At 55.9% G+C, this 57,671-nt stretch carries 58 protein-coding genes, 1 other RNA gene, 1 pseudogene and 2 other annotated features (2 of these 62 only partly in view); of the genes and pseudogenes, 56 read left to right on the top strand and 4 right to left on the bottom strand.

What is annotated here, in order from left to right; translation table 11 throughout:
- From nadE to yajC, 11 genes are all read left to right on the top strand, one after another.
- Positions 1-143, top strand: partial view of an NAD(+) synthase gene (nadE, locus tag GC56T2_RS12690; RefSeq protein WP_144975663.1) — the 3' end only. It extends 598 nt beyond the left edge of the window; the window shows 143 of its 741 coding nt (coding positions 599-741); its start codon lies off the left edge, out of view; it ends in the stop codon at positions 141-143.
- 300 nt (positions 144-443) lie between these two features.
- Positions 444-1,178, top strand: coding sequence for a YhcN/YlaJ family sporulation lipoprotein (locus tag GC56T2_RS12685; protein WP_144975661.1), 735 nt, complete (start codon positions 444-446; stop codon positions 1,176-1,178).
- A gap of 530 nt (positions 1,179-1,708) precedes the next feature.
- Positions 1,709-2,452, top strand: coding sequence for a YebC/PmpR family DNA-binding transcriptional regulator (locus GC56T2_RS12680; RefSeq protein WP_144975659.1), 744 nt, complete (start codon positions 1,709-1,711; stop codon positions 2,450-2,452).
- Between the two features lie 97 nt (positions 2,453-2,549).
- The gene (locus GC56T2_RS12675; protein WP_255516084.1) at positions 2,550-3,560 is read left to right on the top strand and encodes a DUF3231 family protein; all 1,011 of its coding nucleotides are present in this window, start codon (positions 2,550-2,552) and stop codon (positions 3,558-3,560) included.
- A gap of 80 nt (positions 3,561-3,640) precedes the next feature.
- Positions 3,641-4,117 carry an intercompartmental signaling factor BofC gene (locus GC56T2_RS12670; RefSeq protein WP_033844217.1) on the top strand — a complete coding sequence of 159 codons (477 nt, stop codon included), beginning with the start codon at positions 3,641-3,643 and terminating at the stop codon, positions 4,115-4,117.
- Between the two features lie 211 nt (positions 4,118-4,328).
- The gene (ruvA, locus tag GC56T2_RS12665; protein ID WP_144975655.1) at positions 4,329-4,913 is read left to right on the top strand and encodes a Holliday junction branch migration protein RuvA; all 585 of its coding nucleotides are present in this window, start codon (positions 4,329-4,331) and stop codon (positions 4,911-4,913) included.
- Positions 4,914-5,003: 90 nt separating this feature from the next.
- Positions 5,004-6,005 (top strand): Holliday junction branch migration DNA helicase RuvB, encoded by a 1,002-nt coding sequence (gene ruvB / locus GC56T2_RS12660; protein WP_144975653.1) that lies wholly within the window; start codon positions 5,004-5,006, stop codon positions 6,003-6,005.
- Entirely contained in the window at positions 6,002-6,208 is a 207-nt protein-coding gene (locus GC56T2_RS12655) for a DUF2905 domain-containing protein (RefSeq protein WP_081916988.1), read from the top strand. Before ruvB ends, GC56T2_RS12655 begins: the two co-directional genes overlap by 4 nt.
- 15 nt (positions 6,209-6,223) lie before the next feature.
- On the top strand, positions 6,224-7,252 hold the full coding sequence (gene queA, locus GC56T2_RS12650) for a tRNA preQ1(34) S-adenosylmethionine ribosyltransferase-isomerase QueA (RefSeq protein ID WP_144975651.1): 1,029 nt from the start codon (positions 6,224-6,226) through the stop codon (positions 7,250-7,252).
- Between the two features lie 17 nt (positions 7,253-7,269).
- Positions 7,270-8,412, top strand: a complete 1,143-nt coding sequence (gene tgt / locus GC56T2_RS12645) for a tRNA guanosine(34) transglycosylase Tgt (RefSeq protein WP_144975649.1) — start codon at positions 7,270-7,272, stop codon at positions 8,410-8,412.
- A 23-nt stretch (positions 8,413-8,435) separates the two neighbouring features.
- Positions 8,436-8,708, top strand: coding sequence for a preprotein translocase subunit YajC (gene yajC, locus GC56T2_RS12640; RefSeq protein ID WP_144975647.1), 273 nt, complete (start codon positions 8,436-8,438; stop codon positions 8,706-8,708).
- A 73-nt stretch (positions 8,709-8,781) separates the two neighbouring features.
- On the opposite strand, the gene GC56T2_RS12635 is transcribed toward yajC, so the two are convergent.
- Together GC56T2_RS12635 and spoVB are read right to left on the bottom strand one after the other, a co-directional pair.
- Complete coding sequence (locus GC56T2_RS12635; RefSeq protein WP_144975645.1) at positions 8,782-9,165, bottom strand: TIGR04086 family membrane protein; 384 nt, start codon at positions 9,163-9,165, stop codon at positions 8,782-8,784.
- Positions 9,166-9,231: 66 nt separating this feature from the next.
- Positions 9,232-10,794: a stage V sporulation protein B gene (gene spoVB / locus GC56T2_RS12630; RefSeq protein ID WP_144975643.1), complete on the bottom strand. Its 1,563-nt coding sequence runs from the start codon at positions 10,792-10,794 to the stop codon at positions 9,232-9,234.
- Between the two features lie 110 nt (positions 10,795-10,904).
- Between spoVB and GC56T2_RS12625 the strand changes: the two genes are divergently transcribed.
- The 14 genes from GC56T2_RS12625 (at position 10,905) to GC56T2_RS12565 (ending at position 27,890) form a co-directional block, all read left to right on the top strand.
- Complete coding sequence (locus GC56T2_RS12625) at positions 10,905-11,189, top strand: post-transcriptional regulator (RefSeq protein ID WP_144975641.1); 285 nt, start codon at positions 10,905-10,907, stop codon at positions 11,187-11,189.
- Between the two features lie 166 nt (positions 11,190-11,355).
- Positions 11,356-13,608 (top strand): protein translocase subunit SecDF, encoded by a 2,253-nt coding sequence (gene secDF, locus GC56T2_RS12620; RefSeq protein ID WP_144975639.1) that lies wholly within the window; start codon positions 11,356-11,358, stop codon positions 13,606-13,608.
- A 272-nt stretch (positions 13,609-13,880) separates the two neighbouring features.
- Positions 13,881-14,798 carry a cation diffusion facilitator family transporter gene (locus tag GC56T2_RS12615; protein ID WP_370454546.1) on the top strand — a complete coding sequence of 306 codons (918 nt, stop codon included), beginning with the start codon at positions 13,881-13,883 and terminating at the stop codon, positions 14,796-14,798.
- Between the two features lie 57 nt (positions 14,799-14,855).
- Positions 14,856-17,222: a single-stranded-DNA-specific exonuclease RecJ gene (gene recJ, locus GC56T2_RS12610; RefSeq protein WP_144977321.1), complete on the top strand. Its 2,367-nt coding sequence runs from the start codon at positions 14,856-14,858 to the stop codon at positions 17,220-17,222.
- Positions 17,213-17,725 (top strand): adenine phosphoribosyltransferase, encoded by a 513-nt coding sequence (locus GC56T2_RS12605; RefSeq protein WP_144975637.1) that lies wholly within the window; start codon positions 17,213-17,215, stop codon positions 17,723-17,725. Before recJ ends, GC56T2_RS12605 begins: the two co-directional genes overlap by 10 nt.
- 276 nt (positions 17,726-18,001) lie before the next feature.
- Positions 18,002-20,200 carry a RelA/SpoT family protein gene (locus GC56T2_RS12600; protein WP_144975635.1) on the top strand — a complete coding sequence of 733 codons (2,199 nt, stop codon included), beginning with the start codon at positions 18,002-18,004 and terminating at the stop codon, positions 20,198-20,200.
- 24 nt (positions 20,201-20,224) lie between these two features.
- Positions 20,225-20,683, top strand: a complete 459-nt coding sequence (gene dtd / locus GC56T2_RS12595) for a D-aminoacyl-tRNA deacylase (protein ID WP_144975633.1) — start codon at positions 20,225-20,227, stop codon at positions 20,681-20,683.
- 82 nt (positions 20,684-20,765) lie between these two features.
- Complete coding sequence (locus GC56T2_RS17845; protein WP_172706129.1) at positions 20,766-20,939, top strand: hypothetical protein; 174 nt, start codon at positions 20,766-20,768, stop codon at positions 20,937-20,939.
- Positions 20,940-21,106: 167 nt separating this feature from the next.
- Positions 21,107-21,670 carry an alkyl hydroperoxide reductase subunit C gene (gene ahpC, locus GC56T2_RS12590; protein ID WP_144975631.1) on the top strand — a complete coding sequence of 188 codons (564 nt, stop codon included), beginning with the start codon at positions 21,107-21,109 and terminating at the stop codon, positions 21,668-21,670.
- A 14-nt stretch (positions 21,671-21,684) separates the two neighbouring features.
- Entirely contained in the window at positions 21,685-23,208 is a 1,524-nt protein-coding gene (gene ahpF / locus GC56T2_RS12585) for an alkyl hydroperoxide reductase subunit F (protein WP_144975629.1), read from the top strand.
- Positions 23,209-23,351: 143 nt separating this feature from the next.
- Positions 23,352-23,582 (top strand) — a binding site (T-box leader).
- A 44-nt stretch (positions 23,583-23,626) separates the two neighbouring features.
- Positions 23,627-24,910, top strand: a complete 1,284-nt coding sequence (gene hisS, locus GC56T2_RS12580) for a histidine--tRNA ligase (RefSeq protein ID WP_144975627.1) — start codon at positions 23,627-23,629, stop codon at positions 24,908-24,910.
- 4 nt (positions 24,911-24,914) lie between these two features.
- Entirely contained in the window at positions 24,915-26,687 is a 1,773-nt protein-coding gene (gene aspS / locus GC56T2_RS12575; RefSeq protein WP_144975625.1) for an aspartate--tRNA ligase, read from the top strand.
- 79 nt (positions 26,688-26,766) lie between these two features.
- Positions 26,767-26,952: non-coding RNA, 6S RNA (gene ssrS / locus GC56T2_RS12570), on the top strand.
- A gap of 176 nt (positions 26,953-27,128) precedes the next feature.
- The gene (locus GC56T2_RS12565; protein ID WP_144975623.1) at positions 27,129-27,890 is read left to right on the top strand and encodes a tRNA threonylcarbamoyladenosine dehydratase; all 762 of its coding nucleotides are present in this window, start codon (positions 27,129-27,131) and stop codon (positions 27,888-27,890) included.
- 154 nt (positions 27,891-28,044) lie between these two features.
- Here the strand turns inward: GC56T2_RS12565 and GC56T2_RS12560 are convergent, their stop codons facing one another.
- Entirely contained in the window at positions 28,045-28,695 is a 651-nt protein-coding gene (locus GC56T2_RS12560) for an RsfA family transcriptional regulator (RefSeq protein ID WP_144975621.1), read from the bottom strand.
- Positions 28,696-28,956: 261 nt separating this feature from the next.
- Between GC56T2_RS12560 and GC56T2_RS12555 the strand changes: the two genes are divergently transcribed.
- The 23 genes from GC56T2_RS12555 to GC56T2_RS12445 all read left to right on the top strand — a co-directional run bounded on the left by GC56T2_RS12555 (position 28,957) and on the right by GC56T2_RS12445 (position 51,198).
- On the top strand, positions 28,957-30,252 hold the full coding sequence (locus tag GC56T2_RS12555) for a replication-associated recombination protein A (RefSeq protein ID WP_144975619.1): 1,296 nt from the start codon (positions 28,957-28,959) through the stop codon (positions 30,250-30,252).
- Positions 30,253-30,316: 64 nt separating this feature from the next.
- Complete coding sequence (locus GC56T2_RS12550) at positions 30,317-30,967, top strand: YczE/YyaS/YitT family protein (RefSeq protein ID WP_144975617.1); 651 nt, start codon at positions 30,317-30,319, stop codon at positions 30,965-30,967.
- 10 nt (positions 30,968-30,977) lie between these two features.
- Positions 30,978-31,394: a cysteine metabolism transcriptional regulator CymR gene (cymR, locus tag GC56T2_RS12545; RefSeq protein ID WP_011232042.1), complete on the top strand. Its 417-nt coding sequence runs from the start codon at positions 30,978-30,980 to the stop codon at positions 31,392-31,394.
- 192 nt (positions 31,395-31,586) lie between these two features.
- Positions 31,587-32,729 carry a cysteine desulfurase family protein gene (locus GC56T2_RS12540; RefSeq protein WP_144975615.1) on the top strand — a complete coding sequence of 381 codons (1,143 nt, stop codon included), beginning with the start codon at positions 31,587-31,589 and terminating at the stop codon, positions 32,727-32,729.
- 16 nt (positions 32,730-32,745) lie between these two features.
- Positions 32,746-33,861 (top strand): tRNA 2-thiouridine(34) synthase MnmA, encoded by a 1,116-nt coding sequence (gene mnmA, locus GC56T2_RS12535; RefSeq protein WP_033018054.1) that lies wholly within the window; start codon positions 32,746-32,748, stop codon positions 33,859-33,861.
- A gap of 117 nt (positions 33,862-33,978) precedes the next feature.
- Complete coding sequence (locus GC56T2_RS12530) at positions 33,979-34,641, top strand: tetratricopeptide repeat protein (RefSeq protein WP_144975613.1); 663 nt, start codon at positions 33,979-33,981, stop codon at positions 34,639-34,641.
- A 16-nt stretch (positions 34,642-34,657) separates the two neighbouring features.
- Positions 34,658-37,015: an SF1B family DNA helicase RecD2 gene (gene recD2 / locus GC56T2_RS12525; RefSeq protein WP_144975611.1), complete on the top strand. Its 2,358-nt coding sequence runs from the start codon at positions 34,658-34,660 to the stop codon at positions 37,013-37,015.
- A 25-nt stretch (positions 37,016-37,040) separates the two neighbouring features.
- Complete coding sequence (locus tag GC56T2_RS12520) at positions 37,041-37,514, top strand: PRC-barrel domain-containing protein (protein WP_144975609.1); 474 nt, start codon at positions 37,041-37,043, stop codon at positions 37,512-37,514.
- 15 nt (positions 37,515-37,529) lie between these two features.
- The gene (locus tag GC56T2_RS12515; RefSeq protein ID WP_033018049.1) at positions 37,530-37,721 is read left to right on the top strand and encodes a hypothetical protein; all 192 of its coding nucleotides are present in this window, start codon (positions 37,530-37,532) and stop codon (positions 37,719-37,721) included.
- Between the two features lie 12 nt (positions 37,722-37,733).
- On the top strand, positions 37,734-37,868 hold the full coding sequence (locus tag GC56T2_RS12510; RefSeq protein ID WP_081897240.1) for a YrzQ family protein: 135 nt from the start codon (positions 37,734-37,736) through the stop codon (positions 37,866-37,868).
- 118 nt (positions 37,869-37,986) lie between these two features.
- Positions 37,987-39,048, top strand: coding sequence for an AI-2E family transporter (locus tag GC56T2_RS12505; protein WP_144975607.1), 1,062 nt, complete (start codon positions 37,987-37,989; stop codon positions 39,046-39,048).
- Positions 39,049-39,094: 46 nt separating this feature from the next.
- Positions 39,095-39,319 (top strand) — a binding site (T-box leader).
- Positions 39,320-39,366: 47 nt separating this feature from the next.
- Entirely contained in the window at positions 39,367-42,003 is a 2,637-nt protein-coding gene (alaS, locus tag GC56T2_RS12500; RefSeq protein WP_144975605.1) for an alanine--tRNA ligase, read from the top strand.
- A 68-nt stretch (positions 42,004-42,071) separates the two neighbouring features.
- Positions 42,072-42,338, top strand: coding sequence for an IreB family regulatory phosphoprotein (locus tag GC56T2_RS12495; protein WP_033018096.1), 267 nt, complete (start codon positions 42,072-42,074; stop codon positions 42,336-42,338).
- A gap of 3 nt (positions 42,339-42,341) precedes the next feature.
- A complete protein-coding gene (gene ruvX / locus GC56T2_RS12490) occupies positions 42,342-42,758 on the top strand; it encodes a Holliday junction resolvase RuvX (RefSeq protein WP_144975603.1) in 417 nt (138 codons plus the stop codon).
- 17 nt (positions 42,759-42,775) lie between these two features.
- On the top strand, positions 42,776-43,072 hold the full coding sequence (locus GC56T2_RS12485) for a DUF1292 domain-containing protein (protein ID WP_144975601.1): 297 nt from the start codon (positions 42,776-42,778) through the stop codon (positions 43,070-43,072).
- Positions 43,073-43,178: 106 nt separating this feature from the next.
- Positions 43,179-44,270, top strand: coding sequence for an endolytic transglycosylase MltG (gene mltG / locus GC56T2_RS12480; protein WP_144975599.1), 1,092 nt, complete (start codon positions 43,179-43,181; stop codon positions 44,268-44,270).
- Between the two features lie 271 nt (positions 44,271-44,541).
- Positions 44,542-45,186, top strand: coding sequence for an O-methyltransferase (locus tag GC56T2_RS12475; RefSeq protein ID WP_144975597.1), 645 nt, complete (start codon positions 44,542-44,544; stop codon positions 45,184-45,186).
- Positions 45,187-45,194: 8 nt separating this feature from the next.
- Entirely contained in the window at positions 45,195-46,124 is a 930-nt protein-coding gene (locus tag GC56T2_RS12470; protein ID WP_144975595.1) for a peptidase U32 family protein, read from the top strand.
- A gap of 18 nt (positions 46,125-46,142) precedes the next feature.
- Positions 46,143-47,411: a peptidase U32 family protein gene (locus tag GC56T2_RS12465; RefSeq protein ID WP_144975593.1), complete on the top strand. Its 1,269-nt coding sequence runs from the start codon at positions 46,143-46,145 to the stop codon at positions 47,409-47,411.
- Positions 47,412-47,414: 3 nt separating this feature from the next.
- Positions 47,415-48,050: a uridine kinase gene (gene udk, locus GC56T2_RS12460; RefSeq protein ID WP_144975591.1), complete on the top strand. Its 636-nt coding sequence runs from the start codon at positions 47,415-47,417 to the stop codon at positions 48,048-48,050.
- Between the two features lie 107 nt (positions 48,051-48,157).
- Positions 48,158-48,634, top strand: a complete 477-nt coding sequence (gene greA / locus GC56T2_RS12455) for a transcription elongation factor GreA (RefSeq protein WP_033018034.1) — start codon at positions 48,158-48,160, stop codon at positions 48,632-48,634.
- Positions 48,635-48,742: 108 nt separating this feature from the next.
- The gene (locus GC56T2_RS12450) at positions 48,743-50,512 is read left to right on the top strand and encodes a peptidoglycan D,D-transpeptidase FtsI family protein (protein ID WP_144975589.1); all 1,770 of its coding nucleotides are present in this window, start codon (positions 48,743-48,745) and stop codon (positions 50,510-50,512) included.
- Between the two features lie 59 nt (positions 50,513-50,571).
- Positions 50,572-51,198, top strand: coding sequence for a YrrS family protein (locus GC56T2_RS12445; protein WP_144975587.1), 627 nt, complete (start codon positions 50,572-50,574; stop codon positions 51,196-51,198).
- Between the two features lie 71 nt (positions 51,199-51,269).
- Here GC56T2_RS12445 and GC56T2_RS12440 read toward each other — a convergent pair whose 3' ends face one another.
- Positions 51,270-51,479, bottom strand: coding sequence for a YrzA family protein (locus tag GC56T2_RS12440; protein WP_033018030.1), 210 nt, complete (start codon positions 51,477-51,479; stop codon positions 51,270-51,272).
- Between the two features lie 194 nt (positions 51,480-51,673).
- Between GC56T2_RS12440 and GC56T2_RS12435 the strand changes: the two genes are divergently transcribed.
- The 8 genes and pseudogenes from GC56T2_RS12435 to GC56T2_RS12395 form a co-directional block, all read left to right on the top strand.
- Entirely contained in the window at positions 51,674-52,321 is a 648-nt protein-coding gene (locus GC56T2_RS12435; RefSeq protein ID WP_144975585.1) for a class I SAM-dependent methyltransferase, read from the top strand.
- A gap of 15 nt (positions 52,322-52,336) precedes the next feature.
- Positions 52,337-53,041 (top strand): 5'-methylthioadenosine/S-adenosylhomocysteine nucleosidase, encoded by a 705-nt coding sequence (mtnN, locus tag GC56T2_RS12430; protein ID WP_144975583.1) that lies wholly within the window; start codon positions 52,337-52,339, stop codon positions 53,039-53,041.
- 28 nt (positions 53,042-53,069) lie between these two features.
- Positions 53,070-53,996 (top strand): PLP-dependent cysteine synthase family protein, encoded by a 927-nt coding sequence (locus tag GC56T2_RS12425; RefSeq protein WP_144977318.1) that lies wholly within the window; start codon positions 53,070-53,072, stop codon positions 53,994-53,996.
- Positions 53,996-55,129, top strand: a complete 1,134-nt coding sequence (locus GC56T2_RS12420; RefSeq protein WP_144975581.1) for a bifunctional cystathionine gamma-lyase/homocysteine desulfhydrase — start codon at positions 53,996-53,998, stop codon at positions 55,127-55,129. Before GC56T2_RS12425 ends, GC56T2_RS12420 begins: the two co-directional genes overlap by 1 nt.
- A 61-nt stretch (positions 55,130-55,190) precedes the next feature.
- Positions 55,191-55,439 (top strand): YrhC family protein, encoded by a 249-nt coding sequence (locus tag GC56T2_RS12415; RefSeq protein WP_144975579.1) that lies wholly within the window; start codon positions 55,191-55,193, stop codon positions 55,437-55,439.
- Positions 55,440-55,984: 545 nt separating this feature from the next.
- The gene (locus GC56T2_RS12410) at positions 55,985-56,128 is read left to right on the top strand and encodes a YrzI family small protein (RefSeq protein ID WP_081897239.1); all 144 of its coding nucleotides are present in this window, start codon (positions 55,985-55,987) and stop codon (positions 56,126-56,128) included.
- A 470-nt stretch (positions 56,129-56,598) separates the two neighbouring features.
- Positions 56,599-57,312 (top strand): RNA polymerase sporulation sigma factor SigK, encoded by a 714-nt coding sequence (sigK, locus tag GC56T2_RS12400; RefSeq protein WP_144975578.1) that lies wholly within the window; start codon positions 56,599-56,601, stop codon positions 57,310-57,312.
- 148 nt (positions 57,313-57,460) lie between these two features.
- Positions 57,461-57,671, top strand: a pseudogene (locus GC56T2_RS12395) (cation:dicarboxylate symporter family transporter); its annotated part runs 155 nt beyond the window's last position; the annotation flags it as partial.

Genomic DNA, 57,671 nt, shown 5'->3' with positions numbered 1-57,671 from the left:
GCGAGATGGGCACGACATATGAAATGATTGACAAATATTTGAAAGGAGAAGACATCCCAGAGCGGGACCGGAACATTATTGAACAGCTGCACGAACGTTCGCATCATAAACGGCAGCTCGCTATAGCGCCGCCGAAGTTTTAACGTCATTTTCGACAGAAGTGTTCCATCTCAAGGAATGGGCAGGGCAAAGCCCAAAGAGTAGATGGGATGAATGGCGGCTGGCGGGAACGGACAGCGATAACGCATAGGCCGCCCATGATGGAAGAAACAGCGCTTTTCACGGAACGGGTTGCCATAACGCCTGCTCAAGATGCCGTTCGTTGATGGTCTGCCGATCTTGGCGGAAACTGACAGCGATAACGCCTCCCCTTTTTCCACAAGCTAAACGTAAGGCTGGTTTGTGGCCAGCCCGGGGCTTAGGAAACCAAGGGGGGTTTTCCATTGAGACAAGCGGTCAAATGGCTCGCTGCGCTGTCAGCGGCCGGCTTGCTCGCTTCATGCGCCAATGATCAGGAAGGAAATGAAGGCGCACAACGCTACAATGACAGCGCAAGGCCAATCGGCTATTACTCGACGGAACGGAGCGATGATTTTCGCTACGGCCGCTATGGCACGAACGCGCTCAACTACGACAACCGGTATCTATGGACGCGGCGCGGGCCGGCGACCGACTATTTGACGGATGGCGGCCGTCTTGGCGGACCGGCGGCGACCCGCTTTGACACGGACGTGCCGGCTCTTCCGCCCGATGTCGATTTTGGCGATGGCGATTACAATTACCACGGGCATTTACACTCGCTAAACGTCGACCCGCATCCGTCCTACTATCGAACGTATGACGGCCGCTTGGCCGAACAGCTCTCTCGCCGGGCCGCAGCGGTCAGCGGGGTGAAGGATGCTCGCGTGGTGGTGTACGGCGGCCAAGCATTGATCGCGATCACGACCGCCGACCGCCATCCGGAGCGCGTTGAACAGCGCGTCGCCCAAGCGGTTGCTCCGCATGCCGGCGGCAAGCGGGTGCGCGTCACGTCCAACCCAAGCATGTACCATCGCGTTCGTTCGATCGACAACACGATTCGCCACGGCGGTCCGGTGAACCGAGAGGAAATTGACCGCGACTTGCGCACCATTTTTATCGGCGATACGATTCAAGAACGGCCGGAAAATACGCGATAGTGCGAACGAGACGGTCAAGCTGAACGATCGAGAGGGTGTCCCAAAACGACTGGGACACCCTCTCTCATCGCTATATAGAAGCACTAGCCGCTTCCCTGCCACACGAGTTGGGGCTTTCTTGAGAAGGCCGGTGAACAACCGCTGCTTCCCTTCATCAATGGGGAAACGCCTGAAAATTAGGATCCATGCAACAAGGTTTTTCTAGTTGAGAAATGAGATGGCAAAGCCGTATCCACGAGTAAATCACCGGCTTCTGAGGGGAGATCGCCTTTTGGGTCAGCCCCATTTAACGGAGCAGGCTGCTTATCAACCTCGTTTCTCAAATCGAAAAGCCCTGTCGCATCAAGATCGCCTTTCGCACGCTCCCATTGTTCAAGACAAACAACCGCTTTTCCCCAGCCTCCTAGGCGAAATGAGGCGGTTGAGTGCCGGGCCATTCGGCTTTCTCGCTGGGCTCGGCTGACATTTTCCTTGTTTTCTGGTATAGTAAGTATCGGAACATTCCGTTGTGATGAGAGGAGAAGCTATCGATGGCTGGACATTCGAAGTGGAAAAATATCCAACGGCGGAAAAATGCCCAAGATGCCAAGCGGGGCAAACTGTTTATGAAATTGGCCAAAGAAATTTACGTGGCCGCTAAAAACGGCGGGGGCGATCCAGCAGCCAATCCGAGCCTGCGCCTTGTGATCGAAAAGGCGAAGGCCGCCAACATGCCGAGCGAAAACATTGAACGGGCGATTAAAAAAGCGACCGGAAACCAAGAGCATACTCACTACGAAGAAATTCGCTACGAAGGGTATGGGCCGGGCGGCGTTGCCGTCATGGTCGTCTGCCTTACCGATAACAAGAACCGCACCGCCGCCAACGTGCGTGCCGCCTTTTCCAAAAACGGCGGGAACTTGGGGGAAACGGGCTGCGTTTCGTATTTGTTTGAACGAAAAGGCTTGCTCGTGATCGACCGCGGGGAGCACGATATAGACGAAGACGAGCTGCTGCTGCTGGCGATTGAAGCAGGGGCCGAGGAGATGGAAACGACGGACGAGTCGTTTGAAGTCTATACGGCGCCCGAGTCGTTTGAGGCAGTGAAAGAACAGCTCGAACAGCAAGGATTCACGTTTGCGAGCGCCGAAATCACGATGATCCCGCAAACGTACACCACCTTATCCGGCGATGAATTGAAAAAAATGCTGAAGCTGATCGATACGCTTGAAGACGATGACGATGTGCAAGACATCTACCATAATTTAGATGAATCGGTGCTTGATGAAGCGTAACTCCGTCGGTGAAGAGGCCGGCGGATTTTTTTGTCCGTGTGGCATACACCAAAAAAGGATGAAACATAATAACGGGGAATAAGGAGGTGCTACGCTGATGGAAGGAAATGTGACTTCGTTAACGAGTGCAGAAATTTCCAATCTTTGGAGCACGTATGTCAATGACAGTATTGTCGCTTGTTTGTTGACGCATTTTGCCGAAACGGTGACCGATGATGAAATTCGTCCGCTCATTGATGAAATGTTGAACGTTGCCAACGGGCATTTGCGCGCCATTGAGCAGCTGTTTGCCGCCGAAGGCATCGCCAAGCCGGTCGGCTATCCGGTTGAGAAGCATGTTTATTCCGGCGCCCCGAAACTGTTTAGCGACATCTTCTACTTAGAGTACATGTATCATATGACGAAGTTTGGCATCGCTTCGCACAGCGGAGCAATCGCTTTAGCGTCGCGCCAAGATATCGCCGATTTGTTCCGCGCGTTTTTAAATGAAGCCGTGACGTTAAACGACCGCACCCGTCATGTTCTTTTGGAAAAAGGAGTGTACATTCGCCCGCCGTATATGGTGTATCCGAAACAGGCCGAGTTTATTGAAAAGCAGCGCTTTTTGACGGGCTGGTTCGGCCCGCGCCGCCCGCTGCTTGCGATTGAGGTGGCGCACTTGTTTACGACAGCGCGCAACAACGAACTCGGCAAAGCAACGCTGACCGGATTTGCCCAAGTGGCTGTTGACCCGGAAATCCGCAACTTTTTCCTGCGCGGAGTGCGCGTCTGTTCCGATATTATGAACACCGTTCATGACGTGTTGCGGGAAAGCAACGTGCCGGCGGTCATGTCTCCGGATGTGACGGTCACCGATTCCACGAAGCCGCCGTTTTCCGATCAGCTGATGATGGCGGTGATTAACGCGCTGTCCGTCATTGGCACGGCCGAATACGGAGCGGCGATGGCGGTGAGCCTAAGGCGCGATATTATCGCGTTGTATGCCAGCTTGATCGCCAAAGCGGGCGCGTTCACAGAAGATGGAGCCAATATGATGATCGAGCGCCGCTGGCTCGAATACCCGCCCCACTTTTTGGACCGCCAGCAGCTCGCTTTGCAAAAAAGCTGAGCGCGGCAGGAATAAAATGGCGCCTGCCGGCGAAACTAATGATGCAAACGAATCATCATCTGGGAAGAGAGGAACAGGCGATGCGAATTCTTTCCATCCTGCTGTTAACCGTCGCTCTTGTGCTGCCGGGCCAGCGGGCGTCCTCCGCCCCTGTCAGCATGACGATCGTCTTGCAGCAGCACTATTTGGACGGGGAAATCAGCGAGGAGAAAAAGACGGAGACGGTTGATTCATTGACGAACATCTGGAAAAAGTACCGCGATTGGCAGCTGGTTGATCTCGATGACCGGACGATCGTGTTTCGGAAAACGGTCAACGACATTTCTCCGCTCTTGAAAGCGAACGGCTATTTTGGCATCACTGACGATGGCACGTTATCCATTTTCAATGGCAGGCCGGGGCGGTCCAGCCCGATTATTCAGTCGTTTTTTCAGATTGATGTGAAAAAACTCGAAAGCCGCCAGCAGGAAAGGTTGCGGCAAGGAATTCGCGTCCTCTCCAAAGAACGGTATGAACAAGTGATTGAGCTGTATCGCCATTTTGCGGTTGCCCAATAAAGCGCTTCCCCCTCTCTCATCTTTGTTGCGCCATAGTTTTCCCTCAAGAGGATGGGTTTTGCGCCCGCTTTGCTTTCCCATTGTGCATCGATCCCGCCGTGCCAACAAGCATTGCGGGATTTCCTTTTGTCATCCGTTTGCCGCTGTTCCCTTTTGCGATCCTCTGTCGTATGATACAATGGAAAAGCAAGAGAAGGGGAGGAGCATCGCCTTGATCGAGTTCATCCGCGGGTATATCGATTATGTCTGTCCCGAGTATATCGTCATTGACCATCAGGGCATCGGCTATGAGGTGTTTACGCCGAACCCATTTGCTTTTCAGGAAAGCCGCGACAAGCTGGTGACGGTCTATACATACGAATACGTTCGCGAAGATGTGCGCGCCCTATACGGCTTTCTAACGCGCGAGGAACGCCGGTTGTTCGCCAAGCTTTTGCAAGTGTCGGGCATCGGTCCGAAGGGCGGTCTCGCCATTTTGGCGGCCGGGCGCCCGGACGAGGTGGTGCGGGCGATTGAAGAGGAAAATGAAGCCTTTTTGTGCAAGTTTCCGGGGGTCGGAAAAAAGACGGCCCGACAAATGATTTTGGATCTGAAAGGAAAGCTGGGGACGTTCCCGGCGTCTTCGGCCGCGCGCGCCTCCGCGTTGCGCTCCGAGGCGCTTGCCGAGGCGGTGGCCGCACTGAAGGCGCTCGGCTATGCGGAGCGGGAAATTGAAAAGATCGTTCCAGCGCTCGGCCTTGAGCAGCTGTCGACAGAGGAGTACGTGAAACGAGCGTTGGCTATGTTGTTGAAATGAGTGCGACAGCTGCCTCCAAAGGCGCTCTTGTTTGTTTGGGTGGAACGAAGCGCGACAGCGAGGCGGATGATCGAAAGGGAGGGATGACCGGTGGACGAACGGCTCGTATCCGGCGCGGTGTTAGGAGGGGAAGCAGCGTTCGAGCCGAGCCTGCGGCCGCAGTCGTTGCAGGAGTACATCGGCCAAAATCAAGTCAAGGAAAATTTAAAAGTGTTTATTGAGGCGGCCAAGCTGCGTCAGGAGACGCTTGACCATGTGTTGCTGTATGGGCCGCCGGGGCTTGGAAAAACGACGCTCGCTGCCGTGATCGCCAACGAAATGGGGGTTAAGCTGCGGGCGACGTCGGGGCCGGCGCTCGAGCGGCCCGGCGATTTGGCGGCGCTGCTCGCTTCCCTTGAGCCGGGCGATGTGTTGTTTATTGATGAAATTCACCGCTTGCCGCGCCCGGTGGAAGAAGTGCTCTATCCGGCCATGGAAGATTATTGCCTCGATATTACGATCGGCAAAGGGCCGGATGCGCGTTCGCTCCGCCTTGACTTGCCCCCGTTTACGCTCGTCGGGGCGACCACAAGGGCGGGGGCGCTATCGGCTCCGCTGCGCGACCGGTTTGGCGTCATCAGCCGCTTGGAATATTACCGCGTCGATGAGCTCGTGCAAATCGTTGAACGAACGGCGGCGCTTTTGCATATGGCTGTCGCCCGTGAAGCCGCGTTTGAGCTCGCTCGCCGGGCGCGCGGCACGCCGCGCATCGCCAATCGCTTGCTTCGCCGCGTTCGCGATTTCGCCCAAGTGCGTGGGGAGGCGGAAATTTCGCTTCCGTTGGCCGTTGAAGCGCTTGAGCGGCTGCAAGTCGACCGGCTCGGGCTCGATCACATTGACCATAAGCTGTTGACGGCCATGATTGAAAAATTCGCCGGCGGTCCGGTTGGCCTCGAGACGATCGCCGCGGTGATTGGCGAAGAAGCGCAAACGATCGAAGAAGTGTATGAGCCGTATTTACTGCAAATCGGCCTCTTGCAGCGGACGCCGCGCGGACGTATGGTGACGCCGGCCGCCTACGCCCACTTAGGAATGGAGGTTCCGAAGCAGTGAACAGCTTGCCGAAGTTGATTATGACAATTGGCGCCGTGCTGATCATTGTCGGGTTTGTTATGCAGTTTATCAAACTCGGCCGCCTGCCGGGGGATATTGTCATTCGCAAAGGGAATATGACGTTTTATTTTCCGATCGTGACGTCCTTATTGCTCAGTGTGGTGCTGTCGTTGCTTTTTTATGTGCTCGGACGATTTCGCTGAAGGAAGGGGAACATCATGAAAGTCGAGCTGTTTGATTTTCATTTGCCGGAAGAATTGATCGCGCAAACGCCGCTTCCAGACCGGGCGGCGTCGAGGCTGATGGTGCTTGATAAACGCACCGGCGCCATTCGCCATGAAACGTTTCGCAACATGATTTCGTACTTGAATCCGGGCGATTGTCTCGTCTTAAATGATACGCGCGTCATGCCGGCGCGTCTTTATGGGGAAAAAGCGGAAACGGGCGGAACGGTTGAAGTGCTGCTCTTAAAGCAGCTTGGTGGCGACCGGTGGGAAACGCTCGTCAAGCCGGGCAAACGGGTCAAACCGGGGACGAAGCTCACTTTTGGGGGCGGAAAACTGGAGGCGGTTTGCCTTGATACGCTCGAACACGGAGGACGGGTGCTCGAGTTTTCATATGACGGCTTGTTTTATGAAGTGCTGGCGGAGCTCGGTGAAATGCCGCTGCCGCCCTATATTAAAGAAAAACTTGACGATCCGGAGCGGTATCAGACGGTTTACGCCCGCGAAATCGGCTCGGCGGCGGCGCCGACCGCCGGCTTGCATTTTACCGAAGAGCTGCTTGATGCCATTCGCGAAAAAGGGGTGCAAATCGTCTTCATTACGCTTCATGTCGGCCTTGGCACGTTCCGGCCGGTGCAAGTGGACGACGTCGAAAAGCACGATATGCACGCCGAGTTTTACCAAATGAGCGAAGAAACAGCGGAGACGTTAAACCGCGTTCGGGAGCAGGGCGGCCGCATCATCGCCGTCGGCACGACGTCGACACGGACGCTCGAGACGATCGCCGGCAAACATAACGGCCGGTTTGTCGCGGAAAGCGGCTGGACCGACATTTTCATCTATCCGGGCTACGAGTTCAAAGGTATCGATGGGCTGGTGACGAACTTTCATCTGCCGAAATCGACGCTCATCATGCTCGTGAGCGCGCTCGCTGGGCGCGAACATATTTTGCACGCGTATGAAGTGGCGGTCCAAGAGCGGTACCGCTTTTTCAGCTTCGGCGATGCGATGCTCATCATTTGAGAAAGGAGAGCCACACGTTGACGATACCGATCCGCTTTGAACTGATCAAAACGTGCCGGCAGACGGGCGCACGCCTTGGCATGCTCCATACGCCGCACGGCTCGTTTGAAACGCCGATGTTTATGCCGGTCGGCACGCTGGCGACGGTCAAGACGCTGGCGCCGGAAGAGCTGAAGGAAATGGGAGCCGGCGTCATTTTAAGCAACACGTATCATCTTTGGCTGCGGCCGGGGCATGACATTGTGGCGGAAGCGGGCGGCTTGCACGCGTTTATGAACTGGGATCGCGGCATTTTGACGGACTCCGGCGGATTCCAAGTGTTTAGTTTGAGTGAATTTCGCCGCATCGAAGAAGAGGGCGTCTATTTCCGCAACCATTTAAACGGCGACAAGCTGTTTTTATCGCCGGAAAAAGCGACGGAAATTCAAAATGCGCTCGGCGCTGACATCATCATGGCGTTTGACGAATGTCCGCCGTATCCGGCGACATACGAGTATATGAAACAGTCGGTCGAACGGACGAGCCGTTGGGCGGAACGCTGTTTACAGGCGCATCGCCGTCCGAACGAGCAAGGGCTGTTTGGCATCGTCCAAGGCGGTGAATATGAGGACTTGCGCCGGCAAAGCGCCCGCGATTTAGTGTCGCTCGACTTCCCTGGCTATGCGGTCGGCGGACTGTCGGTCGGCGAGCCGAAAGAGGTCATGAATCGAGTGCTCGAGTTTACGACGCCGCTTTTGCCGGCGGACAAGCCTCGTTATTTAATGGGCGTCGGTTCACCCGATTCGCTCATCGACGGGGCGATCCGCGGCATCGATATGTTTGACTGCGTGCTGCCGACGCGCATCGGCCGCAACGGCACCGTGATGACGAGCGAAGGGCGGGTGGTGATCAAAAACGCCCAGTACGCCCGCGATTTCTCGCCGCTCGATCCGAACTGCGATTGCTACACGTGCCGGAACTATACGCGCGCGTACATCCGCCATCTTATCAAATGTGATGAAACATTTGGGATTCGCCTCACGTCTTACCATAACGTCTATTTTTTGATAAAATTGATGGAGCAGGTGAGACAAGCGATCCGCGAAGATCGGCTCGCCGATTTCCGAGAGGAATTTTTCGAACGCTACGGCTTCAATAAGCCGAATGCAAAAAACTTTTAGCCATCGGAAAGGAGGGAAACGGAATGAACGCAGCGATTGCCAATTTGTTGCCGATCGTGCTGTTTTTTGTGATTTTCTACTTTTTGCTCATTCGCCCGCAGCAAAAACGGCAGCGCGCCATCCAGCAAATGCAGGCGAGTTTGAAAAAAGGCGATAAAATCGTTACGATTGGCGGCTTGCACGGCATCATCGACTCGGTCGATGAGGATAAAATCATCGTTCGCGCTGGCGACGGCACGCGGCTCACGTTCGACCGCACCGCGGTTCGGGAAGTCGTGGCGGAAAACAAGGCGTAAAAAAAGCCCCATCCGCTGCTACCCTGCCATGAAAACAGCGGCTGTTTCGTTCGAAGCAGCCGCTGTTTTTCGTTTACGCCCGCTCGCGGCGTGACGGTGACAAGTTGACGCCGACGATGCCACCGAGAGCGGAGGCGGCAAGGAAAGCGAGATGATACAGCCATTGTTCGGCGGTAAACGGTTTTTCGATGCCGAGGAACTGAAACAAAAAGATGATCGACGTAAAGCCTACGCTGGTCAGCCCGCCGGCGAGCCATCCTTTTTCTTGGCTTTTTCCCCCGGCGACGACGCCGCCGAGAAACATTGAGATCATCGAGGCGGCAAAAACGAGCCATGTCAGCGAGGATTCATGAATGTCGGTCCATTTAAGCAGCAGCGAAACGACAAAACTGACCAATGCCGCCAAAACGAAAATCGTGGCGATCCCATATACGAGCGCGCTGCCAAGCCGCGACAACCGCAACCCCTCCTTGGACAAAACGGTTTTACCACAATATATTCGCGGCCGGACATGTTTAGACGTTTATTTTCGTTTTGTTTTTCCCGCCAGCCATCCAAGACCCGGAAGGTAGATGAGCTCTTCGCGCCGGATGAGCTGAAAGGCGATCAGGAAGCCGCTATACAACAAGATGGTCGCGGCCATGGCCAGCAGCGTCCAAAACGACGGCGGCACCGAGGCGGGCGGATGATAGAAGAGCAGCCCGCCGGCAGCGCCGGCGGCGATGATGGCGATGCCGGCCTTTACATAGTCACGGGCGTCCACCACGAACGATGTCGCTTTGGCGACGGCGGCAAAATGAAGAAGGGTGACGAGCACCGTGCTCACCGAGGTGGCGAGCGCCGCTCCCATAATCCCTAAAGACGGCCGCGACGCCAAGACGAAGATGCACGCCAATTTCACCGCCGCCCCGATGAGGCTGTTCGTCATCGCCACATTGGCTAAATCAAGCCCTTGCAGCACCGCTTGGAGCGGGCCTTGGAAATAATAAAACAGGAAAAACGGCGCCATCACTTGAATAAAAATGGCTGCTTCGCCTGTTCCGTACATCCATCGCATGAGCGGCTCGGCAAAAAGGTAAAGAACGACCGCCGACAGTCCGCCGGTGACGAGCGACAGGCGCATCGCTTGGGCGATCCGATATTGGACGAGCAGCGGTTTGTTTTGGGCCACCGCTTCGCTAATGGCCGGAACGAGCGCGGTGGCGAGCGCATAGGTGATGAACGACGGCAAGGTGAGCAACGGCAAGGCATAGCCGACGAGCTGGCCGTATTGCTTGGTGGTGGCGGAGGCGGCGATGCCGGCGAGCGCCAAACTGTTGGCAACGACGATCGGTTCAAAAAACCAAGAAAGCGAGCCGATCAAGCGGCCGCCGGTTGTCGGCAGGGCGATCCGCATCAGGCGGATGAACGTGTCTTTGCCGGCATGAATGGAATGAAAAAACTTCGTCCGCAGGCGGATCGATTTTTTCAGCTGAAACAGGAACAATAAATACAATAAGGCTGCCAGTTCGCCGAGGACAGAAGCCGCCATGGCGCCGGCGGCAGCGTATTCAACGCCGTACGGCAACAGCGGTTTCGTGCATAAGGCGATCAAGCTGATGCGGACGATTTGTTCGATCAGGAGCGAGTAAGCGTACGGCTTCATTTGTTGGCGCCCTTGGAAATAGCCGCGCAGCACCGATGAAATAGCGACGATCGGCACGATCGGGGCGACGGCTAGGAGCGGATAATAGATGCGCGGGTCGGTGAACATCGTCCGCGAAAGCCACGGCGTTGCGGCAAGGAGCGCCGGCAGGAATAGGAGGCTCAACACTCCGGTCGTCGCGAGCGAGACGACGAGAATTTTTTTTACCCGTTGCCGGTCGCCGGCCGCTTCCGCCTCCGCGACGAGCTTGGAGATGGCCACCGGCAGGCCCATTTGCGTCACCGTAATCGCCAACACAAGCGTCGGCACCGCCATCATGTACAGCCCGACTCCCTCGTCGCCAATCATCCGGGCGACGACGATCCGGTTCATGAAACCGAGCATTTTGGTGATCAAGCCGGCAATGATTAAAATTATAGTTCCTTGTAAAAATTTGGACATGTTTTCCCCCTGCCTTCTCAAATGCCTTTCTCTTTTATACAATATATGCAAGGCCTATGGCCAAGCATGACAAGGCTGATCAGCGACAATCACCGAGGGGGGGATGGGAGATGGAGGAAAAACAACGGTGGCGGGAACAGCTCCTGCCGGCGCTCGAGTGCAAATATGAGGAGTTCCGGCTGCTCGGCTATACGCACGTCACCATCGATGGGCTGTGGGAATGTTTATGGACGCGGAAATGGAAGGGCGAATTGGCAGATCAGAAGCTGCACGAGCTTGTCAGCGATATTTTGTCGCTTTCGCCGGGGGAGTATATGGCGTTTGTAACGAGGCAGTCCTATCAGCAGGCGGCGAGGGGCGATGAGTTGGAGCGCGTTCTAAAAGAGCTGTTATGAGCGGAGGCGGCTGCCTTTTGACCGGCGCTATACCCGGGGCGCCATCGGTAAGGGCTGAACGTTGACAGCTCCTGCCGGCTGATTCATAATGAAAAGCGGAATCGATGTTGTATGGATCGTGGCCGCCAGCTTCCGGGCGTGAAGACGAATCGAAGGAGGATGTTGAATGATCAAACGCAGCCGCATCGTCGCCTTTTTTCTGCTCCTGCTTTTGCTTGCTGGGGTGATGGGGCCGACGACGCAAGGAATTTTACATAACATTAAGCTAGGGCTGGATTTGCAAGGCGGTTTCGAAGTGCTCTATGAGGTGAAGCCAGCGAAAAAAGGCGATAAAATCGATCAAGAAACATTGCAAAGCACGGTCAGCGCCCTGAACAAACGGATCAACGTCCTTGGCGTCAGCGAGCCGCGTGTGGACATTGAAGGGAATAACCGCATTCGCGTTCAGCTCGCTGGGGTGAAAGACCAAAATGAGGCGCGCGAAATTTTGTCCACGCAAGCGAAATTGACGTTCCGCGACGTCAATGACAACGTGCTGATGGATGGGAGCGACCTCGTCCAAGGTGGGGCGAAGCTGTCGTTTGACGAAAACGGCCGGCCAAGCGTCGCTCTGAAATTGAAAGACGCCGACAAATTCCGGCAAGTGACGGAAAAAGTATACAAAATGGGGCCGCCCAACAACATTTTAGTCATTTGGCTTGATTTTAAAGAAGGGGTCGATTCTTACCGGAAAGAAGCGGGCAAAGCCGATCCGAAATTCATTTCCGCCGCGTCGGTCGATCAAGTGTTCAATCAAACCGATGTGTCGATCGTCGGCAATTTCACGGTGAAAGAAGCCCAACAGCTCGCCGACTTGCTCAATGCCGGGGCGCTGCCGGTCGAACTGCATGAAATTTACTCGACCTCCGTCGGCGCTCAGTTCGGAAAAAACGCCTTGCAAAAAACGGTCATAGCCGGCATCATCGGCATCGCGGCGATTTTTTTGTTCATGATTTGGTTTTACCGGCTTCCAGGGCTCATCGCTGTGATCACGCTATCGGTGTACATTTATTTGATTTTGCTGCTGTTTGACTGGATGAACGGGGTCATGACGCTGCCGGGGATCGCCGCCCTCATTTTAGGGGTCGGGATGGCCGTTGACGCCAACATTATTACGTACGAGCGGATCAAGGAGGAGCTGAAGCTCGGCAAGTCGATGCTGTCAGCGTTTCGCGCCGGCAACCGCGGGTCGTTTGCGACCATTTTTGACGCCAATATTACGACGATCATCGCCGGCGCCGTCCTGTTCATTTACGGGACAAGCTCGGTCAAAGGGTTTGCGACGATGCTCATCATCAGCATTGTCGCCAGCTTTGTCACCGCTGTTTACGGCACGCGGCTGCTGCTTGGGCTGTTGGTATCAAGCCGCTGGCTCGATCGAAAGCCCGAGTGGTTTGGTGTGAAAAAGTCGGACATCTTAAACATCGCCAAGGTCGACGACGAAACCGAAGTGCCGACGAAATTCGACCGTTGGGATTTTGTCAAATATAGCAAAACCTTTTTCATTTTTTCCGGAGCATTGACGATTGCCGGCGTCATTTCCCTTTTTGCTTTCGGATTGAATCTCGGCATTGATTTCACAAGCGGTACGCGCATTGAGGTGACGAGCAACCAGCCGCTGGATGCGAAAGAGCTAGGCGACTATTTTGAGCGGCTTGGCCACAAGCCTGAGGATGTCGTGCTGTCCGGGACGGACGGAAAAACGGGTGTCGTCCGTTTAATCGGGGTGCTCGACAAAAAAGAAATTGCGGCAATCAAAAACGAACTCAAAGAGACGTACGGCCACGAGCCGAACATCAGCACAGTTTCGCCGGTCGTCGGCAAGCAGTTGGCGCGCAACGCGCTCATTGCCGTGCTCATCTCGTCGATTGGCATCATTCTGTATGTGACGATCCGCTTCGAATGGCGGATGGCCTTGGCCGCGATCATCGCTTTATTGCACGATGCGTTTTTCATCATCACCGTGTTCAGTTTGACGCGGCTTGAGGTCGATTTGACGTTTATCGCCGCGGTATTGACGATTATCGGCTATTCCATCAATGATACGATCGTCACCTTTGACCGCATCCGTGACTTGATGAAAAAACGGAAAGTAAAAACGGTTGACGATTTGAAACATATCGTTAACCGCGCCCTGCAGCAAACGTTTACCCGCTCGATCAACACGGTTTTGACGGTGTTGTTGACCGTTGTGGCGCTGCTGCTGTTCGGCAGTGAGGCGATTCGCAATTTTAACCTCGCTTTGCTTGTCGGGCTCGTGTGCGGCGTCTACTCTTCGCTTTTCATCGCTTCGCAGCTGTGGGTCGTTTGGAAAGGGAGCGCCCTCAAGAAAGGCAAAGGGGCGAACAAAGCGGCTCCGGAAGCCGAGCCTCATCTGTAATGACTGCGCCGGAAAAAGCGACCGCGCTTTTTTCGGCGTTTTTTTGTCGCCATGCTTGAGGCGGAAAATGGGCAGACTAAAGCAAGAGGATTCCTACAAGGTGAATCCAGCGCCCAACCGCGCCGGCGGAACATCGACAGACGAGAGCAAGAGGCGCCGGCCATGATGGTGGAACAGGGGGGGACGATGACAAAGAAAGGAAAAAGATAGGAGGCCGGGTTTACGCAGGGGATGGATTTTTTGATCCGGATTGATGAAAACAAGAGGCAAAGATGGGAGGTGTGTCCGTGGAACACGAACAGCGATTCAACAAAGCGAAAACGGCAGCGATGGTCGGCATCGTCGGCAATCTGATCCTCGCGGCCGTCAAGGCGGCGGTCGGCTTGTGGAGCCAAAGTCAAGCGCTGATCGCTGATGCTGCTCATTCGGCTTCCGATGTTGCTGGGTCGTTCGCCGTTTGGGTCGGGTTGCGGGCGGCGGCGCGTCCGCCGGATGAGGACCATCCATACGGACATGGAAAGGCCGAATCGATCGCCGCCATTATCGTGGCCGTGCTTCTTTTCCTCGTTGGACTGGAGATCGGGCGCTCTGCCTTCCTGTCGTTTTTCGCCCCCTTGGCGCCGCCGGGGATGGCGGCCGTCTACGTCCTGTTGGTGTCGATCGTCGCCAAAGAGGCGATGTTCCGTTACAAGTATCGGCTTGGGAAAACGTTAAACAGCGAAGCGTTGATCGTCAATGCGTATGAGCACCGCTCCGACGTGTTTTCTTCGCTGGCGGCGCTTTTCGGCGTCGGCGCCGCGATTGCCGGCGGGAGGTGGGGCATTGACTGGCTCGTGTATGCCGACCCATTGGCCGGACTGTTCGTCGCCTTGCTCGTATTAAAAATGGCTTGGGATCTCGGACGTCAATCGATTCATACGGCCATTGATCATGTGCTTCATGAAGAGGAGACCGCCGACTTGCGCGCGGCGGTGTTGTCCGTGCCTGATGTGCGGCAAATCAATGAGCTGTACGCGCGCGAGCATGGCCATGATGTGATCGTTGATTTAAAAATTGCCGTTGATCCGCAGCTGACCGTGGAAGAGGGGCACCGGATCGGAAAAAAAGTGAAAGAAAAACTGCTGACGTTTCCGCGTGTCCGCAACGTGCTCGTTCATATCAATCCGTACGACCCGGAAAAAAAGTCGTAATGTCGTTGCCTGCTCTTTTCTCCTTTTTGTATAATAAGGAGAGTTGAGGTGGGGGACATGTTACAAGCGAAGACGCGTTGGGAGGTGGGGCGTCCCGACGAGCAGGCGGTGAGGCGCCTGGCGGAGGAAGCCGGCATCGAGCCGCTGCTGGCGCGGCTTCTCGTTCGCCGCGGCGTGCGGACGGCAGCGGAAGCGGAGGCGTTTCTCCATCCCGTTGGGCAGCCGTTTCACGATCCGTTCTTGCTTCATGGGATGGAGCGCGCCATTCGCCGCCTAGAAAGAGCGATTCACCATGGTGAACGCGTGCTCGTCTATGGCGACTATGATGCGGATGGTGTTTGCAGCACATCGGTGATGGTGAGCGCTCTTCAAGAGGCAGGAGCAGCGGTGGAATTTTACATTCCCAACCGCTTTACCGAAGGATACGGCCCGAACTTGGCGGCGTTTCGCGCGGCAAAGGAGCGCGGCGTGTCCGTCATTGTGACAGTTGACAACGGAATTGCGGCGCTGAAGGAAGTGGCCGCCGCCCGCGAGTGGGGGCTTGATGTGATCGTGACCGATCATCACGAGCCAGGGCCCTCGCTTCCGGAAGCGTATGCGATCATTCACCCGAAGCAGCCCGGAAGTACATATCCGTTCCATAGTTTGGCCGGCGTCGGCGTCGCGTTCAAGGTAGCCCATGCGCTGCTTGGGCGGGTGCCGCGCCATTTGCTTGATTTAGTGGCCATCGGCACGATTGCCGATTTAGTGCCGCTTGTCGGGGAGAACCGGCTCTTGGCTGCGCAAGGGCTGGCGGTGTTGCGCGAGACAACCCGCATCGGTTTGCGCGCGCTGTTTCAGCAATGCCGCATCCAACCATCCCAGATCGATGAACAGACGGTCGGCTTCGCCATCGCGCCGCGTTTGAACGCGGTCGGGCGTCTGGGCGGCGCCGATCCGGCGGTGGCGCTGTTAATGACCGATGATGAAGACGAGGCCATGCAGCTGGCGGCGGAAATGGACGAGCGGAATCGCGAGCGCCAGCAGCTCGTCGCGCAAATCGCCGATGAGGCGGCAGACATGGTGCGCCGCCAATATCCGCCGGAGCAGCATCGCGTTTTGGTCGTGGCTGGCGAAGGATGGAATCCCGGGGTGGTCGGCATCGTCGCTTCCAAGCTCGTCGAACAGTTTTACCGGCCGGCGGTGGTGCTCTCCATTGACCGCGACAAAGGCATCGCCAAAGGTTCGGCGCGCAGCATCCACGGATTTGACTTGTTTGCCAGTCTCTCCAAATGCCGCGATATGTTGCCGCATTTTGGCGGCCACCCGATGGCGGCGGGGATGACCTTGGCGTTGGACGACGTCGAGCGGTTGCGGCAGCGGCTGAACGCGATCGCGGCGGAGACGTTGGTCGAGGACGATTTTATCCCGCCGACGTTCATCGATGCGGTTTGCTCGGTCGAAGAGCTGACGCTGTCGGCCGCCCGCAGTTTCGAACGGCTCGCCCCATTCGGTGTCGGCAATCCGCGACCGCTTTTGCTCATTGAAGAAGCCGCGGTGGAAACGATGCGGCGCGTCGGGGCGAACGGCGCCCATATGAAGGCGGTCTTTTCGCAACAGCAGGCGGCGATTGATGTCATCGGCTTCGGCCTCGGTCCATTGTGCGAGGAGATCGCTCCGGGGACGTGCGTCTCGGCCGTGGGAGAGCTGTTGGTGAACGAGTGGAACGGGATGGCGAAGCCGCAGTTGTCGCTATGCGACGTGTCGGTCAACCGCTGGCAGCTGTTTGATGCCCGCGGCTGCCGGGACGTTCATTCGCTTCTTGAGCGGCTGCCAGAGGAGAAGCGGCTGCTGGTGGCCTTTCGGCGCCAGACGGAAACCCGCCCTGACTTGGCGCCGTTTTGCCGGGAGCTTCATTTCGTCATGACGGAGAAAGAGGCGGAGGCTTTGCCGATTGACGGTCGCTATGTCGTGCTGCTTGATTTGCCGCCGCGGCTTGATTTGTTGGGGGCGCTTTTAGGCAACGGGCAGCCGGCGCGCATTTATGCCGTGTTCGCGCAGCCGGAAGGGCAATTTTTCCGCACGTTTCCGACGCGCGACCATTTCAAGTGGTTTTATGCCTTTTTGCATAAGCATCGTTCGTTCCCGCTCGCCGAACGCGGCGGCGAATTGGCGCGCGCCCGCGGCTGGACGACAGAAACGGTCCATTTTATGGCCGAAGTCTTTTTGGAGCTGGGGTTTGTACGCGAGCAAAACGGTGTTATCACGCTCGTTCGCCAGCCTGTAAAGCGCGATCTCACCGAATCCCCGGCGTACCGTCGGCGCCGGGACGAGCTGGAGGCGGAACATCAGTTATTATACTCCACTTACGAGCAGCTGAAACGCTGTTTGACGGAAATGATTCGTTCGCAAACGAATGAGGAGGCAAGCGCATCATGGATTTAAAACAATATATTACGATCGTTCCCGATTTTCCGAAACCGGGCATTTTGTTTAAAGACATTACGACGCTGATGGACAATGGGCCGGCGTACAAATACGCGACCGACCAAATCGTCCAATACGCACGTGAAAAGCAAATTGATATCGTCGTTGGACCGGAAGCGCGCGGTTTTATCATCGGCTGCCCGGTCGCCTATGCGCTTGGCGTCGGATTTGCGCCAGTGCGCAAGGAAGGGAAGCTGCCGCGCGAAGTCGTCCGCGTCGAGTACGGTCTCGAGTATGGAACCGATGTGCTGACGATGCATAAAGACGCGATCAAACCGGGACAGCGCGTGTTGATCACCGACGATTTGCTGGCGACAGGCGGGACGATGCGCGCGACGATCGAGCTCGTGGAACAGCTTGGCGGAGTGGTCGCCGGGTTGGCGTTTTTGATTGAGCTGACGGAGCTTGGTGGACGACAAAAACTAGAAGGCTACGACATTTTGACGCTCATGCAGTTTTAGCGGTTGATGGGGCCAGCCAAGCGGTTAGGCGCTTCCATCATCGCGCTTGCGCCGGCGGGACGAAGAATGCGGAAGGTTCGGGAAACGAAGCGGCGGAAAGCGGGGCGCAAGCAGCGCGAGGCCGCACAGTCGACATCGTTCGCATCTTCGGATATAATAGAGAAAAAAGGGGCACTCGCACGAGTGCTCTTTCTTATTAACCGTAACGTGGTGGAGGCAATGGATGTCCAGTGTTGGCAGTCTGAATTTTATTCGATTAAAAGGTGATTCAACCCTATGGCCAATGAACAAGTGCTGACAGCGGAGCAAGTGTTTGAACGAGCGGGCTGTTATTTATCCGAACAAGATGTCGCCTTTTTAAAAAAGGCGTATGAATTTGCGAAGCACGCCCATCGCGACCAATTCCGGAAATCCGGCGAACCGTACATCATCCATCCGATTCAAGTCGCTGGCATTTTGGCGGACTTGAAAATGGACGCGACAACGATCGCCGCCGGGTTTTTGCACGATGTCATCGAAGACACCGAGGCGACGAAAGAAGACCTTGAGCGCGAGTTCGGCGCCGAGGTGGCGATGCTCGTTGACGGCGTGACGAAACTTGGCAAAATCAAATATAAGTCGCAAGAAGAGCAGCAGGCGGAAAACCATCGGAAAATGTTTTTGGCGATGGCCCAAGATATTCGGGTGATTTTGATCAAGCTCGCCGACCGCTTGCACAACATGCGGACGTTGAAGCATTTGCCGGCGGAAAAACAGCGGCGCATCGCCAATGAGACGCTCGAAATTTTCGCCCCGCTGGCGCATCGGCTCGGCATTTCAAAAATCAAATGGGAGCTCGAGGATACCGCGCTTCGCTATTTAAATCCGCAGCAGTATTACCGCATCGTCAATTTGATGAAGAAAAAGCGGGCCGAACGCGAGCAATATTTGGAGGAAGTCATTCAAGAAGTGCGGGAACGGCTGAACGAAGTGCACATTCCGTGCGAAATTTCCGGACGTCCGAAGCATATTTACAGCATCTACCGAAAAATGGTGATGCAAAACAAACAGTTTAACGAAATTTACGATTTGCTGGCTGTGCGCATTATCGTCAACAGCATCAAAGACTGCTATGCGGTCCTTGGCATCATCCATACGTGCTGGAAGCCGATGCCCGGACGCTTCAAAGACTACATCGCCATGCCGAAGCCGAACATGTATCAATCGCTCCATACGACGGTCATCGGTCCGAAAGGCGAGCCGCTTGAAGTGCAAATCCGCACGTTTGAAATGCACCAAATCGCCGAATTCGGGATTGCCGCTCACTGGGCGTACAAAGAAGGGAAGACGGTCAAGCCGAATTCGTTTGAGGAGAAGCTTTCTTGGTTCCGGGAAATTTTAGAGTGGCAAAACGACGCCAGCAACGCCGAGGAATTTATGGAATCGCTCAAGATGGACCTGTTTTCCGACATGGTGTTCGTTTTCACGCCAAAGGGCGACGTCATCGAGTTGCCGGCCGGCTCGGTGCCGATCGATTTCGCTTACCGCATCCATTCGGAAATCGGCAACAAAACGATCGGCGCGAAAGTGAACGGCAAAATGGTGCCGCTCGATTATAAGCTGCAGACGGGTGACATCGTTGAAATTTTAACGTCGAAACATTTGTACGGACCGAGCCAAGACTGGCTGAAGCTGGCGAAAACGTCGCAGGCGCGCAACAAAATCCGCCAGTTTTTCAAAAAGCAGCGGCGCGAGGAAAATATTGAAAAAGGCAAAGAGATGGTCGAAAAGGAAGTGCGCAGCCTCGGCTTTGAGCCGAAAGAGGTGATGACGGCCGACAATATGAAGCGCGTCGCCGAGAAGTTCAACTTCTCAAACGAAGACGATATGTACGCGGCGGTCGGCTATCATGGGATCACGGCGGCACAAATCGCCCACCGGCTGACGGAAAAATGGCGGAAACAGCGCGATCTCGAGGAACAGCAGCGCAAGTTGGCCGAGGCGTTTTCCGAGGCGAAGCTGCCAGCAGGAAAAAAACGCGACTGCGGCATTCGCGTCCAAGGCGTCGACAATTTGCTCATTCGTCTGTCGCGCTGCTGCAATCCAGTGCCGGGCGATGAAATCATCGGCTTTATCACCCGTGGGCGCGGCATTTCCGTCCACCGCGCCGATTGCCCGAACGTCAAGACGGAAGAAGCGGCCGACCGGCTCATCACCGTCGAATGGGAAAGCGGAGCCGGCGGCGAGCGCGAGTACAACGTCGATATCGAAATCACCGGCTTTGACCGCCGCGGGCTGCTCAATGAAGTGCTGCAGGCGGTGAACGAGACGCGCACCGATATTTCCGCTGTTTCGGGCCGCTCGGATCATCGGCACAAAATCGCGACGATCCATATGACGATCGCCATTCACAACTTGAGCCACTTGCAAAAAGTCGTGGAGCGGATCAAGCAAATTCCCGACATTTATTCCGTCCAGCGCTTGATGAACAACTAGCGGCGGCGAAAAGGAGGAGAAGAAGTGAGAGCGGTCATCCAGCGAGCCAAAGAAGCCAACGTCACCGTCGATGGGCGGGTCGTTGGCGCCATCGAGGCAGGGCTTGTTGTGCTGCTTGGCGTCACGCACGACGATACCGAGGCCGATGCGGCCTATTTGGCCGAGAAAATCGCCCATTTGCGCATTTTCGAAGACGAGGAAGGAAAAATGAACCGCTCGCTGCTTGATGTCGGCGGCGCCGTGTTGTCCGTGTCGCAGTTCACCCTTTATGGCGACTGTCGAAAAGGACGGCGTCCGAATTTTATGGCGGCGGCCAAGCCTGATCATGCTTTGCCTCTGTATGAAGCGTTCAACGCCTTTCTGCGCGAAAAAGGCGTCCATGTCGAAACAGGGGTGTTCGGCGCCATGATGGGCGTGTCGCTCATCAACGACGGGCCGGTCACCTTGATCATCGACAGCTGTGAGAAACCGGGAAACGAATAATCGTTTTCCGGTTTCTTTTTTATTTTTCGCAAGAAATGGGAATGATGAAAACAGGTTGATCCGAAGGGAAAGGAGGGGGGCGATGCGGCAAACGAAGCGAGGTGAGCAGGCCCACCGAACGAGCGATGTGCTTTCGGCCGATTTTCATGAGTGGGTGCGGCTTGAGGACCAGTATAGTGCGTTTGAGCTGTCGTCCGAGCTTGGCGTCGCAGGCAAAGAGGTGCAAATGCTAAAAAAGCAGCGGTTTCGCTCGTGACAGCAGACGGAGCGGCAAGGCCCGTAAAGAGCTGGCGACGTTCGTTCCGTCTGCCGTAACGAACATTTCTGAATGCATATGTATTGACAAAGTAAGGGCCCCTATATGATAATAAGTATCGGTTTAAAATTATTATAAAATAACAGTCGCAGGAGGTAGATGAAGCAATGTCTTTAGTTGGGAAAAAAGTACAACCGTTCCGCGCCCAAGCGTATCACAACGGGGAATTCATCGAGGTGACGGAACAAGACTTCATGGGCAAATGGAGCATCGTCTGCTTTTATCCGGCCGACTTTACGTTCGTTTGCCCGACGGAGCTTGAGGATTTGCAAGACCATTACGCGACATTCAAAGAATTGGGTGTAGAAGTGTACTCGGTGTCAACCGACACGCACTTTACTCATAAAGCATGGCACGACACATCGCCGGCCATCGGCAAAATCGAATACGTCATGATTGGCGATCCTTCGCACCAGCTGTCGCGCATGTTTGATGTGCTTGACGAAGAGCAAGGGTTGGCGCAACGCGGCACGTTCCTCATCGACCCGGACGGCGTCATTCAAGCGGTGGAAATCAACGCCGACGGCATCGGCCGCAAAGCGAGCACGCTGATTGATAAAATTAAAGCCGCCCAATATGTGCGCAACCATCCGGGTGAAGTTTGCCCGGCGAAATGGCAAGAGGGCGGTGAAACGCTGAAACCGAGCCTTGACCTTGTCGGCAAAATTTAAGGAGGCTTTTGACCATGCTCGATGCGGACATCAAGGCACAACTCGCTCAGTACTTGCAATTGCTTGAAAATGACATTGTCTTGACGGTTAGCGCGGGAGACGACAACGTTTCCCGCGATATGCTTGCTTTAGTCGATGAGTTGACGGCCATGTCGCCGAAAATCAAAGTGGAAAAAGCAAAGCTTGAACGCACGCCGAGCTTCAGCGTCAACCGGGTTGGCGAAAACACCGGCGTCACGTTCGCCGGCGTCCCGCTCGGTCATGAGTTTACCTCGCTGGTGCTGGCCCTGCTTCAAGTGAGCGGCCGGCCGCCGAAAGTGAGCGAAGACGTCGTGCGCCGCATTCAACAAATCCGGGGCAAACACCATTTTGAAACGTACGTGAGCCTCACGTGCCATAACTGCCCGGACGTTGTTCAAGCGCTCAACATCATGAGCGTCCTGAATCCCGACATTTCCCATACGATGATCGACGGGGCGGCGTTTAAGGACGAAGTGGAACAAAAAGGCATTATGGCGGTGCCGACCGTCTTTTTAAACGGTGAGATGTTCGCCAGCGGCCGCATGTCGATTGAAGACATTCTCGCCAAACTAGGAAGCGAGGCGGACGCCGCGTCGTTTGCCGATAAAGAGCCGTTTGACGTGCTTGTCGTCGGCGGCGGCCCGGCGGGGGCGACAGCCGCCATTTACGCGGCGCGCAAAGGCATTCGCACCGGCATCGTGGCGGATCGGTTTGGCGGACAAATTTTGGATACGCTCGGCATCGAAAACTTCATCAGCGTCAAATATACGGAAGGGCCGAAGCTCGCGGCCAGCATCGAAGAGCATGTCAAACAGTACGATGTCGACATCATGATCCAGCGCGCCAAACGGCTTGCGAAAAAAGAGTTGATTGAAGTGGAGTTGGAAAACGGCGCCGTTCTGAAAAGCAAAACGGTCATCATTTCCACCGGCGCCCGCTGGCGCAACCTTGGCGTGCCGGGCGAGGAAGAGTTCAAAAACAAAGGCGTCGCCTACTGCCCGCATTGTGACGGCCCGCTGTTTGAAGGCAAGCACGTGGCGGTCATCGGCGGCGGCAACTCCGGCGTGGAAGCGGCCATTGACTTGGCCGGCATCGCCAGCCACGTAACGCTGTTGGAGTTCGCTCCCGAACTGAAAGCGGACGCTGTTTTACAAGACCGGCTGTACAGCTTGCCGAATGTGACAGTGATCAAAAACGCGCAAACGAAGGAAATCACTGGTACGGATAAGGTGAACGGCTTAACGTACATCGACCGGGCGACAGGGGAAGAACACCATATCGAACTGCAAGGCGTGTTCGTGCAAATCGGCCTTGTGCCGAATACAGAGTGGCTGGAAGGAACGGTGGAACGGAACCGCTTCGGCGAAATCATCGTCGACAAGCGCGGCGCGACCAATGTCGAAGGCGTCTTTGCCGCAGGCGACTGCACAGACAGCGCCTACAAGCAAATCATTATTTCGATGGGCTCCGGAGCGACCGCGGCGTTAAGCGCGTTCGATTATTTGATTCGCCATTAAGGCGACCACGGCGTCCCGCCAAGGCGGGGCGCCTTCTTTTGCATCAACGGCCGGCCAAGCGGCGGGACGCTTTTTTTCAAGGCGGCTTGACAAACGGTCCGCTTTCTCCGTAATATAAAATTACAATTCAGATAGGTGATAGTGGACAACCGATGATGGAGAGAAGTAGGTAAGACCCACATGGCCAGAGAGGAAACGCCTTAGGCTGGAAGCGTTTCTCCATGATGGCTTAGCGAAAGACACTCCGTAGGTTTCCCTTTGAACGCGCGTGGCGTCAGTAAAAGGGAACGCGCGCCTAGCGTTAGCGGCGACAAGCGGAAGCTGAATGGCTTCAATTAGGGTGGCACCGCGGGAATGACGCTCTCGTCCCTATCAAGGGGATCAGGGCGTTTTTATTTTGAGCAAAAGGAGGATCCGCATGGCGTTTCAAATTCCAAGAGGAACGCAAGATATTTTGCCGGGAGACAGCGAAAAATGGCAGTACGTGGAGCAAGTCGCCCGCGAACTATGTTCCCGGTACGGATATCGGGAAATTCGGACGCCGATTTTTGAACATACCGAACTGTTTTTGCGCGGCGTCGGCGATACGACCGATATCGTCCAAAAAGAGATGTATACGTTTGAAGACAAGGGAGGACGTGCGCTCACGCTCCGCCCGGAAGGCACGGCGCCGGTCGTGCGGGCGTTCGTCGAGCATAAGCTGTACGGCAGCCCGAACCAGCCGCTGAAACTGTATTACAGCGGGCCGATGTTCCGCTACGAGCGGCCGGAAGCCGGGCGGTTCCGCCAATTCGTTCAGTTTGGCGTCGAAGCGATTGGCAGCAGCGATCCGGCCATTGATGCCGAGGTCATGGCGCTGGCGATGCATATTTACGAAGCGCTTGGCTTAAAACGGATCCGGCTTGTCATCAACAGCTTGGGCGACCTCGACAGCCGCCGGGCGCATCGCGAGGCGCTCGTGCGCCATTTTTCGGGGCGCATCGATGAACTGTGCGCCGATTGTCAGGCGCGGCTCGAGACGAATCCGCTCCGCATTCTCGACTGCAAAAAGGACCGCGATCATGAACTGATGGCGACGGCGCCGTCGATTTTGGATTACTTGAATGATGAATCACGCGCGTATTTTGAGAAGGTGAAACACTATTTGGCCATGCTTGGCCTTCCGTTTGTCGTCGATTCGCGGTTGGTGCGCGGACTTGACTATTACAACCATACGACATTTGAAATTATGAGCGAAGCGGAAGGGTTTGGCGCAGCCGCGACGCTGTGCGGCGGCGGGCGCTACAATGGGCTTGTCGAGGAAATCGGCGGGCCGGAAATGCCGGGGATCGGTTTTGCGCTAAGCATCGAACGGCTGCTCGCAGCGCTGGAGGCGGAAGGGGTGGAGCTTCCGACCGATGAAGGGATCGATTGCTATGTGGCTGCGCTCGGCGAACGGGCGAAAGAGGAAGCGGTCCGCCTCGTCTATGAATTGCGCCGCGCCGGCTTGCGCGTTGATCAAGACTATGTCGGCCGAAAACTGAAGGCGCAGCTGAAAGCAGCCGACCGCCTCAAAGCGGCGTTTGTCGTCATGATTGGCGATGAAGAGCTCGACAAACAAATCGCGACCGTCAAGGAGATGGCGAGCGGCGAACAAACGAACGTGCCGTTCGGCGAACTGGCTTCATTTTTCACAGAACGAACGAGGAGAGAGGGGGAGTAAACGAATGAAACGGACATATTATTGCGGTGAAGTGCCGGAAACAGCGGTCGGCGAGCGCGTCGTGCTCAAAGGATGGGTGCAAAAGCGCCGCGACTTAGGCGGGCTCATTTTCATCGATTTGCGCGACCGGACAGGCATCGTGCAAATCGTCGCCAGCCCGGATGTGTCGGCTGAAGCGCTGGCGGCCGCTGAGCGCGTGCGGAGCGAATATGTGCTGAGCGTGGAAGGAACGGTCGTTGCCCGCGCGCCGGAGACGGTCAACCCGAACATCGCGACCGGCCGTATCGAAGTGCAGGCGGAGCGCATCGACATTATCAATGAAGCGAAAACGCCGCCGTTTGCGATCACGGATGACACCGATGCGGCGGAAGACGTGCGTTTAAAATATCGCTACTTGGATTTGCGCCGCCCGGTCATGTTTCGAACGCTGGAGCTCCGGCATAAGGTCACGAAAGCGGTGCGCGACTTTTTGGACAGCGAACGCTTTTTGGAAATCGAGACGCCGATGTTGACGAAAAGCACGCCGGAAGGGGCGCGCGACTATTTAGTGCCGAGCCGCGTCCATCCAGGTGAATTTTACGCCTTGCCGCAGTCGCCGCAAATTTTTAAGCAGCTGCTGATGGTCGGCGGGTTTGAGCGCTACTATCAAATCGCGCGCTGCTTCCGCGACGAAGACTTGCGCGCCGACCGCCAGCCGGAGTTTACGCAGATTGACATCGAAATGTCGTTCATCGATCAAGAAGACATCATCGATGTAACCGAACGGATGATGGCGGCGGTCGTCAAAGCGGCGAAAGGGACCGACATTCCGCGCCCGTTTCCGCGCATCACGTATGATGAGGCGATGAGCCGCTATGGCTCGGACAAGCCGGATATACGCTTTGGCCTCGAGCTCGTCGACGTATCGGACATCGTCCGCGATTCCGCGTTTCAAGTGTTTGCCCGCGCGGTCAAAGAGGGAGGGCAAGTGAAGGCGATCAACGCCAAAGGCGCGGCGCCCCGCTATTCGCGCAAGGATATGGACGCGTTGGGCGAGTTTGTCGGCCGCTACGGAGCGAAAGGGCTGGCGTGGCTGAAAGCGGAAGGCGATGAGCTGAAAGGGCCGATCGCCAAGTTTTTCACCGCTGGCGAACAGGCTGCGCTTCGCCAAACGCTGGCGGTCGAAGACGGGGATTTGCTGTTGTTTGTCGCCGATCAAAAGGCGGTCGTGGCCGCGGCCCTCGGCGCGCTGCGGCTTCGGCTCGGCAAGGAGCTCGGCTTGATCGACGAAACGAAGCTCGCGTTTTTGTGGGTGACGGACTGGCCGCTGTTGGAATACGACGAAGAGGAAGGCCGTTATTACGCCGCCCACCATCCGTTTACAATGCCGGTGCGCGACGACATTCCGCTGCTTGAAACCAACCCGGGCGCGGTTCGCGCGCAGGCGTATGATTTGGTGTTAAACGGCTATGAGCTCGGCGGCGGCTCGCTCCGCATCTTTGAGCGGGACGTGCAGGAAAAAATGTTCCGCGCCTTAGGGTTCAGCGAAGAAGAAGCGCGCCGTCAGTTCGGCTTCTTGCTTGAGGCGTTTGAGTACGGCACCCCGCCGCACGGCGGCATCGCGCTTGGCCTTGACCGGCTTGTGATGTTGCTTGCTGGGCGCACGAATTTGCGCGATACGATCGCCTTCCCGAAAACGGCGAGCGCCAGCTGCCTGCTCACCGAAGCGCCGAGCCCGGTCAGCGAAAAACAGCTGGACGAACTGCATTTGGCGGTCGTGCTGCCTGACCAAGAATAGCCGCTTCGCCGGCAAGGAAACATGAGCGGCAGGTGTTCACAAATACAAAAAAATATGATAAAATATAAGCAATCAACCACCCGTCCTAATGTGTTCGTCGCATCACCGATCGTTTTGACCGAACAGTCAATATCCGGGAGTCCGGGGTTTCCAAGCGGCGTGCACGCCCCTTCGTCACAGGGGAAGCGCAAACCTTGGAACAGGGCACCCACCTATGGGAGAGCGGGTTCAAAACGAAGGCAGCGACGGCACGATTGGGACTAGTGTACAGAAGAGCGATAAACACGATGGTGGGGCTGACTCAAACGTCCGCTTTTTGGCGGGCTCTCGGGTCAGCCTCGTTTGTTTTGCCAGCAAAAGACCCATTGCCACACAAGCGGGCTTCATGTACGATAAAAAACGGTGTATCACTCAATTTTTGCGCAAATGGAGAGGAGAACGATGCTGCATCAATTTTCCCGCAATGAGTTAGCCATTGGCCCTGAGGGGCTGGAAAAATTAAAAAACGCCACCGTCGCCGTCCTTGGCATCGGCGGCGTCGGGTCGTTCGCCGTCGAGGCGCTCGCCCGTTCCGGAATCGGCCGCTTGGTGCTTGTTGATCGCGATAACGTCGATATCACCAACATCAACCGGCAAATCCATGCGTTGCTCTCGACCATTGGCCGTCCGAAAGTCGAGCTGATGAAAGAGCGCATCGCCGACATCAACCCGGCGTGCGAGGTCATCGCGCTGCAAATGTTTTATACGGAAGAGACGTATGAGCAGTTTTTTGCCCATGATCTCGATTTTGTCATCGATGCGTCCGACACGATTGTGTATAAAGTACATTTGATGAAACAATGCCTCAAGCGCGGCATTCCGATCATCTCCAGCATGGGGGCGGCGAACAAAATGGATCCGACCCGCTTTCGCATCGCCGATATTTCCAAGACGCACACCGATCCGATCGCGAAAGTCATCCGCGCCAAACTGCGCAAAGAAGGGATCCGCCGCGGCATTCCGGTCGTCTTTTCTGACGAAAAGCCGGTGAAAATCCGCGAAGATGTCCGCCAAGTTGTCGGCAATGACGCTTCACCGATCCGCAAGGCGAAAATGCCGCCGTCATCGAACGCTTTTGTGCCGTCCGTTGCCGGGCTCATTATGGCGTCATATGTCATTCAGGAATTGTTGAAGGAAATTCCGATTGCTCGCGTCGGCGAGTGACGAGCCGGTCGCTGGATCAAGTGAGCGAGGCTCGCCGGTAGGAAGCCGGTCGCCTGTCGTCAAGGTAGGATGGTGTCGCGGAAAGAAGCAGTTGGGGCTTATATAGCGATGAAAGAGGGTGTCCCGATCCTTTTGGGACACCCTTTTTGGCTAGTTACGAATGGGCGGCTCGTTCGTTTTGTTCTCTCGCTTCGGCCAAAAGCCATTGCGCGAACGGAAGGCGATCGCCTTCTTCGGCGGCGAGTTGGCGGGCGCGGGCCATAATTTTGACAAGCGCCTCGTAATCTTCTTGAACCGTTGTTTGTCGCGCTTCAAGGCGTTCAATTTTTTGCGCCAGCTGCTCATTGCGCGCCCGCCATTCGGCGTGCTCCCGCTTCAGCCGTTCGTTTTCCTGCTCGGCCGTTTCAAGCTGTTTGGCATCGCGCCGTAGCGCCTGCAAAAAAGAAATGCACTGATCGAGCGTCAGAGGGGCGGCCGGGAGAAAGGGGGATGACCCTTCCGCCTCTTGGCTGCTGCCTGCGGAAGGAAACGGGAACGGGTCTTGTTCCTTCTGCCATTTTTTCATCATTTCCAACGCCCGTTTTCGCTCTTTTCGTTGCTTCTTCGCCTGTTCGATGGCCTCGAGATGTCGTTTCCGCACCTCGGCATTCCAGCGGAAGCCGCATGCCGCCGCAGTTCGGTGCAACTTTTTTCCGACGTCTGCAAAGGCCGCGAGTTGTGTTTTTCCCTCCCGTATGTATTGAAGCACCGTTTCGGCCAATAGCACGTCTTCTTCATGCGACCATGCATCTTGTCTCGTTTTCATGCTGTCCACCCCACAAATGTAATGTTGATATGATCATAGTTTTTCCGTTCTTGTTTCACTTTAAACTTCTCCCTTTGGCACGGGGGCAATGGGCGATGCCAAACAAAAGGGGGAAACTAGCGGTTCCGCCTTTCGACCTTAATCAATCAAGGTCAGCACTCAATCAAAACTTAGTTTGAACCGTAGCGGTCCGCCTTTTGACACCGCACGGTTGTATTCGGGCGGACCGGCACTGTACAATGAAACGAGGAGGGGAACGACATGCGGAACAGGTCAGAGCCACTCGCGCTGCGGATGCGACCGCGCACGATCGACGACATCGTCGGACAAGCGCATGTGATTGGGCCGGAGACGCCGTTGTACAAAATGGTAAAAAAAGGATATGTTCCTTCGCTATTGTTGTATGGGGAACCCGGGACGGGAAAAACCTCGCTCGCCTACGCCATCGCTCGCACGGCCGGGCGGGAGCTGGTCGCCATCAACGCGACCTCAGCCGGAAAAAAGGAAATTGAAGAGGCGGCCGAAGCGGCGCGCTGGTCCGGCAATGTCGTTTTGTTTATCGATGAAATTCACCGTTTGAACAAGGCGCAGCAGGACGTGCTGCTTCCACACCTTGAATCCGGGCTGATCACGTTAATCGGGGCGACGACCGAAAACCCGTTTCACGAGGTGAATCCGGCGATCCGTAGCCGGTGCGGACAAATTCAGCGATTAAAGCGGCTTGAGCCGGCCGACTTGCTTATCGTTTTAAAGCGGGCGCTTACCGATTCGGTGCGCGGGCTCGGAGCGCAGCCCGTCAAGATCGATGAGGCGCTGTTATGGCGAATTGCGGAAGCCGCGGGCGGCGATGCGCGCGCGGCGCTTTCGCTTCTTGAAGCGGCCGTGGCGGCGGCCGACGAACGCGATGACGGTTTGTATGTGGATGAGGCGATCGTTGCTTCGTGCACGGCCAATCGCGGCTTCACTCATGACAAATACGGCGACCATTACTATTCGCTGTTGTCGGCATTCCAAAAAAGCGTGCGCGGCAGCGATGTGGACGCTGCTCTCCATTATTTAGCGCGCCTGCTCGAAGGCGGGGATTTGGCCGCGGTCTGTCGCCGGCTGCTCGTCATCGCCTATGAAGACATCGGGCTTGCGAACCCGTTGATGGGGGTGAAAGTGCAGGCAGCTGTGGCGGCGGCGGAGCGGATCGGACTGCCGGAGGCGCGCATTCCGCTCGCGACCGTGACGATCGAGCTTTGCCTAAGCCCGAAATCCAACAGCGCCTACAAGGCGTTGGACGCGGCGCTCGCCGACGTGCGCGCCGGAAAGGTTGGCGAGATTCCCGACCATTTAAAAGACGCCCATTATCAAGGGGCAGCCGTGCTCGGACATGGCCAAGGCTATTTATATCCGCACGATTACCCAAACGGCTGGGTGGCGCAATCGTATTTGCCGTCAACGCTTGCCGGCGTCCGCTATTATGAGCCGAAAGAGCACGGCGACGAGAAACATTATGCGAAAGTGTACCGGCGACTGGAGCAATTGAAGCGGGAAAGCGCGATTGGGCCGTGAACGGAGCGCGTCATTTATGGTATAATAACACCGGCGATTGACTGGATAGGGAGGCGCATGTGCGATGGTCCATCCTTCGGTCCCATGGCTGCGATGGAGCATTTATTTTGCCGGTTTGCTCGTCATGTCATTCGGCATTGTGCTGACGATTAAAGCCGATGTTGGCTGTGCGCCATGGGATGTCCTTCATATTGGTTTAGAGCGAACATTTGGCCTGACGGTCGGGACGTGGTCGATCATCGTTGGGATGGTGGTGCTTGCGGCTTCGGCGCTGCTTGTCAAGCGGAGACCGCAGCTTGGCGCCTTCCTCAATATGGTCACTGTCGGCGTTTTGATTGACGTGTGGATGATGATCCCACCGCTGAAAACGCCGCCACAACTGCTTGAACAATATGCGATGCTGCTAGTCGGCATCGTCGTGTCCGGCTACGGCATGGGGCTATATATTTCCGCCGACGTCGGCGCCGGTCCGCGCGACAGTTTGATGCTCGCCTTGACCGAGTTGACCGGATGGAACGTGGCATACATTCGCGTGATGATGGAAGCGCTCGTGTTGCTTGTCGGCTGGCTGCTTGGCGGTCCAGTGTCGTTTGGCACGTTTCTTTTTTGCGTCACAATCGGTTCGGTCGCCGGTTTGGCGCTGCCGCAATGCCGGAAAATGGCCGACCGCTTGTTGGGAGCCGCCAACGTTCGGGCGCAAGGGTTAAGTCGTTAGGGGGGATATGATGAAGATTTCAACCAAAGGCCGTTACGGATTGACGATTATGATTGAACTGGCGAAAAAGTACGGCGACCGTCCGATTTCGCTCCGCTCGATCGCCAAGGCCAACAATTTGTCCGAGCATTACTTGGAGCAACTGGTGACGCCGTTGCGCAACGCCGGGCTTGTCAAAAGCATCCGCGGGGCGTACGGCGGTTACGTATTGGCCGAGCATCCGGCAAAAATTACGGCCGGTGATATTTTGCGCGTGCTTGAGGGGCCGCTCACCCCGGTCGAGGAACTCGAAGAGGAGGAGCCGGCGAAGCGCGAGCTGTGGATCCGCATCCGCGATGCGGTCGAGGAAGTGCTCGACAGCACAACGCTTGAAGATTTAGCGAAGTATAGCGACGGGGATGAAGGGGCATACATGTTTTATATTTAACCATTGATCAAGCGGTCGCATGTCATCAACCGCGAGCGGATGACATGGACGTGTTTTTCATATTTACACCTTCATGGCCAAGCCTCGCCGTTTGCCGCAGCGGGCGGTTTCCCCAACGGGCGGAAGCCGCTCGGGTAAGGGACGGCCGCTGTGGGCGGAAGAGGTTCGGGCGACAAGAAAGGAGAATGACCGTTGGAACGGATTTACTTGGATCATGCCGCGACGTCTCCCGTTCATCCGGATGTGGCGGCTGGCATGATTCAGTCGATGACCGAACAGTTCGGCAATCCGTCAAGCATCCATTATTTTGGCCGGCAGAGCCGCCGGGCGTTGGACGAAGCGAGATCAGCCATCGCCCGCAGCCTCGGGGCGAAAGAGACGGAAATCGTGTTTACAAGCGGCGGGACGGAAGCGGATAACTTTGCGCTCATCGGAACGGCGATGGCCAATCGCAGCCGCGGCCGCCATCTCATTACGACCGCTATTGAGCATCACGCCGTTTTACGCGCTTGCGAACATTTACAAAAGCAAGGATTTGATGTGACGTACTTGCCAGTTGATGAACACGGGCGCGTGTCGGTTGAGGACGTGAAAGCCGCGCTCCGTGATGACACGATTCTCGTTTCGATCATGTTTGCCAACAACGAAGTCGGCACGATTCAGCCGATCCGTGAAATCGGCGCCCTGCTTCGCGACCACCCGGCGTATTTTCATACCGATGCCGTGCAGGCGTACGGGCTGATCCCGATCGATGTGAATGAGTACGGCATCGATTTGTTGTCGCTTTCGAGCCATAAAATTAACGGTCCGAAAGGCAGCGGTGCCTTGTATGTTCGCGAGACGGTCCGCATCACACCGCTTCTTTTCGGCGGCGAGCAGGAGCGGAAACGGCGCGCCGGCACAGAGAACGTCCCGGGCATCATCGGCTTGGCGCGGGCGGCGGAAATCGCCGAGCGGACGAGGGAAGAGAAGCAGAAGCAATACGCGGCTTGGCGCGAAGCGATGTTGACGATTTTTCGCTCCTCCGGCCTTGATTTCATCGTCAACGGCAGCGAAGACGGCCTGCCGCATATTTTCAATGTTGCTTTTCCGGGAACGAACGTCGAATCGCTGCTCGTCAATTTGGATTTGGCGGGCATCGCCGCGTCCAGCGGGTCAGCGTGCACGGCGGGGTCGATCGATCCGTCCCACGTGCTTGTTGCCATGTGCGGAAACGAGTCGGAGCGCATCCGCTCGTCCGTGCGTTTTAGCTTCGGACTCGGCAATACAACGGAGCAAATTGAGCGGGCGGCGGAAGAAACGGTGAAAATTGTGAAGCGGCTCACAAAACGATGAAGAGGGGGTGAAGCGCATGAACAAAGCGCCGCATGAAACGCGCGTTGTCGTCGGCATGTCCGGCGGGGTCGACTCGTCAGTCGCTGCGCTATTATTAAAAGAACAAGGATATGATGTGATCGGCATTTTTATGAAAAACTGGGATGACACCGATGAAAACGGCGTTTGCACGGCGACTGAGGATTACGAAGACGTTGTGCGCGTCTGCAACCAAATCGGCATCCCGTACTATGCAGTCAACTTTGAAAAGCAATATTGGGACAAAGTGTTTACGTATTTTTTGAACGAATACAAAGCGGGCCGCACCCCGAACCCGGATGTGATGTGCAATAAGGAGATTAAATTCAAAGCGTTTTTGGAACACGCCATGTCGATCGGTGCCGATTACGTCGCCACCGGCCATTACGCCCGCGTCGAGTTTCGCGATGGCGAATATAAAATGCTCCGTGGAGCTGACCCGAACAAAGACCAAACGTATTTTTTGAACCAGCTCGGCCAAGCCCAACTGTCAAACGTGATGTTTCCGATCGGCCACTTGCACAAAGCGGACGTGCGCCGGATCGCGAAAGAAGCCGGGCTGGCTACCGCAGGGAAAAAAGACAGCACCGGCATTTGCTTTATCGGTGAGCGCGATTTTAAAGAGTTTTTAAGCCACTACTTGCCGGCCCAGCCGGGAGTGATGAAAACGCTCGACGGCGAGGTGAAAGGGCGGCATGACGGGGTGATGTATTACACGATCGGCCAGCGCCACGGCCTTGGTATTGGCGGCAGCGGCGAACCATGGTTTGTCGTCGGCAAAAATGTGCGTGAAAACGTGCTGTATGTCGCCCAAGGATTTGAAAACGACTATTTGTATTCGACCTCGCTAAAAGCGGTCGACGTCAACTGGGTGTCTGACCGCAAGCCGGAAGCGCCGTTCCGCTGCACGGCGAAGTTCCGCTATCGTCAGCCCGATGTCGGCGTGACGGTTCACCCGCTTTCAGACGGCAAGGCGGAAGTCGTGTTTGATGCGCCGGCGCGGGCGGTGACGCCGGGGCAGGCGGTCGTGTTCTACAACGGTGAGGAGTGCCTTGGCGGCGGCACGATCGATGAAGTGTTCCGCAACGGTGAAAAGCTTTGGTATGTCGGCTGACCGCTAAGCTGCCGCACCGGCGGTGAAAGCCCTAACCCGGCTTGGGGTTGGGGTGTTTTTGCAATTGCTCGAAAAAAACGAACGTATGTGCTAAACTATAGTCAGGAGGGATGAGCGGTGGCGGATTGGAATGAACAAGGGCTTGCGCATTTGCGCGCCGGGGAGTACGAAGAAGCGCTCCGCTGTTTTTCCAAAGCGGTGGACGATCGCCCGGACGACCCGGCCGGCTACATCAACGTCGGCACCGTGCTGGCCGCCGCCGGCGAAGAGGAGAAAGCGCTCGCTTTCTTCCAGCAGGCGCTTTGTCGCGATGAACGGGCCGCGGCCGCTTACTATGGCATCGGCACGCTCCACTATCAGCGCGGGCGGTTTGCCGAGGCGAAAGACATGTTTGAACGGGCCCTCGGGCTGGGGCTCGATGACGCCGACACGCATTTTATGCTCGGCATGTCGCTATGGCGGCTCGAGATGCCGCGGCTCGCTCTCCCGTATTTGCAGCGGGCTGCCGAATTGAACGAAGGGGATGCCGAAGCGTTCTTTCAGCTCGGCCTTTGTTTGGCGGCGCTCGACTACGTTGACGAGGCGAAGCGCTGCTTTGAAAAAACGTTGGCGCTAAAGCCGCACCATGCCGACGCCTGCTACAATTTAGGGGTCATTTATGCGAACAAGGACGAGCCGGCTGCCGCCCGCGATTGGTTCGCCGCCGCGTTGGAGGCGAAGCCAGACCACGTGCTGGCGGGGTATGGAAAGAAAATGATGGAAAAGCGGCTTTCGCCGTAAAGGCAGGGGATGGCTGTTGCAAGAGCAGCAAACGCTGGCCATTGAGGGGTGCACCTTTATTAAAGGAACGTGCATATCCGTCATTTTCCATAATGAAGAAACGCTTTACACCGTTGTCCGCATTCGCGTTGAGGAAACGAACGAAGCGCCGGTTGAAGAGGAAGTGATCGTCACCGGCCATTTCCCGCGGGTCAGCGAGGGAGACGTTTATGTGTTTTATGGTCAATTCCGCCATCATCCGCGCTTTGGCCGCCAGTATGCGGCGAGCCAGTTCCGCAAACAGCTTCCCAACACGAAAGAAGGAATCATTCAGTATTTATCAAGCGGCTTGTTTAAAGGGATCGGCAAAAAAACGGCTGCAGCCATCGCCGAAGCGCTCGGCGAGCAGGCGATTGCCGTGATTTTGCGCGATCCAGCGGCGCTCGAGCGCATTCCGAAACTGTCCAAACAAAAGGCCAAGCAGCTGTATGAAACGCTCCGCGCCCACGAAGGGCTTGAGCAGACGATGATCACCCTTGCTCAGCTCGGCTTCGGCCCCCAGCTGGCCATGAAAATTTACCAAGCGTACGGCGAGGAAGCGATCGAAATCATCCAAGCCAATCCGTATCAGCTCGTCGAAGACATTGAGGGGATCGGGTTCGGTCGCGCCGATGAGCTTGGGCGGCAGCTCGGCATTTCCGGAAGCCACCCGGCTCGGCTGCGCGCCGCTTCCTTGTTTGTCCTCGAGCAAGTTTGCCTGCAGGAAGGGCATGTGTACATGGCCGAGGAAGAGCTGGTCGGCCGCATTGCTGAACTGCTGGATGGCCGGCCGAGCGGGGCGGTCGACGGACAAGCCATTCAACGGACGCTGCTGATGTTGAGTGAAGAAGGAAAACTGGTCGTTGAGCAAGGCCGTTGTTATCTCCCGTCGCTTTACTTTGCCGAAAAAGGCATCGTTTCCAACGTCAAGCGGCTGCTCCGGCAAACGGCGGTGCCGTTTGCGGAATCGGAGTTTTTGCTGGCGCTCGGGGCGCTTGAAGAGCGGCTTGGCATGCAGTACGCGCCCCAGCAAAAAGAGGCGATTCAGCGGGCGCTTTCCTCCCCGTTGTTCATTTTAACCGGCGGTCCGGGCACGGGAAAAACAACGGTCATCAAAGGGATTGTCGAGCTGTTCGCCGCTCTTAACGGCTTATCGTTAGATCCGGCCCGCTACCAACAAGGTGAGCCGTTCCCGGTCGTGCTCGCCGCCCCGACCGGACGGGCGGCCAAGCGGATGAGCGAGGCGACCGGCCTGCCGGCGGCGACGATTCATCGGCTGCTCGGTTGGAACGGAGTGGAAGGGTTCAGCCGCGATGAACATGAACCGCTTGCCGGCAAGCTGCTTGTCATCGATGAAATGTCGATGGTCGACACATGGCTGGCTAATCAGCTGTTCAAAGCGGTGCCAAACGGCATGCAAGTCGTGCTGGTCGGCGATGAAGACCAGCTGCCATCCGTCGGGCCCGGCCAAGTGCTGAAAGATTTGCTCGAGTCCGGCGTCGTTCCTTCGGTGCGGCTGACAGACGTGTACCGTCAGGTGGAAGGCTCGTCGATCATCGAGCTCGCTCATGAGGTAAAGCGCGGCGCCGTGCCGCCCGATTTGACCGCGCCAAAGGCGGATCGCTCGTTTATTCGCTGCCGCGCCGGCCAAGTCGTGGATGTCGTCCGGCAAATCGCGGACAATGCGCGAAAAAAAGGCTTTTCGGTCAAAGATATTCAAGTGCTCGCCCCGATGTACCGAGGCCCGGCCGGCATTGATCGGCTCAATAAAGCGCTTCAAGAGCTCTTCAATCCGCCATCCGCCGGGAAGCGGGAACTGGCGGCCGGCGAGGTGGTGTACCGCGTCGGCGACAAGGTGCTTCAGCTCGTCAATCAGCCGGAAGACAACGTGTTTAACGGCGATATCGGCGAAGTCGTTGCCATTTTTTACGCGAAAGAGAACACCGACAAGCAAGACTTGCTCGTTGTCTCGTTTGACGGCGTGGAAGTGACCTACACCCGGCAAGAGCTGTCGCAAATCACCCATGCGTATTGCTGCTCTGTGCATAAAGCGCAAGGAAGCGAATTCCCTATCGTCATTTTGCCCGTCGTGAAAAGCTACTATCGGATGTTGAAGCGGAACTTGCTGTATACGGCGGTGACAAGAAGCAAACAATTTTTGATTTTATGCGGCGAAGAGGAAGCGTTTCGGGCTGGCGTCGCCAAGCAGAGCGACGGGGTGCGGCGGACGGCGCTGGCGGAAAAGCTGACGGCGGCGATGGCGCCGGTTGTCGAAGTCGAACTGCCGCTTGAGGATGCGAACGTCGGAATGGAAAACGTTACGCCGTATGACTTTATGAGCGATGAGTCAAGCTAAAGGTGGCTGGAAAGGTGGGAGAGCGATGCGAACGTTTTCCGACATGAAAGGTCTTCCCATTTACGAACAAGCGACAGGGAAAAACGTCGGAACGATCGCGGATGTTTGGTTTACCAGCCACGGCACGGTGCAAGGGTTTGTTGCACAACAGCGCGGCTTGTTTGGCCGCCGCCGCTATTTGCCGCTTGCGGCCGTGCGAGCGCTGCAAAACGATCGAATGCTCATCGACGACGCGCGAAGTTTCCAGCCCTTGCCTTCCTCTGACAGCGGCCACTCTCTTTACGGTGAACGAGGCATCGCCGGCAGCATGGTTGTCGCCGCCGACGGGACGACGATCGGATTGCTAGATGATGTATATTTCGACGGGCAATTGGGCAGAATTGATGGATACGAGATCAGTGAGGGATTTTTTTCCGATTTGACAGAAGGAAAGAAGCGAATGCAGCTTGCCCCGTTCACGGCGAAAGAAGGGGTTGTGATGGTGGACACAACAAAGTAAGGAGAGTGGCTGTCGGTGCTCATTTGCCCGAACTGCAAACGAAAAAATTTAGGAAAAATCGGCGTCAACCAATATTATTGCTGGGATTGTTTCATCGAGCTTTCCGTCTCGAAAGGAGTCATTCATGTCCATCAAGTGGAGGAGGACGGGACGTTAAGCTCTCTCGATGATTTGTTCGACGATTATGAGCGCACGATTCAACTTTAGGGGGGGACAGTCATGAACCGGACGATGACATCGCTGTTGGCTGTCGGGTTAGGTGTCGCCGCGTATCAGTTGGCCCAGCGCAACAACTGGATGAACGGGCGCACGATGCGAAAAATGCGCCGCCGCTTGATGCAGGCGATCCGCTGACGGCGTTGCCGCCCTCGCCTTGCGCGGGGGCGGTGCTTTGTGATTGTCAAATAGTGCTAAAGCGCTAAAGGCATATTCCCGCCCGCATCCCCTACACTAAACGGTAGGAGGTGTGGTGATGGGGGAGCAACAATGGCAGTCGTTCTTCCGCATCGGCAAATGGCTGTTGGTGACGGCGATCGTCTATTTAATCGTCCGGATGAAAAGCGTTTGGTGGCCGGTGATCGATTTTGCCGCCACGGTGTTGACGCCGTTTTTGCTGGCGGCGTTTATCACGTATTTGCTGCACCCGCTCGTTGAATATCTTCATGGCAAAGGGGTGCCGCGGGCGCTTGCCATTTTGCTCATTTATTTGCTGTTTTTTGGCTCGGTCGGCTACGGCTTGTACCGCGGCATTCCGGTTTTGATCGCCCAGCTGCGCGCGTTGGACGAACAGCTGCCCTCGCTGATGAATACATATCGCCAATGGGTGCGCCACATTCACGATGAAACATCGACATGGCCGATGGAAGTGCATACGCGGGTGGAAACGATGCTCGCTGAGCTGGAGCAGGCGGCCGCCTCCGCTGTCGAGATGGCGATTCGCGCCATGAAATCGCTGATCAGCTCGGCGGCGACGTTCGTGCTGATCCCGTTTATTGTGTTTTACATGCTCAAGGACGTCGAGGTGCTGAAAAAAGCCGTTTGGTATTTGACGCCAAAGCGGTGGCGCGAACCGGGGCTGGCGTTTTTACAAGACGTTGACGAGTCGCTCGGCGGCTACATCCGCGGCCAGCTCTTTGTCTGCGCGGCGATCGGTTCGGCCGCGGCGCTCGGATTGTGGCTTGCCGGCATGGACTATCCGCTTTTGCTTGGGCTCATCATCGGGATGACGAATATCATTCCGTATTTCGGGCCGCTGATCGGCGCCATTCCGGCCGCCATTTTAGCGGCGACCGTATCGCTCAAAATGGTCTTGGTGGTGCTGGCCATCATTTTCGCTTTGCAGTTTTTAGAAGGCAACGTGTTGTCGCCGCTGATCGTCGGCAAAAGCGTGCACATGCATCCGCTTGTCATTATGCTCGCGCTGTTTGCCGGCGGTGAGCTTGCCGGCGTGCTCGGCCTCATTCTTGCCGTTCCGACGGCGGCGGTGCTGAAAGTGGCCATCATCCATTGGAAGGAGCGCTATGCCTTGCATTGACAAACGAGCGGTGCTTGTCTATAATTTTTCAATGTAAAAGCGAATACATAACGCGATGACGGATCGAGTATGTTGCAGTCCATCTTAACGCGCGGGCTCGCGCACAGAGAGGAATTTCCGCGGCTGAAAGAAATTCCAGATGAAGGGCAACAGAAGGCTAATCCGGAGCGCAGGCAAAACCTGACGCAAGGCTGCGTTACGGCCAAAGAGGTGATGGGCGTTTTTCGCCCATAAACAGGGTGGTACCGCGAGCACAACTCTCGTCCCTGCAGGGGATGGGAGTTTTTTTATATAAAAAGGCGAAAGGGGAGGATCATCATGAAAAAGCTGACATCTGCCGAAGTGCGGCGCATGTTTTTGCAGTTTTTCCAAGAAAAAGGCCATGCGGTTGAACCGAGCGCTTCGCTCATTCCTGTCGACGATCCGTCATTGTTATGGATCAACAGCGGCGTCGCGACGTTGAAAAAATACTTTGACGGGCGCATCGTTCCCGAGAATCCGCGCATTTGCAATGCGCAAAAATCGATCCGCACCAACGATATCGAAAACGTCGGGAAAACCGCGCGCCACCATACGTTTTTTGAAATGCTCGGCAACTTTTCGATCGGCGATTACTTCAAGCGGGAAGCGATCCACTGGGCGTGGGAGTTTTTAACGAGCGAAAAGTGGATCGGTTTTGATCCGGAACGGCTGTCCGTCACCGTCCATCCGGAGGACGAGGAAGCGTACAACATTTGGCATAACGAAATCGGCCTGCCGGAAGAACGGATCATCCGCCTCGAAGGAAACTTCTGGGACATCGGCGAAGGCCCGAGCGGTCCGAACACGGAAATTTTCTACGACCGCGGCGAGGCGTTCGGCAACGATCCGAACGATCCGGAGCTGTACCCGGGCGGGGAAAACGACCGCTATTTGGAAGTATGGAACTTAGTGTTTTCACAGTTCAACCATAACCCGGACGGCACGTACACGCCGCTGCCGAAGAAAAACATCGACACCGGCATGGGGTTGGAGCGGATGTGCTCGATTTTGCAGGACGTGCCGACGAACTTTGAAACCGACTTGTTCTTGCCGATCATCCGCGCTACCGAACGAATCGCCGGCGAGCGGTATGGCGACGATCCGGACAAAGACGTCGCCTTTAAGGTGATCGCCGACCATATTCGCGCCGTGACGTTTGCGATTGGCGACGGGGCGCTGCCGTCGAACGAAGGGCGCGGCTATGTATTGCGCCGTCTGCTCCGCCGCGCGGTGCGCTACGCGAAACAAATCGGCATTGACCGCCCGTTTATGTACGAGCTCGTGCCGGTTGTCGGCGAAATTATGCACGACTACTATCCGGAAGTGAAAGAAAAAGCCGATTTTATCGCTCGCGTCATCCGCACGGAAGAAGAGCGGTTCCACGAAACGCTTCATGAGGGGCTCGCCATTTTGGCGGAAGTGATCGAAAAGGCGAAAGCGCAAGGAAGCACCGTCCTTCCGGGGGAAGAGGCGTTTCGCTTGTATGATACGTACGGCTTCCCGCTCGAGCTGACGGAAGAGTACGCCGCCGAGGCAGGAATGACGGTCGATCACGCCGGTTTTGAGCGCGAGATGGAGCGCCAGCGCGAACGGGCCCGCGCCGCTCGCCAAGACGTCGATTCGATGCAAGTGCAAGGCGGCGTGCTCGGCGATTTGAAAGACGAAAGCCGGTTTGTCGGCTACGATGAGCTTGTTGCCTCGTCGACGGTCCTCGCCATCGTTAAAGACGGACGGCTTGTCGAGGAAGTGAAAGCCGGTGAAGAGGCGCAAATCATCGTCGACGTCACGCCGTTTTACGCCGAAAGCGGCGGTCAAGTCGCCGACCAAGGCGTATTTGAAAGCGAGACCGGGAGAGCGGTCGTCAAAGATGTGCAAAAAGCGCCGAACGGCCAGCACCTTCACTCGATTGTCGTCGAGCGCGGCGCGGTGAAAAAAGGAGCCCGCTATACGGCGCGCGTTGATGAGGCGAAGCGGGCGCGCATCGTGAAAAACCATACGGCGACCCATTTGCTTCATCAAGCGTTAAAAGACGTGCTCGGCCGCCATGTCAACCAAGCGGGGTCGCTCGTCGCTCCGGATCGGCTGCGCTTTGACTTCACCCATTTTGGCCAAGTGAAGCCGGACGAGCTCGAGCGCATCGAGGCGATCGTCAATGAACAAATTTGGAAGAGTACCCCAGTTGACATTTTCTATAAACCGCTTGAGGAAGCGAAAGCGATGGGCGCGATGGCGCTGTTTGGCGAAAAATACGGCGACATTGTCCGCGTCGTGAAAGTTGGCGACTACAGCCTCGAGCTGTGCGGCGGCTGCCATGTGCCGAATACAGCGGCCATCGGGCTGTTTAAAATCGTCTCCGAATCCGGCATCGGCGCCGGCACGCGCCGGATTGAAGCGGTGACCGGAGAGGCGGCGTACCGTTTGATGACCGAACAGCTCGCCATTTTGCAAGAGGCGGCGCAAAAATTGAAAACAAGCCCGAAAGAATTGAATGCCCGTCTTGACGGACTGTTTGCCGAACTGAAAGAGCTCGAGCGCGAAAACGAATCGCTTGCCGCTCGCCTTGCCCGTATGGAAGCGGAGCACCTCGCCCGCCAAGTCAAAGACGTCGGCGGCGTGCCGGTGCTGGCGGCGAAAGTGCAGGCGAACGACATGAACCAATTGCGGGCGATGGCCGACGATTTGAAGCAAAAACTCGGCACGGCAATCATCGTGTTGGCGGCGGTGCAAGGCGGCAAAGTCCAATTGATCGCTGCGGTGACCGATGACTTAGTGAAAAAAGGATATCACGCCGGCAAGCTCGTCAAAGAAGTGGCTTCCCGCTGCGGCGGCGGGGGGGGCGGACGCCCGGATATGGCGCAGGCCGGAGGAAAGGACGCGGACAAAGTCGGGGCAGCGCTTGATTACGTCGAAACGTGGGTCAAATCCATTTCCTAAATGGCGCGGATCGTGTACAATGGATGTAAGATGGAGGAATGGCCCGAATCAAGAGCGAGGTGGAGACGGTGAGCTCGTTTGATCAAACGATGCAGTTTCATTTTCCGGAAGAGCCGGCCGAAACGAACGTTCGCGAAGTGCTGCTGACGGTGTATGAGGCTTTGCAAGAAAAAGGCTACAACCCGATCAACCAAATTGTCGGCTACTTGTTGTCCGGCGATCCGGCTTACATCCCGCGCCATAACGACGCGCGCGCCCTCATCCGCAAAATCGAGCGCGACGAATTAATCGAGGAATTGGTGAAATTCTATTTACAGGGGCAACGAAAGGACTGACCGATGCGAACGTTAGGACTGGATCTCGGCACGAAAACGCTCGGCGTGGCGATCAGCGACGAGCTTGGCTGGACGGCTCAAGCCTTGGAGACGATCGCCATCGACGAAGAGCGCGGCGACTACGGCTTAAAGCGGCTGCGCGCCATCATCGACGAATATGGCGTCGATGCGATCGTTGTCGGCTGGCCGAAAAACATGAACGGCACGCTCGGGCCGCGCGCCGAAGCGAGCGAGCGGTTCGCCGCCAAGCTGCGCGAGGAGTTTTCTTTGCCGGTCGTGCTTTGGGACGAACGGCTGTCGACGATGGCCGCCGAACGGATGCTGATCGCTGCCGATGTCAGCCGGAAAAAACGGCGGAAAGTGATCGACAAAATGGCGGCGGCCGTCATTTTGCAATCGTACTTGGATAGGAAACGATGAAGGGGAGGCCAATCACAATGGAACATGGAGACCGCCATATTACCGTTGTCGACGAACAAGGCAACGAACAGCTCTGTGAAATTTTGTTTACGTTTAAATCCGATGATTTCGGGAAATCGTACGTGTTTTACTATCCGGTCAGCAAGGAAGCGGAAGATGAAAACGGCGAAACGGAAGTGCACGTGTCGGCGTTTATCCCTGCTGACGAAAATCAAGAAGGGGAACTGCTTCCGATTGAAACGGAAGAAGAGTGGGATATGATCGAAGAAGTGTGGAACACGTTTTGTGCTGAACAAGAAGATGAAGAGGAATGATCCGAAGCGGCTGCCTAAAGGCGGCCGCTTTTTTGTCGGAAAAAAGGGCGAGAGATGCAAAAACTTGTAGTATAATATGACCGATGGACGGGAAAGGAGGTGCGCTATGGGGGAAAAGCATTGGACAGGGAACGAGGGGCGGCGTGGGCGAAAACGGATGTTGATCGCAGGCAGCGTTTTGCTGGCGTTGGTTGTGTTGATCAGTGCCGGCAGCTTTCTATATATTCGCTTGGCGCTCAAGCCGGTCGATCCTCATGATCACACTCCGGTTCATGTCTCGATTCCTGTCGGTTCATCGGCGACAGAAATCGCAGAGCGGCTCGAACAAAAACGGCTCATTCGAAGCGCTAGCGTGTTTCGGCTTTATGTCCGTTGGAAACGCGAGTCCGGGTTTCAAGCCGGAGAGTACGAACTGACGCGGGCCATGCCGATGACGCGCATCATAGCGCTGCTGCAAACGGGGAAATCGTTGAAAATCGGTTTGAAATTGACGATCCCCGAAGGGTCGCAGCTTGTACAGATTGCCGATCTCATCGCCGCGCGAACGGGATACAAAAAAGAAGACGTCATGAAGCAGCTGAACGACCGCGCGTACATCGAGCAGTTAATGAAAAAGTATCCGCGTGTCATAACGAAAGACGTATTCCATCCGAACGTTCGTTATCCGCTGGAAGGTTATTTATTTCCAGCTACCTATGTATTTGCTGACAAAAAGCCGCCGCTTTCTGAGATCATTGAAACGATGGTCGCCAAAACGGCAGCGGTGCTTGCTTCGTACGAAGAGGAAAGAGGGGAACGGAAGCTGTCGCCGCACCAGCTGCTGACGCTTTCCTCTCTGATCGAAGAGGAGGCGACAGAAAAAGCCGACCGCAAAAAAATCGCCAGCGTCTTTTACAATCGGCTGCGCCTAGGCATGCCGCTGCAAACCGATCCGACGGTTTTATACGCGCTTGGCAAACATAAAGCGCGCGTGTTTTACAAAGATTTAAAAGTTGATTCGCCATACAATACGTACCTTCATAAAGGGCTGCCGCCGGGGCCGATCGCCAACGCAGGCGCGATGTCGATTGAAGCGGCGCTTGAGCCGGCGCAAACCGATTATTTGTATTTTTTAGCCACCCCCGCAGGCGATGTCATTTTCACGAAAACGCTGGCCGAGCACAACCGGGAAAAGGCGAAGCATATTGGGAAACGATAGTGCAAAACGGAAGTTGCTGGCGAGTTAGGCGAAACGGTTTCGCTTTTCCGCCGAGTTATGGTAAGATAAAGAAAGTTGAACAGGGAACGATAAGGGTCCGGTAGCGGCTCTTATTTGGAACGGATGGGCGCAGCACCTCGGGCCGCCGCTTGGCCCGGGGCGGGCGCTTTTCCGTTTGTTGATGGCAAGGAGCACAAGCCCGACGTTCGCTGCTTTATTTTCGCGACGGGGCGGGCGCTTTTCCGCTTGTTGATGGCAAGGAGGGTTCCGTTTGCTGACTGATGAGGTCGTTTCGTATTTGCAGCGGCTGCGGCCGGCGTTGGATGCGGATGTGGAACAGATTGAGCGCGAAGCCCGCGAACAGCGGGTGCCGATCATGGATTCGGTGAGCATCGAAACGATGTTGTTCGTGCTCAAGCTCGCGAGGCCGCGCCGCATTTTAGAAATCGGCACGGCGATCGGCTATTCGGCGATCCGGATGGCAAAAGCGCTGCCGGAGGCGCACATTGTAACGATAGAAAAAGACCGGGAGCGGTATGAGCGCGCCCGTTTTTATATGGAAAAGACCGATTGCGCCCAGCGAATTGAAGCGGTGTGGGGCGACGCCTTGACGGTGATGGAGAAGGTGGCGTCGGCCGCGCCGTTTGACGCGTTGGTGATCGATGCCGCCAAAGGGCAATATGAGCGCTTTTTTACGCTCTATGAGCCGTTTCTCGCTGAAGGCGGCCTCGTCATTACCGACAACGTGCTGTTTAAAGGGCTTGTCGCCGCCGAAACGCCCGCGGACAATAAGCGGCTTTGGAACCTCGCCCAAAAAATTCGCCGCTATAATGAGTGGCTGATGGCCCGGGGCGATTATGACACCGTCATCATTCCGGTCGGCGATGGGCTCGCGATATCGAAAAAAATGAGGTGAACGAGAAAATGAAAAAACCGGAATTGCTCGTCACGCCGACGAGCGTTTCCCATATTGATGAACTGGCGGAAGCCGGGGCGGACGCCATCATCATCGGTGAGCAGCGCTATGGCTTGCGGCTCGCCGGCGAGTTTTCCCGTTCGGATGTGGCCGCGGCTGTTGAAACGGCCCACCGGCGCGGCATGAACGTGTATGTGGCGATGAACGCCCTTTTTCATAACGACAAAGTGGACGAGCTTGCCGACTACGTGGCGTTTTTAGCTGAAGTCGGCGCCGATGCCATCGTCTTCGGTGATCCCGCGGTGCTCTTGACCGTCCGGGAAACGGCGCCGCACATGAACCTCCACTGGAGCACGGAGACGACAGCGACGAACTGGTATGCGTGCAACTACTGGGGGCGAAAAGGAGCGAAACGCGCCGTCTTGGCGCGCGAGCTGAACATGGACGCCATTTTGGAAATCAAAGCCCATGCTGAAGTGGAAATTGAAGTGCAAGTGCACGGCATGACGTGCATGTACCAGTCGAAACGTTCGCTGATTGGCAACTATTTTGAGTATCAAGGAAAAGTGATGGAAATCGAACGGAAAAAGTACGAAAAAGGGATGTTCCTGTATGACAAAGAGCGCGACTATAAATACCCGATTTTTGAAGACGAAAACGGCACACACATTATGAGCCCGAACGATCTTTGCATCATTGACGAACTGGGCGATATGGTGGAAGCCGGCATTGACAGCTTCAAAATCGACGGCGTCCTGCACACCGCGGACTACATTACGGAAGTGACGAAGCTGTACCGCCGCGCCATCGATTTATGTACGGAAGACCGCGAGCGTTACGAGCGGGAAAAAGAGGAGCTGCTGGCGGCCGTTGAAGCGCTTCAGCCGCCGCACCGCCGCATCGACACCGGATTTTTCTTCAAGGAAACCATTTATTGAGAAAAGGAGGGACGCGTCATGCTTGTAAAAAATGACCGCATCTCCGAGATCGTTGACGGCAAGCGCGTCATCGTGAAAAAGCCGGAGCTGCTGGCGCCGGCCGGCAACTTGGAAAAGCTGAAAATCGCCGTCCACTACGGGGCGGACGCCGTCTTTATCGGCGGTCAAGAGTACAGCTTGCGCGCGAATGCTGACAACTTTACGATCGAGGAGATTCGCGAAGGGGTGGAATTTGCCAACCGGTACGGGGCGAAGGTGTACGTCACCGCCAACATTTACGCCCATAATGAAAACATTCCCGGTCTTGACGACTATTTGCGGGCGTTAGAGGAGGCCGGCGTTTCCGGCATCATCGTCGCCGATCCGCTCATTATCGAAACGGCGCGCCGGGTGGCGCCGAAGCTTGAAGTGCATTTAAGCACCCAGCAGTCGCTCACCAACTGGAAAGCGGTCCAATTTTGGAAAGAGGAAGGGCTCGAGCGGGTCGTGCTCGCTCGCGAAGTGAGCGCCGAAGAAATTCGCCAAATCAAAGAGAACGTCGATATTGAAATCGAGGCGTTCATCCATGGGGCGATGTGTTCCGCCTATTCCGGTCGCTGCGTGTTGAGCAACCATATGACGGCGCGCGACTCCAACCGCGGCGGGTGCTGCCAGTCGTGCCGCTGGGATTACGATTTATACCAGCTGTCTGACGGCCGGGAAATCCCGCTGTTTTCCGAAGGCGACGCCCCGTTTGCCATGAGCGCGAAAGACTTGAACTTGATCCGCGCCATTCCGGCGATGATTGAACTTGGCGTCGACAGCTTGAAAATTGAAGGGCGGATGAAATCGATTCATTACGTGGCGACGGTTGTCAGCGTCTACCGGAAAGTGATCGACGCGTACTGCGCTGATCCTGACCATTTTACGATTCGCGACGAGTGGGTGCGCGAGCTCGACAAATGCGCCAACCGCGAGACGGCACCGTCGTTTTTTGCCGGCTTTCCCGACCATACGAACCATATGTACGGCACCCACAGCCGAAAACCGACGCACGAGTTTGCCGGCTTAGTGCTGGATTACGACCCGGAGACGGGCATCGCCACCATTCAGCAGCGCAACCATTTCCGGCCCGGCGACGAGGTCGAATTTTTCGGCCCGGAAATCGACAACTTTACCCAAGTGATTGAAACGATCTGGGATGAAGAGGGCAACGAACTCGATGCGGCGCGCCATCCGCTGCAAATCGTCAAGATGAAAGTGAAACGGCCACTCTTCCCGTACAACATGATGAGAAAGGAGAATTAGACGATGGGGAAGAAGCCCGTTGTCATCGGCGTTGCCGGCGGTTCCGGCTCCGGGAAGACGAGCGTCGCCCGCGCGATTTACGACCATTTCGGCGACCGTTCGATCCTTGTCTTGGAGCAAGATTTTTATTACAAAGACCAAAGCCATCTCCCATTTGAAGAGCGGCTGAAGACGAACTACGACCATCCGCTGGCGTTTGACAACGACTTGTTGATTGAACATATTCATAAGCTGCTTCGCTACGAGCCGATCGACAAGCCGGTGTATGACTATACGCTTCACACCCGCTCCCGTGAGGTCATCCGCGTGGAGCCGAAAGAGGTGATCATCGTCGAAGGCATTCTTGTGCTAGAAGATGAGCGGCTTCGCGACTTAATGGATATTAAAGTGTACGTCGACACCGATCCGGACATCCGCATCATCCGCCGCCTCCTTCGCGATGTGAAAGAGCGCGGCCGCACGTTTGACTCGGTGATCGAACAATATTTGTCCGTCGTGCGGCCGATGCACAACCAGTTTGTCGAACCGACGAAGCGTTATGCCGATGTCATCATTCCGGAAGGCGGGCACAACACCGTTGCCATCGATTTAATGGTCGCAAAAATTCGCACGGTTCTTGAACAAAAATCAGTTTTATAATAACATAACAGAGACAAAACAATATATTATATAACAAGTAAGCGTACGAACAGCTGTTTTTCTGTTCGTACGTTTTACATAACGCAGAAGATAGAGGAGTGAGATGAATGGCGAATGAAAAGCAGTATCCGATGACGAAAGAGGGAAAAGAGAAACTGGAACAAGAGCTGGAGTATTTAAAAACGGTCAAGCGCAAAGAAGTGGTCGAACGCATTAAGATTGCGCGCGGGTTCGGGGATCTGTCGGAAAATTCGGAGTACGACGCAGCGAAAGACGAGCAGGCGTTTGTCGAGTCGCGCATTCAAATGCTTGAAAACATGATTCGCAACGCCGTCATTATCGAAGAAGATACGGAAAACCCGGATGTGGTCTCGCTTGGCAAATCAGTGACGTTTATTGAACTGCCGGACGGGGAAGAGGAGACGTACACGATCGTCGGCAGCGCGGAAGCGGATCCGTTCGAAGGGAAAATTTCCAACGACTCGCCGATCGCGAAGTCGCTTCTTGGCCGCCGCGTCGGCGATGAAGTGACGGTACAGACGCCGGGCGGGGAAATGATGGTGAAAATCGTCGCCGTCAACTAAGCGCGCTATGTTTGACCCGCAAAGCGGCGGCAGCGCGGAAAAATCGCCGCCCTAGGCACGTTTCAAATGAAAACACCTCGTCGAAACTGTTGATGAGGTGTTTTCTTTATGTGGAAGAAAAGGGCTATTGTCATGCTTGTCTTGATCGAAGCGGCGCTGTTTTTCATCGTGGGGCGGCTCGCGCAAATTCAGTTGATTGACACCGAATCGTTCGCCAATCATAATTTAATCGCCGAAAGCGTCGCCCAGCGCACACAGGAATTGGTCATCGATGACGGGCGCGGTTCATTTGTGGACCGAAACGGCAAGCCGCTGACGAAACGATCCGTACCGTCGCTTGTCTTATTTCCGTTTTTGAAGAGGAGGCCATGGCCGATCGAACAAGTGGCCCGCGTGACCGGTGTCGCCGAAGAAGAAATCCGTCGCCAGCTCGAGCGGGCGGACGGCCCGTTCGTCTTAGAGAAAAACGGCGAACCTCTCGTCTTAAGCGCTGAACAAATGAGGCAAATGAACCGCTTGCGCATCCCGGGCGTCTTTGCCGTCCATAAACAATATCCGCTCGAGACGCTGTACGCTCCGCATTTGCTCGGCTTTACGCGGCCGGACCGCGAGCTGTTGCGCCAACGCTATCCGAAACGGCCGCTTCCGCCCGGGACGGAAGTCGGCATTCAAGGGTTGCAGAAGGCGTTTGACGAATTTTTGCTCGCCGACGCTGAGACGAAATTGCTGTATCACGTCGATGCGGAAGGGCGGCCGCTGTTCGGGCTCGATGTCAAGTACAGCGATCCGAGCAATTCGTTTTACCCGGTCACGGTAAAAACGACGCTAGACCGCGACGTGCAGCGCGAGATGGAGCAGATCGTCGACCGATTCGGATTGAAAAAAGGCGGCCTCGTCTTGCTTGACGTTGACACTAACAGCGTATTGGCCATGGTCAGCCGCCCGAATATGGATCCGCGTGATCCGTACAAAAACGGCGGGGCGGAAAACCAAATGGTGCTGCCGCACATCCCCGGCTCTGTTTTTAAAACCGTCATCGCCGCCGCGGCGCTTGACGAGGGAATCGCTTCGCCGACGACCACGTTTGATTGCAGCAAAACGATTGCCGGAGAGGAAGACCGGGAGCACGACTACGGGACGCTCGATCTGACGGACAGCTTCGCCGTCAGCTGCAACAATGCCTTCGCCACGCTCGGCAAAGAGCTGATCCGGCATGATCCCGGCGCGTTGGAAACGTATGCCGAAAAACTGGGGCTGTATCCGACGGCCGGCTGGGAAGGGACGGTTTACCATGAAGAACATTTCCGCCAGTTTCCTGAGGAACGGAAAGGAACGATTTGGCACGATGCGCGCGACAAGCGGGTGCCGCTGGCGGTCGCGCAAACGGCGATCGGGCAAAAAGATGTGCGCGTTTCGCCGCTTGGGGTTGCCAACATGATGGCGACGATCGCCCGTGGCGGCAAGGCGTGGAAAGTGCGGGCCGTCGATCAAGTGCTGTACAAAAACGGAGCCCCGCTGTTCTCGTTTTCCGCCGAGCCGGCGACCGGGCTGGAACCGATTGCCCCGACAACGGTTCGGCAGCTGCAGCAGCTTTTGCGCGGCGTCGTTACGAATCAGGAAGGCACCGGCCGCCGTTTTCAGACGCTGCCGTATCCAGTTGCCGGCAAATCAGGAACAGCGGAGACAGGAAAAAGGGAAGGGGACGTCGAACTGATCAATAAATGGTTTGCCGGCTATTTTCCCGCCGACCGTCCGAAATACGCCCTCGCCGTTGTCGAACTGGACGTCCCGGGCGGGCGCGCGGCGACCAACGAAGTGTTTGCCGCCGCGGTTGAAGCGCTTTACGCCCATGACCGCACGCAAAAGGAAAACGAATAACGAATCGATGTAGAGAGCGGATTTGGTTGACATCTACAGCGAAGAAAGGAGAGGGGAACGTGGCGCAAACGGAAACGCGCTTTGCCGCCCGTGCCAAACGGCGTAAAATGAACCGTTGGCTCAACGGGGCGATTGCGGTGGTGTTGCTGCTGATTGTGATGGTCGCTTGGAATTTGCTTTTTGGCGGAAAAGCGGATCAGCAAGCGGCCGGCAAAACGAAGCGGACGGAAGTGGAAACGGGCGCGGCGGTTGTCTCGAACGAAGAAAAAAAGCCCGCAGCGGGAAGCGACACCGCTGGTGGGGAAACCGAGGAGACCGCAGAAACGAAGGAAGAGGAATCCACCAAGGTGACGGAAACCCCGGGGCCTCCGGGGTCAAATATCGAAAAAGAGATCGTCAATCCGGCTTGGCAGCCCGTCGGCACGACGCAATCCGAGCCTCATGAAACCGTGTTTGACGAAAACTCGGTCGATTGGAAGGAAATGCTTGATGCCGTCAGCTATGCGACCGGCATCGCGCCGGAGGAGATGATCGTTTGGTTCATTGGCAACAATGGGCCGAACAAAGCGGTGGCGACGATCTCGACGAAGGGGCAAACCGCTCACTACAGAGTGTATATCGAATGGGTAACCAATGAAGGATGGAAACCGACAAAGGTGCAAAAATTAAAGCAAAGGCCGTCATAATGCCGGCGAACGCGCGACATGGATGACGGCGGGAGCAAAAAGCAGGTGCCCAACCGCCGTCTGGGCACCTGTTATTTTTTCGCTTTAAAATGGACGACGGCGCTGTAAAACCGTTTTCCGTTTTCCATCACATGCATTTGATGGGCAACGTGATGGACGGAAAGCAGCAGCGCTTTATTATGCTCAATTTGTTCGTTAATCTTTTTCTCGAGCGTCCGCAAATCATCCGCCTCAAAAAATTCAATTTTGTCCTCGATCAGATCAAGGGAAATGTTGACCATCGCGCTCCCTCCTTTCCATTGCCAGTGTAGCAAATTTTCCCGCCGTCATCCACCGGTCGCGCCGGGGAACAATACGAATGATGAATCGGCATGATCGTTGAACAAAGAAAAAACTTATGCTACATTGAGAGCAGGATCGCGCAAAAGACATACTATACTTATAGGAATTATAAACTTTTATGGAGCGTGACCGTATGGGTAGAGAATTTCTTGACTTGTTCGAGCAATGGGCTGAGTCGTACGACCAATCGGTGGAAGGTCATGATGAGCAATATCGCGATGTGTTTGCCGGCTACGGCCGCATTTTGGACGCGGTCGCCGACAAAGCGGGCCAAGTGGTGCTCGAATTTGGCGTCGGCACCGGCAATTTGACGAAAAAGCTGCTCGAACGCGGCAAAACGGTGTACGGCATTGAGCCGTCAGCGCCGATGCGCAAAAAAGCGTTGGAAAAACTCGGCGGTCGGGTCGTCATTATGGACGGCGACTTTTTGCGTTTTCCGCTGCCGCCGGAGCCGATCGACACGGTGGCGAGCACGTATGCTTTTCATCATTTGACTGATGCGGAAAAAGGGGAGGCCATCGCCAAATATAGCCAACTGCTCCGCCCCGGTGGTAAAATAGTGTTTGCCGATACGGCGTTTCGTGATAAAGCCGCGTTCCGCCAACCGGTTGAAGCGGCGCGGGCGCGCGGGTTCCACGATTTGGCCGACGATCTGGAGCGCGAATATTATACGACGCTCGACGTATTGGCCGCGCTGTTTGCCACCCACGGCTTTTCCGCTTCCTTTACCCAGCAAAACGCGTTCGTCTGGCTGATGGAGGCGGTAAAACAAATCGACTGAGAAAGAGGGAGAACGATGAAAGCAGCGATTATTGGAGCAATGGAAGAAGAAGTAGCGATGCTGCGCGCGCGCATGGAAGGACGCGAGGATACGGCCATCGCCGGGTGCGAATTTTCCGCTGGGCGCCTCAACGGAGTGGAGGCGGTGTTGTTGAAGTCCGGCATCGGCAAAGTGAATGCCGCCATGGGGACGACGCTGTTGCTTGACCGTTTTCGTCCCGATGTCGTCATCAACACCGGCTCCGCCGGAGGATTTTTGCCGTCATTGCGCGTCGGTGATCTCGTCATTTCGGAAGAGGTCGTGCATCATGACGTGGATGTGACCGCCTTTGGCTATGCGTATGGGCAAGTGCCCGGCTTGCCGGCGCGCTACCGGGCCGATGAGACGCTTGTCGAGGCGGCAAAACAAGCGGCAACCCAGCTTAACGGCCTCCAAGCGGCCGTTGGCTTGATCGCCACCGGCGATTCGTTTATGAACGACCCGAAGCGCGTCGAGTTTGTGCGCGGCCAGTTCCCGGAACTGTGCGCCGTTGAGATGGAGGCGGCGGCGATCGCTCAAGTGTGCGTGCAGTTTGGTGTGCCGTTTGTCGTGATCCGGGCGCTTTCCGACATCGCCGGTCAGGAATCGGACGTATCGTTTGAACAGTTTTTGGAGACGGCGGCGAAACACTCGGCTGAGCTTGTTTTATCGATGCTTTCCATTCTCGGCGCGAGAAGTTAAACGAGTGGAAGGAAACGGAGTGACACCGATGCGGGTAGCCAAAGGCATTCATGAATTGATCGGGCGCACACCGCTAGTGGAAATTACGCGCTTTCCGCTGCCGGAAGGCGTCCGCTTGTTTGCCAAGCTCGAGTATTTCAATCCGGGCGGAAGCATCAAAGACCGGCTCGGGCAGGAATTGTTGCGCGAAGCGTTCGAATCGGGGAAGCTGAAAGAAGGCGGTACGATCATCGAGCCGACGGCTGGCAACACCGGCATCGGCTTGGCGCTGGCGGCGATCGGCAAAAACATTAACGTCATCTTTTGCGTTCCAGAAAAATTTAGCATCGAAAAGCAGCAGCTGATGAAAGCGCTCGGGGCGCAAATTGTCCATACGCCGACCGAGGAAGGAATGGAAGGGGCGATCCGCAAAGCGGAAGAGCTCGCCCGCACGATTCCCGGCGCGTATTGCCCGCAGCAGTTTCGCAATCCGGCCAACCCGCGGACATACTACAAGACGCTCGGGCCGGAGCTGTGGGACGATTTGGACGGCCAGATTGACGTCTTTGTCGCCGGCGCCGGTTCCGGCGGCACGTTTATGGGAACGGCGATGTTTTTAAAAGAAAAAAACCCTGCTATTAAAACAGTCATTGTTGAACCGGAAGGCTCGATTTTAGGCGGCGGCGAACCGGGTCCGCATCGGACGGAGGGGATCGGCATGGAATTTTTGCCGCCGTTTCTGGACCCGGCGTATTTTGACGCCATCTACACGATCGCGGACGATGACGCGTTCCGCCGCGTGAGCGAACTAGCCAGACAGGAAGGGCTTTTGGTCGGCAGCTCGTCCGGCGCCGCCTTTCACGCCGCCTTGCTTGAGGCCGAGAAGGCGAAGCCGGGAACGAACATCGTCGTCATTTTCCCCGATAGCAGCGAGCGGTATTTAAGCAAAAACATTTACGAAGGTGGAGGATCGTGATGAGACGAAAAACGCTGCTCATCCATGGCGGCATTCCGGGTGACCCGCATACCGGAGCGGTGTCGGTGCCGATTTATCAAGTGAGCACGTACAAGCAGGAAGAGATCGGGAAGCATAAAGGATTCGAATATTCGCGCACCGGCAATCCGACGCGCGCAGCGCTCGAGAAACTGATTGCTGAGCTTGAAGGCGGCGTGGCCGGGTTTGCGTTCGCTTCTGGGATGGCGGCGATTACCGCCGTCATGATGCTGTTTGACAGCGGCGACCATATCGTGATCACCGATGACGTTTACGGCGGCACGTATCGGGTGATGGCGAACGTATTCAACCGGTTCGGACTTGATGCGACGTTTGTCGACACGAGCGATGTCGCCAACATCGAGGCGCACATCCGCCCGAATACGAAAGCCATTTACGTGGAAACGCCGACCAATCCGTTGTTGAAAATTACTGACTTGCAAGCGGCGGCCGCCATCGCCCGTGCGCACGGGCTGTTATTGATCGTCGATAACACGTTTTCGACGCCGTATTTCCAAACGCCGCTTGAACTGGGCGCCGATATCGTCATTCATAGCGCGACGAAATATTTAGGCGGCCATAGCGACGTCGTCGCCGGCTTGGCGGTCGTCCGCACCGCCGAGCTCGCCGAGCGGCTTCATTACGTGCAAAATTCGACCGGCGGCATCCTTGGACCGCAAGATTCGTGGCTGCTTATGCGCGGGATCAAAACGCTCGGCGTGCGGATGGAAGAGCACGAACAAAACGCGCGGGCGATTGCGGCCTTTTTGGCCGAGCATCAGGCGGTGGCGCGCGTGTATTACCCCGGGCTTCCGGAGCATCCGAACCATGAGCTGGCGAAAACACAAATGCGCGGGTTCGGCGGCATGATTTCCTTTGACGTCGGCAGCTTGGAGCGAGCGGAAACCGTCCTGTCGCGCGTTCGCTTCTTTACGCTCGCCGAAAGTTTAGGAGCGGTCGAAAGCTTAATTTCATTGCCGGCGAAAATGACTCACGCCTCGATTCCGAAAGAGCGGCGCGAACAGCTCGGCATTACCGACGGGCTCATCCGCCTGTCGATCGGGTTGGAAGACGTCAACGATTTGCTTGACGATTTGGCGCAAGCGCTTGGCTGAAATTGCCGCTCCCCCTTTTTCGCCCGTTATGGTACAGTGAGGGCGAGAGGAGGAATCGGCAGTGACTGAACGACAACGGAACGAGCTGCGTGCGAAAGCGGGCGATTTCACGATGTACAGCTTAGTTTTGTTCGCGCTTGGCGCGTTTTTCTATTTAGGTACGATCATCCCGGGCGCGCTGGCGGCGGCGGACAAACCGTTCGCTTTGCTGGCTGTCGCCGGCTGTTTGGCCGCGGCATTGTATTGCTCGCGCCGCGCCGCCCACTATCGCCATCAGCTCGAGGAACAAGACAACTCGTTTGAATCGTGAAAGGACTTGTTCAAAAGCCCGTCTACCAATCCGCGGCGGAAGCGTAAAGCGCGGAGAGGGGGACGGAAAGTTCCATGGACAGCGCGATCTGCCCTCGACACGAGGATGAAAATCCCGCGCCAGTTCGGCATTTTCACAGAAATGTTTTTCCATCTACCCAAGGGTGGGAATTCCTGTAAATTCGGCATTTTCACAAAAAACCGAACAACCTCGTCATTGAGAGACGAACCGGAAGCAGGGATGTTGTCTTATTTTTCAAAAGAATGGTTTACAACGGAACTGATTTTGGATATAATTACCTTCGTAACGTCATTTCCGAAGGGAGGTCGAAGACGATGATCATGACGATGTGGACGACACCGCTCGATGCTCGCCAACTAAAGGCTATTCGACCTTCCGCTGACCGGGAATGACGCACCATGACCACGAACAACAGCCATCGGGCCGCAGAAGGAGAGTAGTCTCGCTTTCTGCGGTTTTTTGCTTGGCAAGGCCGCAGAGGCGTTTTCCTTCTGCGGCTTTTTGTTTCGAAAGGGGGGAGGAAGATGACGATCCATTTGTTTTTTGTGACGATCACGATCGAGCGGAAGGCCCCGCGGCGGCGCAACATCGAACAAGAGCGGTTGCGGCGTGCCGCCGAAGAGGAGCTGCTTGACCGCAAATGTTCTGTCCATCACCGGCTGTTTTAAAAATGACAGAGGAAAGGGGAGATGATTCATGTTGATGGCACGAGGATGGTTGATGATGTGGCTTGAGCGGACGGGCGATTCGACTTGACTCGGCGAGGAGGGACGCGCATGCTGCGTGTGCTGTTGTTGACGGTCGAATTTCACCAATTGTTCAAACTGTGGCGCAAGCGTTCCTCGTCTTCTTTGGTAAAATAAAAACAAACGAGTCAAGGAGGGAACGGGGATGTTCACCATCGTCATGGCAGTGGTGATGACAGTGTCCATCGCGCTCGTCATCGCTGCGGAAGTGAGCGTCGAGGCGGAGGCTTAGGCGGACGGTTGGTTCGTTCAGCGCCTGGAGCGGTGTTCCACGAGTGCCGGCTTGTTTTAAGAGCCGGCGCTATTTTTTTGTCCAGACACGGACAACGTTGCTCCCGCATATACATCATCATAGACGGTTTCCGTCAATGACAGCAGGCGGGGGTGAGAGCATGTCCAGCATTGTTTCGGTGTTTGCGTTTTTGCTGAAAGAGCTGACGTTTCTTGTTTCGTATATTAAAAACAATGCATTTCCCCAGCCGTTAAGCGCCAAAGAAGAGGAAAACTATTTGGCACTGATGGCGAAAGGCGACGAACAAGCCCGCAACCGGCTCATCGAACATAACTTGCGCCTTGTCGCCCATATTGTGAAAAAGTTTGAAAATACCGGTGAGGAAGTCGATGATTTGATTTCGATTGGCACGATCGGCCTCATTAAAGCCATTGAGAGCTATTCGCCGGGAAAAGGGACGAAACTGGCGACGTACGCTGCCCGCTGCATCGAAAATGAAATTCTTATGCACTTGCGCTCGCTGAAAAAAACGCGCAAAGATGTCTCACTGCATGAACCGATCGGCCAGGACAAGGAAGGAAACGAAATCAGCCTGCTTGATATTTTAAAGTCCGAAGGCCAAGATATTGCCGACGAAATTCAGCTGAACATGGAGATCGAACAGGTGAAAAAATATATCGAGGTGCTCGATGAGCGCGAAAAAGAAGTGATCATCAGCCGGTTTGGACTCGGCCGCCAGCGCGAGAAAACGCAGCGGGAAATCGCCAAAGAACTCGGCATCTCAAGAAGCTACGTTTCGCGCATCGAAAAGCGGGCCTTGATGAAAATGTTTCACGAGTTTTACCGCCAGGAAAAAGAAAAGCGACGGACATAGAAGGCTGGATATGGCTTTACCATTTCCTTTTTCAATTGGAAAAACCTTGTTGCATCGGCCCTGCTTTTTACACGTTCTCCACTGATGAAAGGAATCATCGATTTCCCCAGCCTGATCGAGGGAGGCGCTGTTTCGTTCGGCAGCGCTTTTTTATTTTAACCTTGATGGGTCGACGCTGTATCAGGCGCTGGCGGCAATTTTTATCGCCCAGCTGTATGGCATCGATATGCCGCTGTCCCAGCAAATTTCGCTAGTGCTCGTGTTGATGGTGACGTCAAAAGGCATCGCTGGCGTTCCGGGCGTTTCGTTCGTCGTCTTATTGGTGACGCTCGGCACTCCGGTTGAAGGATTGGCGTTTA

It is taken from the genome of Geobacillus sp. C56-T2 (genome assembly GCF_007829715.1).
GTDB lineage: Bacteria > Bacillota > Bacilli > Bacillales > Anoxybacillaceae > Geobacillus > Geobacillus icigianus.
This window is presented reverse-complemented; position numbering and strand designations above follow the sequence as displayed.

Coding starts and splice junctions, on each gene's coding strand:
- GC56T2_RS12625 (WP_144975641.1), top strand. CDS start 10,905: ATGGAGGAAAAACAACGGTGGCGGGAACAGCTCCTGCCGGCGCTCGAG.
- ahpF (WP_144975629.1), top strand. CDS start 21,685: ATGCTCGATGCGGACATCAAGGCACAACTCGCTCAGTACTTGCAATTG.
- GC56T2_RS12555 (WP_144975619.1), top strand. CDS start 28,957: ATGCGGAACAGGTCAGAGCCACTCGCGCTGCGGATGCGACCGCGCACG.
- sigK (WP_144975578.1), top strand. CDS start 56,599: ATGTCCAGCATTGTTTCGGTGTTTGCGTTTTTGCTGAAAGAGCTGACG.
- mnmA (WP_033018054.1), top strand. CDS start 32,746: ATGAACAAAGCGCCGCATGAAACGCGCGTTGTCGTCGGCATGTCCGGC.
- GC56T2_RS12670 (WP_033844217.1), top strand. CDS start 3,641: ATGCGAATTCTTTCCATCCTGCTGTTAACCGTCGCTCTTGTGCTGCCG.
- GC56T2_RS12680 (WP_144975659.1), top strand. CDS start 1,709: ATGGCTGGACATTCGAAGTGGAAAAATATCCAACGGCGGAAAAATGCC.
- GC56T2_RS17845 (WP_172706129.1), top strand. CDS start 20,766: ATGCGGCAAACGAAGCGAGGTGAGCAGGCCCACCGAACGAGCGATGTG.
- ruvX (WP_144975603.1), top strand. CDS start 42,342: ATGCGAACGTTAGGACTGGATCTCGGCACGAAAACGCTCGGCGTGGCG.
- udk (WP_144975591.1), top strand. CDS start 47,415: ATGGGGAAGAAGCCCGTTGTCATCGGCGTTGCCGGCGGTTCCGGCTCC.
- mtnN (WP_144975583.1), top strand. CDS start 52,337: ATGAAAGCAGCGATTATTGGAGCAATGGAAGAAGAAGTAGCGATGCTG.
- recJ (WP_144977321.1), top strand. CDS start 14,856: ATGTTACAAGCGAAGACGCGTTGGGAGGTGGGGCGTCCCGACGAGCAG.
- GC56T2_RS12465 (WP_144975593.1), top strand. CDS start 46,143: ATGCTTGTAAAAAATGACCGCATCTCCGAGATCGTTGACGGCAAGCGC.
- GC56T2_RS12485 (WP_144975601.1), top strand. CDS start 42,776: ATGGAACATGGAGACCGCCATATTACCGTTGTCGACGAACAAGGCAAC.
- GC56T2_RS12420 (WP_144975581.1), top strand. CDS start 53,996: ATGAGACGAAAAACGCTGCTCATCCATGGCGGCATTCCGGGTGACCCG.
- GC56T2_RS12425 (WP_144977318.1), top strand. CDS start 53,070: ATGCGGGTAGCCAAAGGCATTCATGAATTGATCGGGCGCACACCGCTA.
- GC56T2_RS12600 (WP_144975635.1), top strand. CDS start 18,002: ATGGCCAATGAACAAGTGCTGACAGCGGAGCAAGTGTTTGAACGAGCG.
- GC56T2_RS12440 (WP_033018030.1), bottom strand. CDS start 51,479: ATGGTCAACATTTCCCTTGATCTGATCGAGGACAAAATTGAATTTTTT.
- hisS (WP_144975627.1), top strand. CDS start 23,627: ATGGCGTTTCAAATTCCAAGAGGAACGCAAGATATTTTGCCGGGAGAC.
- GC56T2_RS12450 (WP_144975589.1), top strand. CDS start 48,743: ATGTGGAAGAAAAGGGCTATTGTCATGCTTGTCTTGATCGAAGCGGCG.
- GC56T2_RS12510 (WP_081897240.1), top strand. CDS start 37,734: ATGAACCGGACGATGACATCGCTGTTGGCTGTCGGGTTAGGTGTCGCC.
- alaS (WP_144975605.1), top strand. CDS start 39,367: ATGAAAAAGCTGACATCTGCCGAAGTGCGGCGCATGTTTTTGCAGTTT.
- greA (WP_033018034.1), top strand. CDS start 48,158: ATGGCGAATGAAAAGCAGTATCCGATGACGAAAGAGGGAAAAGAGAAA.
- GC56T2_RS12550 (WP_144975617.1), top strand. CDS start 30,317: ATGGTCCATCCTTCGGTCCCATGGCTGCGATGGAGCATTTATTTTGCC.
- GC56T2_RS12605 (WP_144975637.1), top strand. CDS start 17,213: ATGGATTTAAAACAATATATTACGATCGTTCCCGATTTTCCGAAACCG.
- GC56T2_RS12435 (WP_144975585.1), top strand. CDS start 51,674: ATGGGTAGAGAATTTCTTGACTTGTTCGAGCAATGGGCTGAGTCGTAC.
- mltG (WP_144975599.1), top strand. CDS start 43,179: ATGGGGGAAAAGCATTGGACAGGGAACGAGGGGCGGCGTGGGCGAAAA.
- ahpC (WP_144975631.1), top strand. CDS start 21,107: ATGTCTTTAGTTGGGAAAAAAGTACAACCGTTCCGCGCCCAAGCGTAT.
- GC56T2_RS12560 (WP_144975621.1), bottom strand. CDS start 28,695: ATGAAAACGAGACAAGATGCATGGTCGCATGAAGAAGACGTGCTATTG.
- GC56T2_RS12675 (WP_255516084.1), top strand. CDS start 2,550: ATGGAAGGAAATGTGACTTCGTTAACGAGTGCAGAAATTTCCAATCTT.
- queA (WP_144975651.1), top strand. CDS start 6,224: ATGAAAGTCGAGCTGTTTGATTTTCATTTGCCGGAAGAATTGATCGCG.
- yajC (WP_144975647.1), top strand. CDS start 8,436: ATGAACGCAGCGATTGCCAATTTGTTGCCGATCGTGCTGTTTTTTGTG.
- GC56T2_RS12505 (WP_144975607.1), top strand. CDS start 37,987: ATGGGGGAGCAACAATGGCAGTCGTTCTTCCGCATCGGCAAATGGCTG.
- GC56T2_RS12470 (WP_144975595.1), top strand. CDS start 45,195: ATGAAAAAACCGGAATTGCTCGTCACGCCGACGAGCGTTTCCCATATT.
- GC56T2_RS12615 (WP_370454546.1), top strand. CDS start 13,881: ATGGGAGGTGTGTCCGTGGAACACGAACAGCGATTCAACAAAGCGAAA.
- GC56T2_RS12520 (WP_144975609.1), top strand. CDS start 37,041: ATGCGAACGTTTTCCGACATGAAAGGTCTTCCCATTTACGAACAAGCG.
- GC56T2_RS12565 (WP_144975623.1), top strand. CDS start 27,129: ATGCTGCATCAATTTTCCCGCAATGAGTTAGCCATTGGCCCTGAGGGG.
- secDF (WP_144975639.1), top strand. CDS start 11,356: ATGATCAAACGCAGCCGCATCGTCGCCTTTTTTCTGCTCCTGCTTTTG.
- aspS (WP_144975625.1), top strand. CDS start 24,915: ATGAAACGGACATATTATTGCGGTGAAGTGCCGGAAACAGCGGTCGGC.
- spoVB (WP_144975643.1), bottom strand. CDS start 10,794: ATGTCCAAATTTTTACAAGGAACTATAATTTTAATCATTGCCGGCTTG.
- cymR (WP_011232042.1), top strand. CDS start 30,978: ATGAAGATTTCAACCAAAGGCCGTTACGGATTGACGATTATGATTGAA.
- GC56T2_RS12410 (WP_081897239.1), top strand. CDS start 55,985: ATGACGATCCATTTGTTTTTTGTGACGATCACGATCGAGCGGAAGGCC.